This window comes from Clostridium sp. AF20-7 (genome assembly GCF_003479275.1).
In the GTDB taxonomy this organism is placed as follows: domain Bacteria; phylum Bacillota; class Clostridia; order Lachnospirales; family Lachnospiraceae; genus Otoolea; species Otoolea fessa.
Genome location: NZ_QUGF01000007.1, coordinates 55891 through 113561 on the forward strand (window position 1 = coordinate 55891; position 57671 = coordinate 113561).

55 protein-coding genes (2 of these 55 only partly in view) are annotated in these 57671 nt (G+C 48.8%); 48 read left to right on the plus strand and 7 right to left on the minus strand.

Annotated elements, in window-relative coordinates; translation table 11 throughout:
• From DWX68_RS08800 to DWX68_RS08885, 19 genes are all read left to right on the plus strand, one after another.
• A protein-coding gene (locus DWX68_RS08800; RefSeq protein ID WP_118629124.1) for an AI-2E family transporter crosses the window boundary here: on the plus strand, window positions 1-37 show its final stretch. Its footprint begins 1148 nt before the window's first position; 37 of the gene's 1185 nt are visible here — the last part of the coding sequence; its start codon lies beyond the left edge, outside the window; its stop codon occupies window positions 35-37.
• Between the two features lie 3 nt (window positions 38-40).
• Window positions 41-313: a hypothetical protein gene (locus DWX68_RS14915; protein ID WP_242995816.1), complete on the plus strand. Its 273-nt coding sequence runs from the start codon at window positions 41-43 to the stop codon at window positions 311-313.
• 312 nt (window positions 314-625) lie between these two features.
• Window positions 626-1165, plus strand: coding sequence for a histidine phosphatase family protein (locus DWX68_RS08810; RefSeq protein ID WP_117796838.1), 540 nt, complete (start codon window positions 626-628; stop codon window positions 1163-1165).
• Window positions 1166-1274: 109 nt separating this feature from the next.
• Window positions 1275-2057: an IclR family transcriptional regulator gene (locus DWX68_RS08815; protein ID WP_118629126.1), complete on the plus strand. Its 783-nt coding sequence runs from the start codon at window positions 1275-1277 to the stop codon at window positions 2055-2057.
• Window positions 2058-2300: 243 nt separating this feature from the next.
• Entirely contained in the window at window positions 2301-3989 is a 1689-nt protein-coding gene (locus tag DWX68_RS08820; RefSeq protein ID WP_118629128.1) for a nitrilase-related carbon-nitrogen hydrolase, read from the plus strand.
• A gap of 16 nt (window positions 3990-4005) precedes the next feature.
• Entirely contained in the window at window positions 4006-5319 is a 1314-nt protein-coding gene (locus tag DWX68_RS08825; protein ID WP_118469237.1) for a cytosine permease, read from the plus strand.
• A gap of 42 nt (window positions 5320-5361) precedes the next feature.
• The gene (locus tag DWX68_RS08830; protein WP_118471474.1) at window positions 5362-6447 is read left to right on the plus strand and encodes a DUF917 family protein; all 1086 of its coding nucleotides are present in this window, start codon (window positions 5362-5364) and stop codon (window positions 6445-6447) included.
• 166 nt (window positions 6448-6613) lie between these two features.
• Window positions 6614-7291: an AroM family protein gene (locus tag DWX68_RS08835; RefSeq protein ID WP_227589689.1), complete on the plus strand. Its 678-nt coding sequence runs from the start codon at window positions 6614-6616 to the stop codon at window positions 7289-7291.
• A 16-nt stretch (window positions 7292-7307) separates the two neighbouring features.
• Window positions 7308-8249, plus strand: coding sequence for an aminopeptidase (locus DWX68_RS08840; RefSeq protein WP_118629130.1), 942 nt, complete (start codon window positions 7308-7310; stop codon window positions 8247-8249).
• Between the two features lie 77 nt (window positions 8250-8326).
• On the plus strand, window positions 8327-8995 hold the full coding sequence (locus tag DWX68_RS08845; RefSeq protein WP_118293648.1) for an aspartate/glutamate racemase family protein: 669 nt from the start codon (window positions 8327-8329) through the stop codon (window positions 8993-8995).
• 267 nt (window positions 8996-9262) lie between these two features.
• Window positions 9263-9400 carry a hypothetical protein gene (locus tag DWX68_RS14685; RefSeq protein ID WP_181357196.1) on the plus strand — a complete coding sequence of 46 codons (138 nt, stop codon included), beginning with the start codon at window positions 9263-9265 and terminating at the stop codon, window positions 9398-9400.
• A 4-nt stretch (window positions 9401-9404) separates the two neighbouring features.
• Complete coding sequence (locus DWX68_RS08850) at window positions 9405-10748, plus strand: MATE family efflux transporter (RefSeq protein WP_118629132.1); 1344 nt, start codon at window positions 9405-9407, stop codon at window positions 10746-10748.
• Window positions 10749-10882: 134 nt separating this feature from the next.
• Window positions 10883-11275 (plus strand): prepilin-type N-terminal cleavage/methylation domain-containing protein, encoded by a 393-nt coding sequence (locus DWX68_RS08855; protein WP_118629134.1) that lies wholly within the window; start codon window positions 10883-10885, stop codon window positions 11273-11275.
• A 314-nt stretch (window positions 11276-11589) separates the two neighbouring features.
• Window positions 11590-12438 carry a DNA adenine methylase gene (locus DWX68_RS08860; protein WP_118629136.1) on the plus strand — a complete coding sequence of 283 codons (849 nt, stop codon included), beginning with the start codon at window positions 11590-11592 and terminating at the stop codon, window positions 12436-12438.
• Complete coding sequence (locus DWX68_RS08865) at window positions 12425-13714, plus strand: hypothetical protein (protein ID WP_118629138.1); 1290 nt, start codon at window positions 12425-12427, stop codon at window positions 13712-13714. The genes DWX68_RS08860 and DWX68_RS08865 overlap by 14 nt, the downstream gene beginning before the upstream one ends.
• Window positions 13715-13867: 153 nt before the next feature.
• On the plus strand, window positions 13868-15220 hold the full coding sequence (locus DWX68_RS08870) for an MATE family efflux transporter (protein WP_107000719.1): 1353 nt from the start codon (window positions 13868-13870) through the stop codon (window positions 15218-15220).
• A gap of 23 nt (window positions 15221-15243) precedes the next feature.
• The gene (locus DWX68_RS08875; protein WP_118629216.1) at window positions 15244-15756 is read left to right on the plus strand and encodes a phosphatase PAP2 family protein; all 513 of its coding nucleotides are present in this window, start codon (window positions 15244-15246) and stop codon (window positions 15754-15756) included.
• A gap of 484 nt (window positions 15757-16240) precedes the next feature.
• A complete protein-coding gene (gene leuA, locus DWX68_RS08880) occupies window positions 16241-17908 on the plus strand; it encodes a 2-isopropylmalate synthase (protein ID WP_118471458.1) in 1668 nt (555 codons plus the stop codon).
• A gap of 404 nt (window positions 17909-18312) precedes the next feature.
• Window positions 18313-19512: an amidohydrolase family protein gene (locus DWX68_RS08885; protein WP_118629141.1), complete on the plus strand. Its 1200-nt coding sequence runs from the start codon at window positions 18313-18315 to the stop codon at window positions 19510-19512.
• A 137-nt stretch (window positions 19513-19649) separates the two neighbouring features.
• Here the strand turns inward: DWX68_RS08885 and DWX68_RS08890 are convergent, their stop codons facing one another.
• Window positions 19650-20243 (minus strand): cupin domain-containing protein, encoded by a 594-nt coding sequence (locus DWX68_RS08890; RefSeq protein WP_022360036.1) that lies wholly within the window; start codon window positions 20241-20243, stop codon window positions 19650-19652.
• A 244-nt stretch (window positions 20244-20487) separates the two neighbouring features.
• Here DWX68_RS08890 and DWX68_RS08895 point away from each other — a divergent pair, with 244 nt between their 5' ends.
• From DWX68_RS08895 to DWX68_RS08980, 18 genes are all read left to right on the plus strand, one after another.
• The gene (locus tag DWX68_RS08895) at window positions 20488-21294 is read left to right on the plus strand and encodes a threonine/serine exporter family protein (protein WP_118293643.1); all 807 of its coding nucleotides are present in this window, start codon (window positions 20488-20490) and stop codon (window positions 21292-21294) included.
• The gene (locus DWX68_RS08900) at window positions 21294-21776 is read left to right on the plus strand and encodes a threonine/serine exporter family protein (RefSeq protein ID WP_243017092.1); all 483 of its coding nucleotides are present in this window, start codon (window positions 21294-21296) and stop codon (window positions 21774-21776) included. The genes DWX68_RS08895 and DWX68_RS08900 overlap by 1 nt, the downstream gene beginning before the upstream one ends.
• Window positions 21777-21895: 119 nt before the next feature.
• Window positions 21896-22756: a LicD family protein gene (locus DWX68_RS08905; RefSeq protein ID WP_243027670.1), complete on the plus strand. Its 861-nt coding sequence runs from the start codon at window positions 21896-21898 to the stop codon at window positions 22754-22756.
• Window positions 22756-24039: a lipopolysaccharide biosynthesis protein gene (locus DWX68_RS08910; protein WP_333490965.1), complete on the plus strand. Its 1284-nt coding sequence runs from the start codon at window positions 22756-22758 to the stop codon at window positions 24037-24039. The genes DWX68_RS08905 and DWX68_RS08910 overlap by 1 nt, the downstream gene beginning before the upstream one ends.
• A gap of 196 nt (window positions 24040-24235) precedes the next feature.
• Window positions 24236-25327, plus strand: coding sequence for an aminotransferase class V-fold PLP-dependent enzyme (locus DWX68_RS08915; RefSeq protein WP_118471450.1), 1092 nt, complete (start codon window positions 24236-24238; stop codon window positions 25325-25327).
• The gene (locus DWX68_RS08920; protein WP_118629145.1) at window positions 25324-26043 is read left to right on the plus strand and encodes a phosphocholine cytidylyltransferase family protein; all 720 of its coding nucleotides are present in this window, start codon (window positions 25324-25326) and stop codon (window positions 26041-26043) included. The genes DWX68_RS08915 and DWX68_RS08920 overlap by 4 nt, the downstream gene beginning before the upstream one ends.
• A 128-nt stretch (window positions 26044-26171) precedes the next feature.
• Window positions 26172-28163, plus strand: coding sequence for a DUF2142 domain-containing protein (locus DWX68_RS08925; RefSeq protein WP_118629147.1), 1992 nt, complete (start codon window positions 26172-26174; stop codon window positions 28161-28163).
• A gap of 230 nt (window positions 28164-28393) precedes the next feature.
• Window positions 28394-29269: a glycosyltransferase family A protein gene (locus DWX68_RS08930; protein WP_338108854.1), complete on the plus strand. Its 876-nt coding sequence runs from the start codon at window positions 28394-28396 to the stop codon at window positions 29267-29269.
• Window positions 29266-30216 carry a glycosyltransferase gene (locus DWX68_RS08935; RefSeq protein WP_118493858.1) on the plus strand — a complete coding sequence of 317 codons (951 nt, stop codon included), beginning with the start codon at window positions 29266-29268 and terminating at the stop codon, window positions 30214-30216. The genes DWX68_RS08930 and DWX68_RS08935 overlap by 4 nt, the downstream gene beginning before the upstream one ends.
• Window positions 30206-30943 (plus strand): glycosyltransferase family 2 protein, encoded by a 738-nt coding sequence (locus DWX68_RS08940; protein WP_107000710.1) that lies wholly within the window; start codon window positions 30206-30208, stop codon window positions 30941-30943. The genes DWX68_RS08935 and DWX68_RS08940 overlap by 11 nt, the downstream gene beginning before the upstream one ends.
• A 4-nt stretch (window positions 30944-30947) precedes the next feature.
• On the plus strand, window positions 30948-31331 hold the full coding sequence (locus DWX68_RS08945) for a DUF2304 domain-containing protein (protein ID WP_107000709.1): 384 nt from the start codon (window positions 30948-30950) through the stop codon (window positions 31329-31331).
• A gap of 90 nt (window positions 31332-31421) precedes the next feature.
• Window positions 31422-31976, plus strand: coding sequence for a dTDP-4-dehydrorhamnose 3,5-epimerase (gene rfbC, locus DWX68_RS08950; RefSeq protein WP_022360048.1), 555 nt, complete (start codon window positions 31422-31424; stop codon window positions 31974-31976).
• Between the two features lie 18 nt (window positions 31977-31994).
• Window positions 31995-32810, plus strand: a complete 816-nt coding sequence (locus tag DWX68_RS08955) for an ABC transporter permease (RefSeq protein WP_022360049.1) — start codon at window positions 31995-31997, stop codon at window positions 32808-32810.
• Window positions 32811-32947: 137 nt separating this feature from the next.
• Complete coding sequence (locus DWX68_RS08960) at window positions 32948-34354, plus strand: MBOAT family O-acyltransferase (RefSeq protein ID WP_118629149.1); 1407 nt, start codon at window positions 32948-32950, stop codon at window positions 34352-34354.
• 116 nt (window positions 34355-34470) lie between these two features.
• Entirely contained in the window at window positions 34471-35607 is a 1137-nt protein-coding gene (locus DWX68_RS08965; RefSeq protein WP_181357195.1) for a hypothetical protein, read from the plus strand.
• Between the two features lie 364 nt (window positions 35608-35971).
• Window positions 35972-37102, plus strand: a complete 1131-nt coding sequence (locus DWX68_RS08970; RefSeq protein WP_107000706.1) for a type II toxin-antitoxin system HipA family toxin — start codon at window positions 35972-35974, stop codon at window positions 37100-37102.
• A gap of 17 nt (window positions 37103-37119) precedes the next feature.
• Window positions 37120-37398 carry a helix-turn-helix transcriptional regulator gene (locus DWX68_RS08975; protein WP_107000705.1) on the plus strand — a complete coding sequence of 93 codons (279 nt, stop codon included), beginning with the start codon at window positions 37120-37122 and terminating at the stop codon, window positions 37396-37398.
• Window positions 37399-37834: 436 nt separating this feature from the next.
• Window positions 37835-38041 carry a hypothetical protein gene (locus DWX68_RS08980; protein WP_107000704.1) on the plus strand — a complete coding sequence of 69 codons (207 nt, stop codon included), beginning with the start codon at window positions 37835-37837 and terminating at the stop codon, window positions 38039-38041.
• Window positions 38042-38089: 48 nt separating this feature from the next.
• On the opposite strand, the gene DWX68_RS15120 is transcribed toward DWX68_RS08980, so the two are convergent.
• The 4 genes from DWX68_RS15120 to DWX68_RS08995 form a co-directional block, all read right to left on the minus strand.
• Window positions 38090-38383, minus strand: a complete 294-nt coding sequence (locus DWX68_RS15120) for a hypothetical protein (protein ID WP_347475180.1) — start codon at window positions 38381-38383, stop codon at window positions 38090-38092.
• Between the two features lie 104 nt (window positions 38384-38487).
• The gene (locus DWX68_RS15125) at window positions 38488-38661 is read right to left on the minus strand and encodes a hypothetical protein (RefSeq protein WP_347475178.1); all 174 of its coding nucleotides are present in this window, start codon (window positions 38659-38661) and stop codon (window positions 38488-38490) included.
• A 104-nt stretch (window positions 38662-38765) separates the two neighbouring features.
• Window positions 38766-40082: an MATE family efflux transporter gene (locus tag DWX68_RS08990; RefSeq protein WP_118629151.1), complete on the minus strand. Its 1317-nt coding sequence runs from the start codon at window positions 40080-40082 to the stop codon at window positions 38766-38768.
• A gap of 86 nt (window positions 40083-40168) precedes the next feature.
• Window positions 40169-40633 carry a methylglyoxal synthase gene (locus DWX68_RS08995; RefSeq protein ID WP_022360055.1) on the minus strand — a complete coding sequence of 155 codons (465 nt, stop codon included), beginning with the start codon at window positions 40631-40633 and terminating at the stop codon, window positions 40169-40171.
• Between the two features lie 199 nt (window positions 40634-40832).
• Here DWX68_RS08995 and DWX68_RS09000 point away from each other — a divergent pair, with 199 nt between their 5' ends.
• Both DWX68_RS09000 and DWX68_RS09005 read left to right on the plus strand, forming a co-directional pair.
• Window positions 40833-42413: an ABC transporter ATP-binding protein gene (locus tag DWX68_RS09000; protein ID WP_118629153.1), complete on the plus strand. Its 1581-nt coding sequence runs from the start codon at window positions 40833-40835 to the stop codon at window positions 42411-42413.
• 15 nt (window positions 42414-42428) lie between these two features.
• Window positions 42429-46421, plus strand: a complete 3993-nt coding sequence (locus DWX68_RS09005; protein WP_118629155.1) for a glycosyltransferase — start codon at window positions 42429-42431, stop codon at window positions 46419-46421.
• Window positions 46422-46591: 170 nt separating this feature from the next.
• Here DWX68_RS09005 and DWX68_RS09010 read toward each other — a convergent pair whose 3' ends face one another.
• On the minus strand, window positions 46592-47935 hold the full coding sequence (locus DWX68_RS09010; protein WP_118629157.1) for an MATE family efflux transporter: 1344 nt from the start codon (window positions 47933-47935) through the stop codon (window positions 46592-46594).
• A gap of 144 nt (window positions 47936-48079) precedes the next feature.
• Window positions 48080-48997 carry an AraC family transcriptional regulator gene (locus tag DWX68_RS09015; RefSeq protein WP_118629159.1) on the minus strand — a complete coding sequence of 306 codons (918 nt, stop codon included), beginning with the start codon at window positions 48995-48997 and terminating at the stop codon, window positions 48080-48082.
• 437 nt (window positions 48998-49434) lie between these two features.
• Between DWX68_RS09015 and DWX68_RS09020 the strand changes: the two genes are divergently transcribed.
• The 9 genes from DWX68_RS09020 to DWX68_RS09060 form a co-directional block, all read left to right on the plus strand.
• The gene (locus DWX68_RS09020; protein WP_118522175.1) at window positions 49435-50820 is read left to right on the plus strand and encodes a glycoside-pentoside-hexuronide (GPH):cation symporter; all 1386 of its coding nucleotides are present in this window, start codon (window positions 49435-49437) and stop codon (window positions 50818-50820) included.
• Window positions 50821-50851: 31 nt separating this feature from the next.
• The gene (gene fsa, locus DWX68_RS09025) at window positions 50852-51508 is read left to right on the plus strand and encodes a fructose-6-phosphate aldolase (RefSeq protein WP_118522250.1); all 657 of its coding nucleotides are present in this window, start codon (window positions 50852-50854) and stop codon (window positions 51506-51508) included.
• A gap of 26 nt (window positions 51509-51534) precedes the next feature.
• Complete coding sequence (locus DWX68_RS09030; RefSeq protein WP_118522174.1) at window positions 51535-52395, plus strand: sugar phosphate isomerase/epimerase family protein; 861 nt, start codon at window positions 51535-51537, stop codon at window positions 52393-52395.
• Window positions 52396-52417: 22 nt separating this feature from the next.
• The gene (locus DWX68_RS09035) at window positions 52418-53575 is read left to right on the plus strand and encodes a Gfo/Idh/MocA family oxidoreductase (protein WP_243027672.1); all 1158 of its coding nucleotides are present in this window, start codon (window positions 52418-52420) and stop codon (window positions 53573-53575) included.
• Window positions 53576-53594: 19 nt separating this feature from the next.
• Window positions 53595-54647 carry an alcohol dehydrogenase catalytic domain-containing protein gene (locus DWX68_RS09040; protein WP_118629161.1) on the plus strand — a complete coding sequence of 351 codons (1053 nt, stop codon included), beginning with the start codon at window positions 53595-53597 and terminating at the stop codon, window positions 54645-54647.
• Between the two features lie 97 nt (window positions 54648-54744).
• Window positions 54745-55854, plus strand: a complete 1110-nt coding sequence (locus tag DWX68_RS09045) for a D-TA family PLP-dependent enzyme (RefSeq protein ID WP_118629163.1) — start codon at window positions 54745-54747, stop codon at window positions 55852-55854.
• A gap of 21 nt (window positions 55855-55875) precedes the next feature.
• Window positions 55876-56646: an aspartate dehydrogenase domain-containing protein gene (locus tag DWX68_RS09050; RefSeq protein ID WP_118522170.1), complete on the plus strand. Its 771-nt coding sequence runs from the start codon at window positions 55876-55878 to the stop codon at window positions 56644-56646.
• A gap of 16 nt (window positions 56647-56662) precedes the next feature.
• Window positions 56663-57520: a transketolase gene (locus tag DWX68_RS09055; protein ID WP_118522169.1), complete on the plus strand. Its 858-nt coding sequence runs from the start codon at window positions 56663-56665 to the stop codon at window positions 57518-57520.
• 2 nt (window positions 57521-57522) lie between these two features.
• A protein-coding gene (locus DWX68_RS09060) for a transketolase C-terminal domain-containing protein (protein WP_118522168.1) crosses the window boundary here: on the plus strand, window positions 57523-57671 show its 5' end (the start). It continues 799 nt past the right edge of the window; the window shows 149 of its 948 coding nt (coding positions 1-149); the start codon lies at window positions 57523-57525; its stop codon lies beyond the right edge, outside the window.

Genomic DNA, 57671 nt, shown 5'->3' on the forward strand with positions numbered 1-57671 from the left:
TTATCTGGAGTTCATGAAGAAAGCAAGCACCCTTTAAGTTGTGGTCTATTCAACAAAGACCACGGCAATTATCGAGCATATTATTTACGATGAGATGGATGACCATTACGGCGCAGAGCTGGAATATCCCTGGAATGACTGGAAAGCTGTGCTGAGGCGCAACGACAATAATAAATGGTATGGTGTGGTTCTGAAAGTATCTGCTGATAAGTTGGGGGCGTCGGAAGCAGCCGGCATTGATCTAGGGCTGCCGTTCGAGGAAAAACGAAGGGTTTTCGAGGGAGGCAAGTCAAATGGAAGACGATCGACTTGAATTATTCATTAGTTCTTGATAAGTAACCATTCGGTAATCATAGCGTAGTTATCGAATGGTTACTTTAATGAAGAAAATAATTATGGCAGAAGGTACAAAGAAACGGATTTTGAGAACAGCACTGGAACTGTTTGCGCATACGTGCCCAGTAAAGGATAGAGTTGTATCTTAACCTGAGTATAGTTATAATACAATTATGACAGCTGCTTTCCCAGGATTATCAATGACGGAAATGATGTATGACGATGATAGGCAGCAGGGAATTTCCTGGGTATAAAAAAGCTTGCGAAGCTAATGAGAAGGGATGACATCATGGGACATTTTTATTTTGTGAGACATGGACAGACTGTGTGGAATGTGGAAAATAAGATTTGCGGAGCAACAGACAGTCCGTTGACGGAGCATGGACGGCAGCAGGCGGCTGAAACCGGGAAAAATATTGTAGAAAGCGGAATCAAGGCAGATGAGATTCTCTATTCACCCCTTAGCCGTGCGGCAGATACAGCAAAAATTATTTCTGAAATGAGCGGGATTCCCTGCAGGGAAGAACCAAGACTCATAGAGCAGAATTTTGGAAAATGGGAGTCTACGCCGAGAGACGGGAAAGAGTTTAAGAAGGCGAAAGAGTCATTTGCCTGCCGATATGAAGGGGGAGAATCCATGCTGCAGCTTGCGCAGCGTATCTATAATCTGCTGGATGAGATAAAACAGGAGTCTGACCATAAGACATACATTCTGGTGGCACACAATGGAATTTCAAGGATGATTCAGTCGTATTTTACGGATATGACCAATGAAGAATTTGCATCCTTTGGCGTAAAAAACTGCCAGGTGGTGCGGTATGACTTCTAATCTGGAGCGAGGGGGGCAGTAAAGCTTACCGGGAAGCAACGGGAGAGTAAAAATCACGTAACTGTGAAGGTACTGAACAGTTACAAAATCACAAACTTAAGGAGGAGAGATGAATTCAAATAAAAAGGATGATGCGAGCTACCTGCAGACGGTTGGCCGTGCCCTAACTATTTTAGAAATGTTCAGACAGCAGAATACACTGTCTCTGCCGTCGATTGCCAGGGAGCTGGGGGTGGGAAAAACCATCGCCTATCGATTGGTACATACTTTGACCGAAGAGGGATTCTTAATACAGGATCCTTTTACGAAACAGTACTCTTTGGGAGAGCAGGTGCTGATATTGGGATTTTGTGCGGTGCATAGGCTGGATGTTAAACGAATTGCTCACGATTTTCTTTGGAATTTCCATGAGCGCACCAAGATCAGCACTTATCTTACTATTCCGTGTGGGAATCAGAGTTTGTGTGTGGATCGTGTGGTTTCAGATAATACTGGGCGTTTGAGTTCAGTGTTTGTGGGGGGAGTATACCCGTTGTTTCGTGGGGCAAGCAATCGAGTATTACTGGCATTTGCTTCGCCTCAATTTCAAAGCAACTATCTCAATAGCTTAGAGTTGGCAGAAGAGGAGAAGACTCAGCTGAAGGAGGATTTGAAAGCTGCTCGAGCTCGTGGATATGATATTACTCATAACAGGCTGACAGAGGGACTGTTTGCCGTCGGATTTCCTATCTATAACTCAGCTAACCAGCTAGTGGCTGGTCTGAGTGTAGGGGGAGTATATGATTTGGAACGACCAGACGCTGTGGAGAAATATATTCAGCAGGGGCGTCAACTGGCTGTTGAGATCAATAATCAAATGGGCTCAAACTATTACAGTAGAATATCTGATTGATTTGTTGAGATGCAAAGAAGAATGATAATATGAGAAATTCGGACAGAAGAAATACTCTTTTGTCTGGGTTTCTTTTTTTATTGCTAAAAGTATTGATATAAAATTAATCTGTTAGAAAATGATGTAATATATTGACAAGACTCTGACAAGATGCTAATATAAAAACATAATTCCTATCTAAGTAACGCTGTTCTTATAATAGGAACCTCAAACAAATGAACGATAGAAAGGAGCGTGAGAATCATGAAATACAAAGGTGCTGCAATCCAATATGACTGCCATTTTATGGATAAAGAGAAAAACTTGGCTGCTCTGACGAACTTGGTGCGTCAGGCAGCAGCTCAAGGGGCGAAGCTCATTGTCCTGCCAGAAATGTGTGCGACTGGATACTATTTTGATAGCATGGAACAGGCGGCCGAGATGGCAGAGCCCATAGCAAATGGGAAAACGGTACGATTATTGGAGAATTTAGCAAAGGAGTTAGATTGCTATTTGGTTGCAGGACTTCCTGAGTCGGATGGAGAGAGGTTGTACAATTCAGCGGTTCTTATAGGACCGGAGGGGCTGATTGGCCGACATCGGAAAATGCACCATTATGTTCCTGATAGTACATGGGCTAAAACGGGAGATGAACCGGTAAAGGTGTTTAATACTCCTATTGGAAATATAGGCATACAGATTTGTATGGATCTAAGTTATCCGGAAGGACCTAGGTTAAGCAGGCTTATGGGAGCACAGGTTTTGTGTTCGCCTATGAACTGGAACGAGCCATCTATCCCTTCATCTATCTGGCTGACACGTGCTAAGGAAAACGGTATGTATGTGATTGCTTCTAATCGACACGGAAATGAAAAAGGATTCGATTTCTGCGGCGGAAGCGGGATTATTGATCCAGAGGGCAGAGTAGTGGCGTGTCATCCTTATGGAGATGGAATTGCTATGGCTGAGATTGATTTAGAGATGAAGCCGGATCGAAGCGATATTCCTTTACGCCGCCCGAAGCTCTACCGTGAACTTCAGTTACAGCGTTATCCATGGTATCAGAGCCAGTATTACCAAGCATATGCTACGGAGCCATTGCTTGAGGGAAAGCAATTTTCAACGGCGGTATGCAGCATGAAACCGGAGAATCGGGAAGAAGGGTTTATGGCTGTAAAGCAGGCTATCAGTCAAGCTGGGAAGCAAGGAGAGCGCTTGCTGGTTCTGCCAGAACTGGTGCTTGGAGGTGTACTTGATGACTTGCAGCAAGCACAGTGCGTGGCCATTCGAGAGGATGATCCGGTGTGGAAAGAACTATCTTCTCTAGTCATGGAGAATCATGTGGATGTGATTCTGGGCTTTGTATTAAAAGAAAACGGGAAGCTATGGAATGCAGCAGCATGCTTGTGCGAGGATGGTTCTCGACATTACTATCGGAAGAGTCATCTGACTGAGAGGGAAGCACAGTGGGCGGAAGCAGGAGACCGTGCCGGACTGGTCCTTGATCGCCCTTATGGCAGAATCGGTGTACTGTTAGGCAACGAAATTTTTATTACGGAAGTACCTCGATTGCTGGCCAATAGCGGATGCGATATTTTAGCTGTTCCAGCGGTGGAAAATCCGTCGTGCCCTCCTGGTATTCCAGAGGTTCAACAGGAGGTGGAACATTATCATCTTGCTAGGGTAAGGGCTAATGAAAATAGTACATACGCAGTCTTTGCGGCTCAAAAAGGAGTGAGCGGAATATTTGGTCCAGATATGTTCCTAGTACCGCGGAATGAAGTGGTGCTCAACGAGAGCGGATTTGCAGATATGACAATGGATACTCGATTTATATTGTCAGATGAAAGTGGATGTCCAGCGATAAACCTGGTTCGAGAAAAGCCAATGCTTGGAACCAGACATACTACATGGTATGACAAGTTGATAGAAGAAACGGATTGTGTGCTTTAAAAGAAGGGAGAGCCATATGAGCGATAAAAAACATGATGTGAATGCTGTGACAACTGAGCCTAACGTGGAAGATCAGGATTATATTTATACTCCGGTTCCTCAAAATAAGCGGTACGGATGGATTAAGATGTTTTTCGTCTGGTTATGTTGGAATGTAGTAGTAGGAGACCTGGCTACAGGTACGGCGTTAGGATCCAGCATGAAGTTTCGGGATGCTCTTATTGCCCTGTCAATCGGCGATATTATATTAGTGGCGGTCATGATTATGACTGTGTATATCGGTTCAAAAACCGGATTGGCAGCAATGTCATTGATTCGGTTTACCGTAGGTCGGGTAGGAACTTATATTTTCTCGGCGATTATCTGTGTGACCTCCGTGGGTTGGTTTGCCACCCAGTTGGGCTTCTTTGGGCAGATTTGGTCTCAGTATATTCCGATAAGCGTACCGATCCTGGCAGTGCTGGGCGGAATTATGATGGCATCTACAGCGATTAAGGGATTTAAGGGAATGGAGAAGTTAAGCACATTTGCAGCGATTCCGTTGCTTCTGTTTATTGTTTTGGCATTGGTTAACTGTGTAAGATTGATTGGTGTAGATTCTTTGTTCTCTTATAGCCCTGCGGGAAGTCAGATTGGCACCATGGCTACTGGCGTGACCACAGTTATTGGCAGCTGGGCAGCCGGAATGGCTACCGTTCCCGACTGCGGTCGATTTGCAAAGACAGATATCGTAAAGATCTCTATCGTTTGGATCGCTGGTCTTTTCTTTGGTCATTTCCTGCTTCCAATTGCTGGTATTGCAGCTGCTCTGCATCTGGAAACATGGGATTTCGGAGTAGTATCTGATTACATTGGCGTACTGGCAACTGGTTCAGGAATCATTGGTGCTCTGCTTATTACTTTAGCTGCATGGACAACTAACCAGCAGAACCTGTACTCTGCATCCAATGCGACATGCAACATTATTGAAGTGAAGAAAAAGAGCACTGTTACCATTGTTCTGGGCGCGATCGGAATTGCTTTAGGTTTCTGTGGTGTGGTGGACTACTTTGTGCCGTATATGACATGGCTTGGTATTGTAATCCCGCCAATGGCTGCAGTTATGGTGGCTGATTATTTGGTACTGCCTTTGTTTGGAGTAAAACATAATTATAATTATAATGACATTTCGTACGAAAACCTTCCACTTATCAAGTGGCCTTCCGTTCTGGCTTGGGGATGTGGTGTAGCAGTTGCTATTTTCTCTCCGGGCATTCAGGCTATTAATGGTATGGTAGCTACGGTTGTGCTGCATGTGGTATTTAATCTGATGGCAAATAAGAAGAATTAAGGTGGAAGCATTTTGATGTAGAATATAGAAAGGAAGAAAGTTATGGAACATATTAGAATGAAATTGACAGAAGAACATGTCCGTTGGGCGGCTCTTGGTGGCTCCATTCTTGGCGGCGGTGGAGGCGGTTCGGCAAAGACCGGAGCTGAGTTCGGAGATCTGGCTGTGCGGTTCAGCCAGCTGGAATTAACCCCGTTGGATCAGATTGATCCGGAAACCGTGGTTGTCACAGCTTCTATGGTAGGGGCTCCTGCCGCACAGGAGAAGTTTGTCTCCCCGGCAGATATGATGCGCTGCGTGGAGCTCTTTACTCAAAGCACGGGTATTCGTCCAGGAGGTATCGTTACTAATGAGAATGGAGGCGGTTCTACGTTCAATGGATGGCTAGAGGCATCCATGCTGGGAATCCCTCTGATAGACGCTCCCTGCAACGGCCGTGCTCATCCTACGGGAGTGATGGGAAGCCTGAATCTTCATCGTGATCCCAATTATATTACTACCATGACCTGTGTGGGCGGACGAAAGGAATTGGGTCGACACGTGGAATGTACAGTTACAGGTTCTATTGATCATTGTTCTAAACTGGTGCGGGCGGCTGCTGTGGAGGCTGGAGGCCTTGTGGCTGTAATCCGGAACCCGGTGAAGGCTTCGTTCCTGCAAAAAAACAGCGCTGTGGGGGGCTTGTCACTGGCTATTGAGACGGGACGCCGTTATTCACAGGGATTAGAAAAGTCGGTAGAAAATGGTGTGCAGGAGGTTTGTGAATTTTTAGGCGGTGAGATATTGGCTCACGGTCCGGTAGAGGAGTATCAGCTGCGCAGTGAAGGCGGCTTTGATGTAGGTATCGTTAAGATTGGTGGATATGAGATGTCTTTCTGGAATGAGTACATGACGGTGGATGGACCAGATGGACAGCGCAAAGGCACATTCCCTGATCTGATTATGACATTTGACAGCCAGACTGGACGGCCAACGCCTACATCTGACTTGAAACAGGGCCAAGAAGTTTATCTCATTCATGTGGGTTATCAGCATCTGAAGTTGGCGGCTCCCATGTTTGACAAGGACTTATTGGCGGGCGTAGAGAAGATCATCAACCGTCCTATTGTGGATTGTGTGTCATTCTGATAAGGAGATAAGGAAATCTATGCGAAAGACCCCGCCGCCAAAATACTGGCAGCGGGGCCTTTGTAGATAGGACGTAACGGTTCAGTAGGTCTGTGCATTTATTGCGCGTGACTGTGAAAGTACTGAACAGTTACGATAGGGCAAGTATAAGATGGAGGAAATTAAGATGGTGAAGATGAAAGTTGGAGCAATAACCATTGGGCAGTCACCCAGGACGGATGTGGTACAAGAACTGTTTCCGCTGATGGGTGAGCAGGTGGAACTAATTCAGGCAGGTGCATTAGATGGGCTCACTCGGGAGGATATCCAGGCATTTGCACCAGGACCAGAGGATTATACTTTAATCTCACGACTTCGAGACGGAAGTTCGGTTATGATTGCCGAACGACATATTCTGCCCCAGCTGCAGCAGTGTATCGAACGGTTGGAAGAGCAGGGCGTAAATTTGATTCTGTTTTTGTGCACGGGGGATTTTCCGGCTGTGTTTCATTCTAAAGTGCCATTGATTTTTCCGTGCAAGGTGCTTAATGGGCTTGTGCCAGCCTTGTCTAATCGAGGAAAGATCGCTGTAGTGGTTCCAACACCGCAGCACGTGGATCAGACAGAGAAAAAGTGGAATCAGTATGTAAAGGAGAGTATTATTATTCCGGCTTCTCCCTACGGTAGCCAGGATGATTTGGATGCGGCGGCTAGAGCCGCAGCGAAAATGGATGTGGATCTGGTGGTAATGGACTGCATTGGCTATAATATCGGAATGAAAGAACAATTTCAAAAATTATCTGGAAAACGGGTGATTTTGTCCCGGACACTTGCAGTCCGGGTTATGATGGAACTGCTGTCATAAGAGGGGGGGAAATGCGATGGAACTGGCGGAAATTGGAAAAAATATTTTAACAAACTGCATGAATGTCAAACCAGGGGAGAATGTACTGATAGTGACCGATGATGAGAAGTATGCCATTGGTCAGGCCTTGTATCAGGCGGCTAAACTTTTGAAAGCAGAAGCTATGTTAATGACTATGACTGCTAGAGAGGTGTCTGGTCAGGAACCACCCGCTGTAGTGGCAGCTGCCATGAAAGCGGCGGATGTGGTAATTTGCCCCATGAAAACATCGATTACGCATACACGAGCCAAAATTGAGGCAGCGGAAGCTGGAGCAAGGATTGCTACAATGCCGGGAATCACGGAGGAAATGTTTGCCATGGGTGCTATGACTGCAGATTACAGTCGTGTTATGGCACTTACAGAGCAGGTGACTGATTTATTGACGAATGCCAATACAGCCCGCATAGAGAAAGATGGACATGTTTTAACGCTGGATCTTCGGGGACGGCGTGGAGTATCTAGCCCTGGTGTCTATCGGGAAAAGGGGCAGGCGGGAAATCTTCCTTCCGGAGAGTCCTACATAGCTCCGATAGAGACAGGAGCAAATGGTACGATGGTGATTGATGGATCTATGGTTGGAATCGGTTTATTAGAACAGCCTTTGGAAGTGAAAGTGAAGAACGGGATTCTTCAAAGCATCCAAGGAAAAGAAGCGGAGAAACTGGAGATTCTCTTGAGAAATAGAAACAATGCCACACTGTGTGAACTGGGCATTGGAACCAACTATGCGGCCAGACTGATCGGTGTTATTCTGGAGGATGAGAAAGCTTATCAAACGGTTCATATTGCTTTTGGTACTAATGTTGGATTTGGAGGAAATAATCAGGCAGACTGCCATATGGATGGAATTATTAAGAATCCTACATTATATTTGGATGACAAGCTAGTTATGTTAGATGGAGTTTTCCAGATTTAAGGAGAACTTCCAATTGCTGCTGGAGTACTTTCTTCATGAAATTATTTTCACGAAACAAGAGAGAAAGGACGTATAATATGAAAACATATAAAGTTGGTCTGATTCGGGTGCTGACCACAGAGAACGAGGAATTGCTGCAGCTGCATGGAAAGCTGATAGAATCGTATTTTCCTATGTTCCAGGTGGTGTCACGATGTATTCCGGATCAACCGGAGGGGATTCATGACGATGAAACATTCGCTGTAGGTGTACCTAAGGTGGTGAATCTTGCAGTGGAACTGTGGAAGGAGGGCTGTCAGGCTATTATTATCAGCTGTGCCGGTGATCCGGGAGTTCCGGAGGCAAGACAGGCTGTACCGATTCCGGTTATAGGAGCGGGATCCAGTACTGCAGCGTTGAGTCTGTTTTTTGGCAGTCATCCGGCTGTGTTGGGGATTACCGAAGATGTACCGTCAGGATATCAGCGGATATTCGGTGATCGGATTGTAGACAATGCAAAGGGAGATGGGGTAGAAAGTGTCCTGGATTTGATGACAGACAGAGGATATGAAGCCACCATGAAGGCAGCGGCTGCGCAGAAAGAGATGGGTGCCGATGTGATTGCCCTTAGCTGTACAGGAATGTCCAGTATCCGTATTGCTCCCTCCATCGAAAAGACAGTAGGAATTCCGGTTCTGGATCCTGTTTTGTGTGAGGGACTGCTGACATTGTTTGAGCTATTGAGAAAAGAAAATATGGAGGATTAGGAGTTAGAATTAGGAAGCTTCGTCTATACTAAAATATAGGCGGAGCTTTTTTATATGATAGGAAATGTCGTCCTATTGTATGCATAATGATTGTATCTTAACCTAAAGATAGTTTATAATACAAATAGACAGAAGAACTGGCTATTTGTATAAATATTATGCTGGGTACACATACATTCCCAGCAGCTGCTGAACACAGTAAAAGGCAATGGAGGCACCGGATAACCATAGCTGCAACTGTGGCGCAGAAAGTGAATGAGTGAAATTATGAAACGAATTAACAATGTTATGCCAATTATTTCTGGACCCTGTTTTGGTTTTGCCGGAATTTTTGTACACGAATTACGGATCGTACTTGCTAAGCTTGTGCTTTCGGGTAAAAAGCAGGAAGTTGTGGAGGAATAGGATCATGTCAAAAGATGAGTATTTGATTACCGATGCGCCGCTGAAAGCGTTGACGGTTTTTGCAATGCCGATGATTCTCGGCAGTTTTTTTCAGCAGGTATACAATATGGCGGACTCCATTATCGTCGGCCAGTTTGTGGGTTCCTCCGCACTGGCGGCGGTTGGCGCCTGTGCAGCGCTGACGAATGTTTTCATTTGTGTGGCACTGGGGGCCGGTGCTGGTGCAGGTGTGCTTGTGAGCCGCTATTTCGGTGCCAAAGAGTATGGAAAAATGAAAACGATTGTGTCTACATCACTGATCAGCTTTTTGCTACTGAGCATCATCCTTGGTGTCTTTGGCTTTTGTTTTTCCCATGCGATGATGAGCGGATTACAGACTCCTGCCGATATTCTGGAGGAAGCAGTGCTGTACCTGCGGGTCTATTTTGTGGGCTTTCCGTTTTTGTTCATGTACAATATTCTCTCTACCATGTTCACTTCCATCGGTGAATCAAAAATTCCATTGGGACTGCTGATCTTTTCATCAATCCTGAATATTGTAATGGATCTTTGGATGGTAGCCGGTCTGGGACTTGGCGTGTTCGGTGCGGCGCTTGCAACTTTGATCGCACAGGGCATTTCGGCTGTGTTTTCACTTTTGATTTTCTTTTACCGGATGCGGCGGTATAAGAGTATCTTTGCCTGGTTTGACGGACAGGAGCTGCGCTCGATGCTTCGGATTGCTGTTCCGTCGGTTCTTCAGCAGTCTACCGTATCCATCGGTATGATGATCGTACAGGCGGTGGTAAATCCTTTTGGAACACAGGCACTCGCCGGATACGCGGCAACGATGCGTGTGGAGAATGTTTTTTCCCTGATTTTTGTGTCCATCGGCAATGCGGTTTCCCCATTTGTTTCCCAGAATCTTGGCGCAAACAAAACCCAGCGCATCAAAAAAGGCTACCACGCAGCATTGGTGCTGGATGTGTGTTTTGCGGCGCTTGCTTTCCTTGTCATTGAAACGCTGCACACGCAGATTTCATCACTGTTCCTTGGAAAAGACGGAACCGCCCTGGCTTATCAGGTGTCTGGGGATTATATGAGATGGCTTGGTTACTTCTTTATCTTTATGGGAATTAAAATGGCGACCGATGGAGTCCTTCGCGGACTCGGAATCATGCGGCCATTCCTCATTGCCAACATGGTAAACCTTGCGATCCGCCTGTCCGTGGCATTGATCGGTGCACCACGTTTTGGCATTGATTTTGTTTGGCTTGCCGTGCCGGCAGGATGGCTTGCCAACTTTTTGGTGTCCTATGCGGCACTGAGAAAATCCTGGCCGGCTGAGAAAGTGGAGTCATCCCGATAAATTTGGATGTACTGAAACGAAATACATACTTTTGCCTTGTTTGATTTATGAATATCGATTTTGTTAAAAATATGTATTTGCATTAGAGAAAAAACGGGTATAATAACATAAACTGACAGAAGGAGAAATTTGTGATGAAGAGACGGGAAGGTTTTACACTGGCTGAGCTATTGATAGTGGTGGTTATTATTGGAATACTGGTATCAATTTCAATTCCGATTTTTACGGCACAGATGCACAAGGCGAAGGTGGCGGCAGACTGGGCGAATCTCAGGGCATATTATGCGGAAATACAGGCAGATTATATGTCTACCCAGAAGAAGAATCCGAAGGTTAAAATTTGGGGTGTAGATAAAGAACATGACTATAATTCGGTGACTTTTTTAGATGGGCATAAGGCTGAGATGAAGGCTGGAACCTGTGCAGTTAGTTTTACTGATAATAAAGGATATTCAATTGTGTATCACTGTAATAAAACGCATAAAAAATGTGACTTGGGTTTGGGGGAGAACTACACTAGTCAATGATAGAGTATTGAGAATACATAAGGAATTTACGCAGAAAGCGTAAATTCTGTGCATCGCGAAGCGTGTTACTGAGAACGCAGTGAACAGTAACAAATTAATAGTAAAGTGGATAACATCTACTTCTAATGCTGGACATCCACCCCAAAGTCAAGTATAATAAACTAGAACAGTTGTACGATTATAATAAACGGGTAATCAGAGCACAAGCGGACATCTGATTTCCCGTTTTTGTGTTGCAATGTATCCGGAAGAAGCTGCCGGCGGCAGGTTCTGTAGGTGAATAGAAAGACAAACAGAAGGAGGTACCCTATCCGATGTCAAGAAAAAATCCGTTCGTCATGCCCATCCTCAAATGGGTAGGCGGCAAACGGCAGCTGCTGGACAGCATCAATCCGCTGATCCCGGAATGTTCGACCTATTATGAGCCGTTTATCGGGGGCGGTGCGGTGCTCTTTGGGAGACAGCCGAACAAGGCGGTGATCAATGACTCCAACGAAGAGCTGATCAATGTATACCGGACGATCAAGGAAGAGCCGGAAGAGCTGATTGCGGCGCTGAACGCACATAAGGAACAGAACTGCGAGGAGTATTATTATACGGTGCGGGCGTGGGATCGTGACAAGGAGACGTATCAGACGCGGACCAACGTCGAGCGGGCAGCGCGGATTATTTATCTGAACAAGACCTGCTACAACGGTCTCTTCCGCGTCAACAGCTCCGGCGAGTTCAATTCTCCGTGGGGCAGATATAAGAACCCGAATATCACGAACGAGGCGACTATCCATGCGCTGAATACGTATTTAAATAAAGCGAATATCACGATCAAATGCGGCGATTACCGCGAGGCGTTAAAGGGCATCCGGAAGGGCGCGTTCGTCTATTTTGACCCACCTTATATGCCGATCAGCTCGTCGGCGTCGTTCACGGGCTACACGGCTGGGGGCTTCGGGGAGGAAGAGCAGATCGCATTAAAAGAGCAGTGTGACATGTTGAATGCAAAGGGCATCAAGTTTCTGCTTTCCAATTCGTCCTGCGAATTTATCGAGGATTTATATAAAGATTACATCATCGACCACGTGGATGCCAAGCGCGCGATCAACGTGAAACCGGAGAAGCGCGGGGAGATTCAGGAAGTTCTGGTACACAATTATGAGCTTGATTGACGATAAATGGAGAATTTTATTTGATAAATACCGGATTGAGCGGGAAATTGAGAAACATGGGCGGGTTTACATCACCGCCGACCAGATCCGTGAAGTCAAGGAACCGCGTTTGATGACGAAATTTGATACGCGGGAATCCCTGCCGCGGGTGTTTGGAAAGAAAATTTCGATTCTTCCGGTGTCGCGCGGCGGCTATGTGCTGGGCGAGTTTGACTTATATCAGGATTTTCCGGAGATTCCGTCCGGTATCAAGCGAGTGACGAGCGCGAAGATACCCGATTACTTTGAGTCGATCGACCTTCATGACATCCGTTCGGAAGCCAGCGCGATCAACGTTATGAGCATCACGGGGATTCTGGATGATTTTCTGGGCGAAGATCGCATGGTGCAGACGGTTTCGGGGCGGATGGGGTCTGGAAATTTTGAGTTTTATGTCAGCGACTATCAAAAATCAGAGCTGATTGAGAAAAAGCCGCTTATCCAGGTACAGAATTCGCAGGTCGAGATCGACGGCGGATTTGAAAATGAGAATGTATTTACGTTGATCGAGGGGAAAAACGTCGTCCACAGCAATTTTCTGATCCGGCAGCTCTATTATCCGACGAGACTCTGGGCGGGGAAGATACACAAGCCGATCCGTCCGGTGTTTATGGTGTATTCGAATAATATTTTCCGCCTGCTGGAATATGAATTTACGGATCTGCGCTATTACAATTCGCTGCGGCTGGTACAGGAGCGAAATTACAGCTTAGAGGAAATTGAGATCACGCTGGATGATTTATACGATGTCTGGGCACGGACAAAGGTCAAGCCGGAACCGGCGGTTACCTTTATCCAGGCGGACAGTTTTTACAAGGTTATTTCACTGGTGGAACGTCTGAACGAGAATTCAATGACGAGTGGGGAGATCGCGCAGCTTTTTGGATTTAAGGAGCGACAGTCGGACTATTATTTCAATGCGTGCCGCTATCTGGGGCTGGCGGAGAAGCAGACGGATGAGGACGGCGTGAAAGTGCATATCACGGCGAGCGGAAGACGGCTTTTGAAACTGCCGTATAGGGCGCGCCAGCTTGAATACGTCCGCCTGATTCTGGAACACCCGATTTTCCACGATCTATTCGAGGCTGCCCTTCAGATCGGAGATGTGCCAGACAAGGAGTATGTTGCAAAGAAAATGCGGGAATACCAGGTCTGCGGGGAAAATCTGATCGTGCGAAGGTCAAGTTCAGTGCGGGCATGGCTGTACTGGATTCTGACGCTGGTGAACGAAGGATAGGGAAATGGTGAGGAATTATTATATGTATCCGTTATCATGCTAAGGGGGTAATTTTGTCTCAGATGCGGCGGCGTCCGTGCATGTGATGCCTGACCGTTAGAAAAACAGACCATTTGGACAGAGAATAAAATATAGAAAGTTACAGGACAGCATATGGGCAGACAAGAGCAGACAAATCATCTTTTCAGCAATCGCGATCTGCGGATTCTTCTGGTTCCGCTGATCGTAGAGCAGATTTTAAACTCCCTGATGGGTACAGCGGACAGCATTATGGTCAGCAACGTGGGATCGGCGGCGATCTCGGCGGTTTCGTTGGTTGACTCCATCAATATTTTAGTGATACAGGCATTCTATGCGCTGGCGGCAGGCGGCACGATCGTCTGCTCCCAGTACATCGGACAGAAAGATAAGAAAAATGCGGAGGAATCCGCGAGACAGTTATCTTTTGTGGTGGCGTGCATCTCGTCGGCGGTCATGGCAGTCTGCCTTCTGACACGCGGACCGCTGCTGCGGCTGATTTTCGGCAGCGTCGAGGCGGATGTCATGGAGGCAGCGCAGACCTATTTCTTCTACACGGCGCTTTCGTTCCCATTTATCGCCCTCTATGATGCCGGTTCCTCGATCTACCGGGCGCAAGGAAATACAAGGCTTCCGATGACGATCGCGGTCGTCTCTAACGGGTTAAATATCGCCGGAAATGCGGTGCTTATCTGGGGCTTCCATCTTGGAGTTGCCGGTGCGGCGATTGCCACGCTCGGTTCCCGCGTTATCTCGGCAGTGGTGGTGTTCGCCTTTTTGCACAATCCCAGCCAGGAAATTGCGGTGCGTGACTATCTGCATATCCGTCCGGACGGACGCCGGATTATGCGGATTCTCTCATTGGGAATCCCAAACGGTATCGAAAATGCGATGTTCCAGTTTGGAAAGCTTGCGATTCAGTCAACCGTCTCGACCCTCGGGACGATCGCGATCGCAGCCCAGGCGATGACGAATATTCTGGAAAACTTAAACGGCATCGCGGCGATCGGTATCGGAATCGGCATGATGACGGTGGTCGGACAGTGTCTCGGCGCGGGGCGCAAGGATGAGGCGATCTATTATATCAAAAAATTGACGGCAGTGGCGGAGGTCGTCATCATCGCAAGCTGTGCGCTCGTATTTCTGGCGACGAAACCGGTCACGATTCTGGGCGGCATGGAGCCGGAGAGTGCGAAGATGTGTCTCTACATGGTCGGATGGATCACGGTGGTAAAGCCGATCGTCTGGACGCTCGCATTTATTCCGGCATATGGAATGCGGGCTGCCGGGGATGTGAGGTTTTCGATGATTCTCTCCTGCATCAGTATGTGGGCGTTCCGGGTGACGCTGTGCATTTATCTCTGCCGCGTCCACGGCTTCGGACCGATCGCGGTGTGGATCGGCATGTTTACAGACTGGACGATCCGGGGCATCGTATTCACATTCCGCTTTATGGGCCGGAGATGGCTCGCGCATAAAGTTGTATAAAAAACAGAGGGAGCAAAATGAAAATGGAGTTACAAATACTGGATTGGATTCAGCAGATGCGGACGCCGGTGGGCGATGTCTGGATGGTGTTTATTTCGCGGCTTGGAAATGCAGGAATGATTTGGATTCTGTTTACATGCCTGCTGCTTATGATTCCGCGGACGAGAAGATGGGGAGCTGCGCTGGCGGCAGCGCTCTGTCTGGATGCGATCATCTGTAATATCTTACTAAAGCCTATGGTTTGCCGGATCCGTCCGTGCGATGTGAACCAGACAGTTCAGCTGCTCATTGCCCGCCCGGCGGACTATTCCTTCCCGTCGGGACATACGGCGGCTTCGTTTGCTGCAGTCGCGGCTCTGTACTTTGCCGGGGCGAAAAAATGGTGGAAAATCACGCTGCCTCTGGCGATCCTGATGGCGTTTTCAAGAATGTATTTATATGTGCATTACCCGACCGATGTTTTGGGCGGCATGATTGTGGGATGCGCGGCGGGGTATTTTGGAAACCGGCTGGCAGCGGGAATTTGCCGTATTTAAATGCGAAGCCGCGGCAAATTCCGTTACTGGGCACGTGTGCGTGAACAGTAACAAGAGATGCCAGAACACTTGTAATTACCCCGTTTTTCTCTTGATATCCTTTATTTCCGATGGTATAATCTATAATCGAAATAATTTCTTTTATGATAGAAAAGGGATGATTATGATGGGGTTAGACCAGAATCAGTAATTTTATTCATTGTTAAAAGGTACGGTGTGATCTATCGACTCCAAAGCTTAGGATGATAGGAACTGCGTTTTTTGATGATGAGGTACCTGGAAAGAGACCAGGGGTAATGTGCTCTCGGAATCTTTCTGTGCTTGATTTTGTGAGATGATTTTTTTGTCAGTTGTGCCCAAATTTCTGAGGCGTTGGCGTTGCGTCCGCCTCTGAAATTCGGGTGCGGCTGGCGGAAAATCAGCCACAAAAGCAGGTGCAGAAAAGACTCCAAGAGTACATTATAGAGTGATGGAGGAGAAAGACATGTTAAATTACAAGAAATATAAGAGAGTTCCGGTGGTAGATTACCCGGAGCGTGAGTGGCCGAATAAAGAGATTGAGAAAGCGCCGATCTGGTGCAGTGTTGACCTACGCGACGGCAACCAGGCACTGGTTGAGCCGATGGTCGTAGAGGAGAAGATCGAGATGTTCAATCTCCTGGTAAAACTTGGATTTAAAGAGATCGAGATTGGCTTCCCGGCAGCTTCCCAGATCGAGTACGATTTCCTGCGCCAGTTAGTAGAACGCAAGCTTATCCCGGACGACGTAGTTGTACAGGTTCTGACCCAGTGCCGCGAGCACCTGATCAAGAGAACCTTCGATGCCATCCAGGGTATTCCGAAGGCGATCGTACATATTTACAATTCGACTTCTACTTTACAGCGTGAGGTTGTATTCCATGCAGACCGCGAGGAAGTAAAGCAGATCGCGATCGATGGTACCCGCATGGTAAAGAAATATATGAAAGATTACGACGGAAAAGTAATCCTTGAGTACTCTCCGGAGAGCTTTACCGGAACTGAGCTTGATTTTGCACTGGATATCTGCACCGCTGTACAGGAAGAGTGGGGCGCAACCCCGGACAATAAGATCATCATCAACCTTCCGGCAACGGTTGAGATGACGACTCCGAACGTATACGCAGACCAGATCGAGTGGATGAACAGGCATTTTAAGAACCGTGACAGCATTATTTTAAGTATCCATCCGCACAATGACCGTGGTACCGGCATTGCAGCGACCGAGCTGGCTCTCTTGGCAGGTGCAGACCGTGTCGAGGGCACACTGCTTGGAAACGGCGAGCGTACTGGTAATATCGACATATTAAATATCGCTTACAATATGTTCTCGCAGGGTATCAACCCGGAGTTGAATCTGGAAAATGTAAAGGAGATCACCGAGGTTTGCGAGCGCTGCACAAAGATGACCGTTGATCCGAGACATCCGTATGCAGGCAAGCTGGTATTTACCGCATTTTCCGGTTCCCATCAGGATGCGATCAGCAAGGGTATGCAGGCGCTTCAGAAGAGAACCGATGGCATCTGGGAAGTTCCGTACCTGCCGATCGATCCGAGCGATATCGGACGCGAGTACGAGCCGGTTGTCCGCATCAACAGCCAGTCCGGCAAGGGCGGCGTAGCCTTCGTTATGGATTCCTTCTACGGATTCCGTCTTCCGAAGGGAATGCACAAAGAGTTTGCTGACATTATCCAGAAGATTGCAGAGAAGCAGGGCGAGGTAGCTCCGGAGCAGATCATGGACGAGTTCCGTGCAAACTACCTGGACAGAAAAGAGCCGATGCACTTCAAAAAATGCCAGATCACAGACAAGGAGTACGAGGGCGGCGCATTCGCAACCGTTGCAACTCTTACCTTTACCGCTCATGACACCGAGCGCACCGTTGAGGGCGTAGGTAACGGACCGATCGATGCGGTACAGAGAGCGATCGAGGAGGCACTTGGCATCGAGATCCGTGTTCTGGACTACAACGAGCATGCACTTCGTTCCGGTTCCGGCGCACAGGCAGCGTCCTACATCCATCTGATGGATGTAAAGAGCGGCCGGGCAACCTACGGTGTCGGCATCAGCTCTAACATTACGAGAGCATCTATCCGCGGTATCTTCAGTGCGGTAAACAGATTGTTCTACTAAAAAATAAAATGAATCAATTCAGAGTGACTGCTTGTGTGTGGACAGTCGCTGGTTTGGGCGGTATGCAGAAATGTGTGCCGCTCTTTTTCTGCCTGCCCGTGAACAGTAACAATTGAGTTACTGTTCACAGGTAGGCACTTTTGGAACCGAAAGTGCCGTAAGAAAACGTGGTGGCAGCACGAATTTGCCGTATTTAAATGCGAAGCCACGGCAAATTCCGTTACTGGGCACGTATGCGTGAACAGTAACACAATTGAAACACGTTTTAGCGTACACTCCGCATTCCAATATTGACAAGAACAAAATCCCGGTGTTACGATATAGAAAACTGAAAAACTGCATGAAATGACGATATTCGACTGAAAATTTCATGCTTATGAAAAAGAGAAAGGAAGTCCGTGAAAATGATTCTAAGGGCGAAGTATTTAATTACCGGAGATGGCAGAACCTGTTTGCAGGATCAGGCGGTGTATCTGGATAAAGAGGGAAAAATCGGCTGGATAGGAGACGCTGCGGAAGCGGCGGGGCGCTACCCGGAAGAGATGGTAAAGGATTACGGCGAGGCGACGATCCTGCCGGGACTGTTTGATATGCATGTGCATTTCGGCTACTACTACAGCCAGCCGGATCTGGATAATTATGACGATTATATGGTGGCATACTATGCGCTGGAGCAGGCGAAACAGTCGCTGCGGCTCGGTATCACGACGGTGCGCGATCTGTCCTGCCCGCCCAATCTGATGAAGCAGCTGCGCCTGGCAGGTCAGAAGGGATATGTGACGGTCCCGCGGATCATCCATGCGGACGCAGGTATCTGCATGACCGGAGGACACGGACATCAGGATGGGGTCGAGGAGGCGGACAGCCCGTGGGGCGTGCGCGCCGCTATCCGAAGACAGCTGCGCGCGGGAGCTGACTGGGTCAAGATCCTGACGAGCAACCGCGGCGATATTCCGGAATTTACCCAGGAAGAACTGGATGCAGCGGTCGATGAGGCGCACCGCCAGGGGGTGAAGATCGCGGTTCATTCGGGTACGCAGCCGTCGATTCAGATGTGTATTGACGCGGGATTTGACACGATCGAGCACGGAACCTTTTTAACAGAGGCGCAGGCGCGCCAGATGGTAGAAAAAGGAATCGCGTGGACGCCGACGATCACGGCGTACACATATTTGTATGAGCAGACAAAGCAGATGATCGAGGCGGGTGTGGACATGGACAACCCGATCGCCGCCAGAGCCGTTCACGATCAGGCATTTTTCCAACCGGCGTTTGAGGCATACCGGGATAATTTTAAAAAGCTCTATGACACAGGGGTCACGGTGCTGGCAGGCAGCGATATGGTACTTTACAAGGCACCGCCGCTTCCGATTCATCAGGAACTCGGCTATATGGTAGACTATGGAATCACGCCGGTGGAGGCAGTGAGAACCGCAACATACAATGCGGCGAGCGTGCTTGGAATCGAGAAGGAGACGGGTAGCCTGAAAGAGGGCCTGGCGGGGGATCTGCTGGTTGTAAAGGGAGATGTCTCAAAGAATATTCGTGCGCTGGATGATGTGCTGGAAGTGTATCTGGCAGGAAAAATGGTGTATACGGTGTAAAAGATATGAAAAAGCTGTCTTTTTCAGAAGTGCAGGAGTTTTTGTTTCCTGAGATGGGAAAACCAAAAAGAAAATAAAAACATCTTGAAATTCTAAAAGAGACAGCTTTTATTATGTATCTATACCGCGCAGACTGTTTAAAATACGACTTCATTCCCATGAACAAACGGATTCGGCGTGTGTACGGTCAGAATCTTAACGACACGGTTTGTGTTGTTGACCCAGTCATGCGGGGTCTGGGAGTGGATCTGGATGCTGTCGCCCGGATTCAGGCAGTATTCGCTGCCGTCCAGATATACGGTCAGGATACCCTCCAGAACGTAGATAAATTCTTCACCGTCGTGCTGATTCATCTCAAGCTGGTTTTCAGAGCTTGTGGTGGCAGACGGCATCAGGTGGAAGATACGCGGAAGACAGGCAAATCCCTGTGCATTTCCATTGACCAGGTACTGTACGATCTGGGGGTTGATCTGGGAACAGTGCATGGCAAAACTCCGGCTGACCGGGGATTTCTCCTGATCGGCGGAGGAGTCAAAGAACGAAGACAGACTGACTCCGAGAATCGTAGCAAGCTTTGCCAGAGAGTCGATTGCAATCGAAGAGAGACCGCGCTCCAACTGGGAAAGAAAGCCGATGGACAGACCGGACTCTTCGCTGAGCTGTTTCAGTGTGTATTTTTTTGCGGTACGGAAGGCTTTTACCTTGGCACCGATGGTAACATTATGATCCATAGATATATCCCCCTTGCGGCATCATTCTTTAATATAATATATTCACTATACAGGATTTTTGTTGGAACGTCAACCAAAGGGGTAGTTTTGACGGGTAAATTTAATTCGAAATGGAACGATTTTTTGGGAAAAGACCAAAATGGGCGGCGGATTTGGAGAAGTGAATCAGTGAGCGGATAGATGGGGGAGAAAATGGGATAGAGAAAACAGGTGGACAGAAAATAAAAACAGGGGGAGAAACAGAATGAAGGAAATAGTACGTGCTTCGATCGAGGATTGTTCCCAGATCGAGCGCTTCCGTTTGGTGACCCGTCTGGGGAATGCGATCCTTTCCAATGGCGGGGAGGTATTCCGGGCGGAGCAGGCGATGGAGTATGCGGCGCGGGCGCTGCGTCTTGAAGCATTTAATGCGTATGTGATTGCGAATGGAATTTTTTCAAATGTGGTGATTGACGGGCGGTTTTATTCCAGCCGTATCTGTCATGTGCCGCTGGCACCTACGATTCTATGCCGGGTGGATGCCTTAAATGATCTGTCGAGAAAGATTGCGGCGGGTAAATGCGGTCCTTATGAGATGCGGATGCGCCTTGAGCAGATTGAACACATGAAAGTGCTCGAAAATCGGGGAAAGGTTCTGGCGGCAGGAATTGGAAGCGCTGGATTTTGTTACCTGTTCCAGGGCAGCCTGCGCGATACGGCGGCGGCATTTGTGACGGGCGTGCTGCTGTATCTGTTCCTTTTATACGCAGCTCCGCGCTTTTCTTCGTCCCGGATGATGCAGACGATCATGACGAGCAGCGTGCTTGCATTGTGTTGTTGTTTGCTGTGCTGGATCGGGCTGGGAGAAAGCCTGGATCATGTCATGATCGGAGCTGTGTTCACGCTGGCGCCGGGTGTGCCGCTGACCAATTCGATCCGGAATTTTTTGGAAAATGATTATTTATCCGGTCTGATCCGTTTTGTAGACGCCTTTTTGACGGCGGGCTGTATCGCGATCGGAGTTGGTGTGGCACTGCGGTTCTGGATGTTTGCGATGGGAGGTATGCTCTGATGGAAATGGCAGGGGAAATTCTGGGGCAGCTTCTGGCGGCCTGTGTCGGAACTGCCGCCTTTTCGGCGCTGTTTGGAGTTCCGAAGAAGTATTGGCTGGATTGTGGTATCTGCGGGGCAGTCGGCTGGGGCGTGTATCTGGCGGTCATGGCAGCTTATCAGACGCCGATCATCGGGACCTTCACGGCGAGCGCGGTCTTGACGATGCTGTCGCGCTGTCTGGCGATACAGCGGAAAGCGCCGACGATCCTCTTTCTGGTATGCGGCATCTTCCCGCTTGTGCCCGGAGCGGCGATCTATTATACCGCCTACAACTTTTTTATGGGGCAGGAAGCGCTGGCGCTCCAGTATGGCATGGATACAATCAAGATGGCGGTCGCAATCGGGCTGGGGATCGGAGCGGCATATTCGCTTCCGGGACACCTGTTTGGATGGAAGCGGGAGATAGAGGTGTGGGAACCTGAGAAAGAGGGTAAAAAGTAGCCGCGGTTTACTTTTCTTTTAAAATATAGTAGAATACCCTCATACTATTAAGGAAAATATGATCAGCTGCGGCAGGCGTGGGGTGTTCTGCGGGCTTGATGGAGGGGACAGACATCGATATGGACAGTAAATTTTATGAGCCAGAAGTTCTGAAACAGCTGCAGGGAGAGATTCTGTCGATTCTGGATGATTTTATCCGGATCTGTGAAGACTATCATCTGGAATATTTCGGGATAGCCGGAACGGGAATCGGCGCGCTGCGGCACAAGGGATTTATTCCCTGGGACGACGATATCGATATTGCGATGCCGCGGCGGGATTTTGAGCGCCTGCTCCGGATCGTGGAAAAGAAGATGAGCGACCGGTATCTGGTTCTCAATGCAGAGCGATATCCCAATTATCCGCTGATGACAACCCGTCTGGTGAAGAAGGGGACGGTGTTTGTTGAGGAGGTTATGAAGGATGTGGACTGTCCGTTCGGCATCTTTCTGGATCTTTATGTGCTTGACAATGTGGCGGACAACCCGGTTCTATACCAGATTCAGTCGTGGACGGTCTGGTTCTGGAGTAAGCTGATGATTCTGCGGGCGATTCCGCGTCCGACGCTGCAGCAGCGGGGCATCAAGGCGAAGCTTATCTGGGCGGTCTGCGGGATGGTCTACAAGGCGATAAAGCTGCTCCATATCTCGCCTCAGTGGCTGCGGATGCGCTGTGAGCGGGTCTGCCGTAAATACAATAAATACCGGACACGCCGGATGGCATTTCTGCCGGACACAAGCCCATACTGGAATGTCGTGGATCGGGCGCGCTGTTATCCGCTCCGGAAGCTGGAATTTGAGGGCAGACGCATGAATTTCCCAGGAAATATCGAGGAAATGCTGACAAAAATGTATGGCGATTTCATGCAGCTTCCGCCGGTTGAAAAACGCAAAACACACACGCCGAGCCGGCTGGAATTTTCAAAGGAAGAGATACTGTAGTGGTAAAATATTTAGCGAACGCCCTGATCGGTGGAGACGGGCAGATTGAAAAACGAAATATGAGCTGGAATATGATAGGGAGCTTTCTCTATGCACTGGCGTCCATGGTGCTGACGATCGCGGTCATCCAGATTGTCGGCGAGGATGAGGGCGGTATCTTCTCCTTTGCGTATTCTACATTTGGTCAGCATATGTTTATGGTGGCCTATTTTGGCATCCGCCCGTTCCAGATCACGGATACGAGGCGGCGGTTTACGTTTGGCGAATATCTGCGGCTGCGCCTGATGACCTGCGGCGCGGCGCTGGTAGCCGGGCTTTTTTATGTGACGGTGATCAACCGGGACTATGCCTTTGTCAAGGCGGCGACGGTGTTTTTAATGGTCGCGTACAAGGTGATCGACGGTTTCGCGGACGCTTACGAGGCAGAATTTCAGCGTGATGGACGCCTGTATCTGACGGGCAAATCAAACGCATTCAGGACGGTTTTATCGGTCGGTGTCTTTTTAGGCAGTTTGAATGCGACCCACAACCTGGTTGGCTCCTGCCTGGCGGCGGTACTGGCGCAGCTGGCGGGCGTGTGCCTGTTTGATTTTTCGGTAATCGGTCATCTGCCGCAGGTGGACTGGGAGGTCCGCTCCGGGCGTGTCGGGCTGTTGTTTAAAGAAAATGTAGTCCTGTTTTTATCGGTTATTCTGGATTTTTATATTTTTTCTGCCGCGAAATATGCGATCGAGGGCAATATGGCGGACAAGTATCAGGCGGTATTCGGTGCGATCTTTATGCCGACCAGCGTCATCAATCTGGTGGCAGGCTTCGTCATCCGCCCGTATATCACGAAACTCTCGGATCAGTGGGAGCGGAATGCGCTCCCGGAATTTGCCGGGACGGTAGGCCGGCTGGCGGCAATCATCGCGGCGCTTACGGCGCTGGCAGTCGGGGGTGCCTGGATTCTCGGAATCCCGGTTCTCTCAATGTTATATCCGAAGATTGCGTATATGCTGCGGGAATGCCGCCTGGCGCTGGCGTTTATCATTCTGGGCGGCGCGTTCAATGCGTATGTGAATCTGTTTTATTATGCACTCATCATTATGCAGGAGCAGAAACGAATTTTTCTGGGTTATGTCGGTGTGACGGCAGCGGCGCTCCTTATTTCTTCGCCCTGTGTACGGGCGGCGGGACTGCTGGGAGGATCGCTTTCGTATCTGCTTTTGATGGCGGCACTGACTGCCTGCTTTGGACTGACGTCGCTTGTGATGTACCGGAGACGGGTACGCGGGATATAGAACTTGTTTAGAATGTACTCTCGGAGTCTTTCTGCACTTGCTTTTGTGGCTGATTTTCCGCCAGCCGCACCCGAATTTCATCAACGTACGCACCGCGTACGCCTCAGAAATTTGGGCACAACTGACAAAAAATCATCTCACAAAATCGAGCACAGAAAGATTTCGAGAGTACATTAGATAGATTTGGAGGAAATGTATGATTAATTTTGCGGTAGGACCGGTTCAGATGGACGAGGAAATCCGGGCGATCGGGGCGGAAGAAGTACCATATTTCCGCACACCGGAATTTTCTGCAATTATGAAGGAAAATGAGCGCCTGATGAAGCAGTTCACGGGGGCGCCTGAGGATGCGCGGGCGGTTTTCCTGACAGGTTCGGGCACGGCGGCGATGGAAGCGGCAGTCATGAACCTTTTTACAGAGCGCGACCGCGTGCTGGTCGTAAACGGCGGCAGTTTTGGCGCGCGGTTTGCGAAAATTTGTGAGATCCATGAAGTTCCTCATGAGGAGATCCAGCTGGAGAGCGGACGGGCGCTTCGGGCAGAAGACCTGGCACCGTATGAGGGAAAAGGATTTACCGGATTTTTAGTCAATGTCCATGAGACTTCCACGGGCGTTCTCTATGATATGGAGCTGATTTCGGACTTTTGCAGACGAAACCAGCTGATTCTGGCGGTTGACGCGGTCAGCTCGTTTCTTGCCGATCCATTTTGGATGGGAAAATGGGGCGTTGATCTGGTGCTGACCGGTTCTCAGAAAGCGCTGGCACTTCCGCCGGGACTCTCGATTCTGGTGCTGGGGGCGCGTGCGATCGCGAGAGTGCAGGAGACGGCGGTCCGCTCGATGTATTTTGATCTGCGCGACTATCTGAAAAATGGCGAGCGGGGGCAGACACCGTTTACACCAGCGGTAGGAGTGCTTTTACAGCTTCATAAACGGCTGACAATGATCGAGGAAAAAGGGCTTGCGACAGAACAGGCGCGGATCCGCTGTCAGGCGGAAGATTTCCGAAGCAAAATTAAAGATCTGCCGTTTGAGATTGTTTCCAATTCTCTCTCGGCTGCATTGACACCGCTTCACCCGACGGGTGTGGATAAAGATGGAAAACCGGTCTCGGCGCATCGGATTTTTGAGATTTTGAAGGATGAATACGGCATCTGGATCTGCCCGAACGGCGGCGCGCTTGCCGACACGGTGTTCCGCGTCGGTCATATCGGCGCATTGACGTCAGAAGACAATGACAGCCTGATTGCGGCGTGGAAAGATATGCAAAGGAGGGGGCTTCTGTGAAAGTATTGATTCTGGCAGCGGGACGGGGAACCCGGATCTCGCGTTATCTGTCGGGAAAACCAAAATGTACGGTGGATGTCGGCGGCGGACAGTGCCTGATCGAGTACACGATCGACCTGCTTCATTCCCGGGGTATCCAGGACATCGGTATCGTGCTGGGCTATGAGGCGCAGGTGATCCGCGAGGTTTTGGCAGATAAGGGAGTATCCTTTTTTTACAACCCGTTTTACGATGTGACAAACAGCATTGCGTCTGCATGGTTTGCGAAGGAGTTCTTGATGGGGGACGATCTGCTGATCATGAACGGTGACGTATACCTGGAGGAAAAATTGCTTGACCGGATCCTCGCGCAGGGCAGGAGCCCGGTGATGTTTGCGGACGAGAGCCGACGGGAGACAGCGGATTATAAGTTCTTCTATGAAGATGGAATTTTGAAAAAATATGGAAAAGAGCTGACCGGGGATGATGTGACGGGCGAGTACATCGGAATCGGACGGTTTTCAGCGGCATTTATGCCGGAATTTATCTGCCGGATGGAGGAGATGATCGACCGCCAGGAGCACGGCGTCTGGTGGGAAAATGTTGTTTACAGCATGACCGGGCAGCAGCCGGTCTATGTCGAGGACGTCAGCGGGCATTTCTGGGCGGAGGTTGATTATATTGAGGATTATGAGCGCATCCTGGAACATAGAGGTGTGGAGAAGATAGTGCGCTAGAGCGCTTGATTTGAAAGACAAAACACGGTTCACGGGTAGGCGCTTTTGGAACCGAAAGTGCCGTAAGAAAACGTGGTGGCAGCAGAAATTTACCGAATTTAAACGGGAAAAATAAGGGAGAAGTACAGATGCAGTTTAACAGGCATTTTATCAATCGAATAGAGAAAAAAGATGTGCTGCGGCTGCTTCTGGCGCTTGTGGCAGTCTTTGTGATCGGTGTTCTGGGCGAGTTTGTCTGCAATTTCCCGGCGCTCCGGGCAAATGGATGGACGCGGCAGGCGACGCGGACGATCGCTCTGGACGAGGTGCAGGTGAGCGGATTTGAGCGGTTAGAGACAGAAAAAACAGAGGTGCTGCAGCTTTCGGATGCAAGCGGTTATCTTCACATTCCACTGGACGGCAGCTATGTCAGCCAGTTTCTCTACCACTATGATTACGATGGTCTGTTAAATGCCACCGTCCGCCTCGGTTACCGCAACATCTACGGCGAGCAGCGGGAGCACGACGCAAAGATGGTCATGGACCGCAACTGCCGGGTGCTGAAATTTTCTTCGGTTCCGGTGAATGGGAAGCTGGACTACGTGGATCTTCTGATTACGCGGGAGGATCTAGACGAAGAAGGGATTTCCTACATGAATTTTGGCGGGATGCCGCTTGCACTGACCGGGTTTGCGACGGTGGCGCGGGCAGGTATCAACTGGTACCGGCTGGGACTTTTCTGGTGTGCGGCGGCGGTTTTGATCGCACTTCTCTGTTTCCGGGATTTCGTGGCAAAGCGCATCGAGGTTGGATTTCTGCTGATCTCCCTGACGTTTGGAACAATATTTTCACTGTCGCTCCCGGCAAATAAGGTGAGCTGGGATGAGGAAGTGCATTTCGCGCAGGCATTCTGGATGGCAAATTACCGGACGCCGGTGCAGGCGGAACCGGCGCTTTTACAGGAGTTTACGACGGGCGTAGATACCTGGCCGTACAATCAGCCGGAGAGTCGGGACGAGCAGGCGGCGCTCACTTCGTATCTGAATCAGAATGCGGGTTACCGGCACGGTGAACATCTCTGGAGTACGGATCTCAACAAAACGACGATGACCGGATATGTGGGTTCGGCGCTGGCGCTGAAAGCGGGAGGGCTGCTTCATATCCCATTTGGAATTCTGTATAAGCTGGGGAGGCTGGGAAATCTCTATGTCTATGCGGCAGTTTTGTATTTTGCCATCAAAAAGACACCGGTCGGCAAGGCGATCCTGGCATTTCTGGCGCTGATGCCCGAGCCGATGATGCTGGCGGGGGCATATTCCTATGACCCGACCGTCACGGCATTTTTGTGGCTGTCTTTCGCGGGCATTCTGGAAGCGGCGCTTGGCGGGCGGAAAATGGACTGGAAAGCGTATGCGCTTATCGTGCTTACCTTTGTCTGGGGCTGCCGCGTCAAGGCGGTATATGCGCCGCTAATTCTTCTGGGACTGATGATTCCGGCAGAAAAGTTCCGTTCTAAACGGGAAATGTACCTGATGAAGGGTGGATTTATCGTGATCTGCGGTCTGATGATGTTATCCTTCATCCTGCCGGTTCTGATCGCGCCGCGCGATATCGGGGATACGAGAGGTGACAGCACCAGCGAGAAAGGGCAGATGGCGTACATTCTGGGACAGCCGCTTGCCTACGCGTGGGTGCTGATCTGCAACCTGTTCCGGACGCTTCCGTCCTATGTGCTGGGCGAAAATTCCCTGGGACTTCTGGGACACACGGGAACGATGTCATTTCCGTGGGCGCTGTACGCCGGTTCGGCGGCCGTTATCCTCACAGCCGGGCAGCCATCTTGTGGAAAACGTCTGTCAAAAAAACAGAAGCTGTGGATATTTATACTCTGCGCGGGAACGGCAGTGCTGGTCTGGACTTCGATGTACATTGCATTCACCAGACCGGGTAATACCTATATCGACGGCGTACAGGGGCGCTATTACCTGCCATTTCTGCCGCTTGTCTGGTTGGTTTTAAACCCGGATCGGGTAATGATGCGGATGGAGAATAAAAACTATCATGCGCTGGTGTTAGGGGCGGCGGCGCTGATTCTGGCGGCAACGGTTTATCTGGATATCTGGATGAAGTTCTGCCGGTAAGCATAAGCAAGCTAGAAGAAGGCAAAGGTTACTGTATACGGGTAGGCACTTTTGGAACCGAAAGTGCCGTAAGAAAACGTGGTGGTAGCAGGAATTTGCCGTATTTAAATGCGAAGCCACGGCAAATTCCGTTACTGGGCACGTATGCGTGAACAGTAACAGGCAAAGATGTTTGAAACGTTAAAATCGATCATAAGTCTGGTAAAAATAAATTCAAGCAGGTACCGCTCTTGAAAAACGAGAAGGCAGAAGTGCGGCATGAAAGAGCGAGAGAGAAAGGGAACGAGATGCAGCAGGAAATCATTCATACATTTGCGGTCTGTGCATACAAGGATTCGCCGTATCTGGAAGAATGTCTGCGTTCGGTGACGAGACAGACGGTCAAATCGGAGGTGATCTGCTGTACCTCGACGCCGAGCAGCTATATCCGGGAGCTGGCAGCGCGGTATCAGGTGCCGCTCTATGTGCGGGACGGGGCGAGCAATATCCGTGAGGACTGGATGTTTGCCTATGGAAAGGCGCAGGGGCGTTTCGTCACGATCGCCCATCAGGACGACCGATACCGCAGCGATTATGCCGAAAAGCTTTTAAAGGCATGGAAGAAATATCCGGATCTGTTGCTGTTTGCGAGCGATTATCTCACGATCCGCATGACGGAGAAAGAGGGAAAAATGAAAGCCATTCCGGAGCCATTTAACATGGTCTGGCTGGTAAAAAAGATACTGCGCCTGCCGCTGCGGCTTCGTTTCCTGGCAAACCGCACATGGATCAAGCGGAGCAGTGTCTGGTTTGGCAATTCAATCTGCTGTCCGTCCTGCACGTACAATAAAGAACAGATTGGGGACGATATGTTCCATTCGGAGTATGATTTTGCGCTGGACTGGGACAACCTTTACGAGCTGGCGGGCAAAAAGGGACGTTTTATCTGTTCGGAAAAACCGTTGATTGCCTACCGCGTTCATGCGGCGGCGACGACGAAAGCCTGCATCGAGGACAACCGGCGCCCGGCGGATGAGATGGCGATGTTCCGGAAAATGTGGCCGGACTGGATGGTAAAGATTCTGATGCATTTTTACAGAAAAGCCTATAAGGAGTACGAAAAATGAGAAAAGCCGATGTGATTATACCTACGTTCAAACCGGGGGATAAGCTGGAAAAACTTCTGCGGCGGCTGTTGGAACAGAGTGTGCCGGTGGGCCGTGTGATCATCATGAATACGGAAGAAAAGTACTGGGATGCTGAGCGGTTTGAGTCCTTATTTGAGGGGGAAGATACAAAGCTGACCGTGTGCCATATCCGCCAGTCGGAATTTGACCATGGAAGGACGCGCCATGAGGGAATTTTGAAATCAGATGCGGATGTCTGCATCTGCATGACGCACGACTGCGTGCCGTATGACCGGAATCTGGTGAAAGAGCTTCTGGAGGCGCTGGATGCTTCGGAACGTGTGGCGGCAGCATATGCGAGACAGCTTCCGGCGGCGGACTGCGGTGTGATTGAACGGTATACGAGGGACTTTAATTATCCGGCGGTGAGCCGTCTGAAAGGGAAAGAGGACGAGGACGAGCTGGGAATCAAGACGTATTTCTGTTCCAATGTCTGCGCGGCATACCGGCGGGATATTTACCTGAAGCTTGGCGGATTTACGAAGAAAACCATTTTCAACGAGGATATGATTTTTGCCGGACACGCGGTGGAAGCCGGGTATCAGATTGCCTACGCGGCGGACGCGCAGGTCATCCATTCCCACAATTATACGGCGATGCAGCAGCTGCACCGGAATTTCGACCTTGGCGTATCGCAGGCGGATCACCCCGAGGTGTTTGGGCGCCTTCATTCGGAGGGCGAGGGAATCCGTCTGGTGAAGAAAACAGCGAAATGGCTGGTGGAAAATGGTCATGTGCTTCTTCTGCCGCAGCTTGTGATGGCGAGCGGAAGTAAATATGCCGGGTACTGGCTGGGAAAGCATTATAAAAAGCTGCCGGAGGGGCTGATTCGAAGCCTGACGATGAATCCGGCATACTGGGAAGGAGAAGTGGGCGATGGAAGATAAGGCGTTATTGTCCACAGAAGAAGCTTCTGGGGCGGAAAAAGCCGAACTTTTGATAGTCATACCGGCGTACAACGAAGCCGAAAATATAGAGCGGGTTGTGAACCATCTGACTGCCAATTTTCCGCAGTATGATTATGTGGTCGTCAATGACGGATCGCGCGATGAGACGGCGGCGATCTGCCAGAGAAATGGATATAATCTGTTGAACCTTCCGGTCAATCTGGGACTGGCGGGGGCATTTCAGGCGGGACTTAAATATGCCGACAAGTACGGATATCAATATGCGGTCCAGCTCGATGGAGACGGACAGCACCGTCCGGAGTATCTGGAATCCATGATCAAGAAAATGGAAGAAGGTTACGATATCGTCATCGGTTCCCGGTTTGTCGGGGAGAAAAAGCCATTTACGATGCGGATGCTTGGAAGTAATCTGATCGAGATGGCGATCCGCTTCACAACGGGTGTCAATATCAAGGATCCGACCTCGGGAATGCGGATGTTCAGCAAGCGCATGATCCGCGAATTTGCATCGGGGCTTAACTACGGTCCGGAGCCGGACACCGTTTCCTACCTGATCCGCCAGGGCGCGCGGGTGGCGGAGGTGCCGGTCATCATGGATGAACGGATTCTGGGAGTCAGTTACCTGACACCGGTCAATGCGATGCGGTATATGCTTAAAATGCTGATTTCGATTCTGTTAATCCAGAATTTCAGAAAGAGGAGGTAGCGCCATGACGCCAACACTCAGAGTTGTCCTGATCGTCGTGTCGATCCTGACAACCTTTATGATTATGCGGAAGATCCGGCAGTCAAAACTCCAGATCGAGGATTCGATTTTCTGGCTGGGATTCTCGTCCATTCTCATTGTGTTCAGTATCTTTCCGGGGCTGCCGGATCTTTTGGCGGAGCTGGCGGGAACGTACACGACTGCCAATTTTATCTATCTGGCGGTTATTTTCCTCCTGATTGTGAAAATGTTCCATATGTCGATCAAACAGTCGCAGCTGGAGACGAAGGTCAAGGATCTGGCGCAGAAGATTGCGCTGGATGAAAATGAGCGGGGGAAAGAGGCACAAACATCTGTAAAAAAGGTTGTCAGCCAGAAAAACGAATGATATAGTTAAAGATGGCACAGCCGAAAAGGATGATGCCAGTTACGTATTGAAAAATGAATTGAAATACCTGCATAAGAAGGAGATAGAAAAATGGGAAAGATTAAAGTAACACCATGTGACATCAAGGGACTTTATGTAATCGAACCGACTGTTTTCAAGGACGAGCGCGGTTATTTTATGGAGACATACAATCAGAACGATTTCCATGAGGCGGGACTCGACATGGTATTTGTACAGGACAACCAGTCTATGTCTGTCAAGGGCGTTCTGCGCGGACTTCATTACCAGAAACAGTATCCGCAGGGCAAGCTGGTGCGTGCAGTGCGCGGTACCGTATTTGATGTGGCGGTAGACCTTCGTACTGGTTCTGAGACCTACGGAAAATGGTTTGGCGTGGTTCTTTCCGCGGAGAACAAGAAGCAGTTCTACATTCCGGAAGGATTTGCACACGGCTTCCTGGTACTGTCCGATGAGGCAGAATTTGCATACAAATGTACCGATTTTTATCATCCTGGCGATGAGGGCGGTATGGCATGGAACGATCCGGAGATTGGCGTTGAGTGGCCGATCGAGGAAGGCATGGAGTTGATTATTTCGGAGAAAGACCAGAAATGGGGCGGCTTCCGGGATGCATTCAAATTTTAAGAATGGAGTTAGGATAGAATGCGGGAACTGATTTCCCTGTTTCGGGAACTGATAGGAAAAAGAAAATTGGTCACCGAGCTTGCCAAGGCGGATTTCCGCAAGCGCTTTGTCGGCTCGTACTTTGGAATTGTCTGGATGTTTATCCAGCCGATGGTTACGATCGCGATCTATGCGTTCATCTTCGGTGAACATGGCATGAAAAATGCGCCGCCGGTTCCGGGGGCGACCTATGTCATCTGGCTGACGCCGGGTATCATCCCGTGGTTTTATTTCAGCGAGATTTTAAATACGGGCACAAACTGCCTGCAGGAGTACCATTATCTGGTTAAAAAGGTAGTATTCCAGGTGGAGATGCTTCCGGTTATCAAGCTTATCTCCTGTTTCCTGGTACATGCCTGCTTCCTGATCATTATGGCGGGGCTGTACCTGATTGACGGGCGTATGCCGTCTGCAACCTGGATTCAGGTGTTATACTATTCCTTTGCGGCGTCGATGCTTGGACTGGCGCTTACCTATTTTACCAGCGCCGTGCAGGTGTTCTTTAAAGATATGGCGCAGATCGTCGGCATCTGCCTCCAGTTCGGCATGTGGCTGACCCCGATCATGTACGACGAGGCAATCTTCACCAGCCGCGCATCCTGGCTGGAGTGGGTATTCAAGCTTAATCCATTCTACTACATCGCCGCAGGCTACCGCGACAGCATGCTTACGGGAAGCTGGTTCTTCGAGCGGCCGACGATGACGATTTATTTCTGGGTGGTAACATTTATTTTGATGATAATAGGACTGAAGGTATTCAAAAAACTTCGTCCCCATTTCTCAGACGTACTGTAGATGGGAAGGGAGCTGCTGTAGATGGTGTTGACAGCTATTGGATTATCGAGATGCGAACAACGATAATCTGAGAAGCTGCCAGTGCCGCCTCCGGCAGCTCCCTTCTGCGACAACTTATCAATAGGAGTTTACATAAAATGGTTTTCAGTTCAATCATCTTCCTATGGGTTCTTCTCCCCTGCATCCTGCTCCTCTACTACGTGAGCCCCAAACCGTTCAAAAACGGCATCCTGACCGTATTCAGCCTCTTTTTCTATGCCTGGGGCGAACCGCGGTATGTGGTGCTCATGATTTTTTCGGTTCTGCTCAACTACGGTTTCGGGCGTCTGGTGGAGAAATTCGGGAAAAAGAGATGGCTTTTGGCGCTCTGCGTGACGCTCAATCTTCTGATCCTCGGCTATTTTAAATATTACAATTTCCTCGCCGAGGTGCTGAATCCGCTGCTTCGCGGGTTTGATATAGCGCTTCCGGCGATTCAGGTGACGCTGCCGATCGGAATTTCCTTCTATACCTTCCAGGCGCTTTCCTACGTGGTGGATGTGTACCGGGGCGAAAATCAGGCGCAGAAAAATCCGCTCAACATGATGCTTTATATTTCCTTCTTCCCGCAGCTCATAGCGGGACCCATCGTGAAATACCATGACATCGAGGAGCAGATCGAAAACCGGACCGTCACGCTGGAGGGCTTTTCTTACGGCGTGAAACGCTTTATTTTCGGTCTGGGAAAGAAGGTCATCCTGGCAAATACCTTTGCCGAGGTGGTGGACGCGGTCTACGCGTATCAGGCGGCGGATGTGAGCCAGGCGATGCTCTGGCTGACGGCGCTTCTCTATATGCTGCAGATTTATTTCGATTTTTCCGGCTATTCGGACATGGCGATTGGGCTTGGAAAAATGTTTGGCTTTACATTTATTGAAAACTTCCGGCTGCCGTACACAGCGACTTCGATCCAGGATTTCTGGCGGAAATGGCATATTTCCCTCTCCAGCTGGTTTAAAGAGTACGTGTACATTCCGCTCGGCGGAAACAGGAGGGGCACGGCGCGGACGTATGTCAACCTTTGGACGGTCTTTCTGCTGACCGGCATCTGGCACGGAGCGGGCTGGACGTTCATTTTCTGGGGCATTTACCATGGCTTTTTCAACGTGCTGGAGCGCTGTTTTCTGGGAAAATGGCTGAAGCAGGAGAAATTCCGGCCGTTGGCGCATATCTATGCGGTGTTTGTCGTGCTGATCGGCTGGATTTTCTTCCGCGCGGACACGATCGGGCAGGCATTTTCCTTTATCCGGTATATGTTTGTGCCGCACAGCGCAGTCGTTTTGATGGAACGCTACATGAACCGGAAACTCTGGATGTTTCTGGCGGCGGCGCTGCTGGCATGTGGTCCGGTGCAGTGGTTCTGGATGAAATGGAAAGGGCGCGTGCTGGCGCAGGATGGCTCGGTGACGGTCGCAAGCTGGATCGGCTACATGGCGATCCTGTGGTTTTCCATTTTGCTGCTTGTCAACAATACATACAATCCATTTATTTATTTCCGTTTTTAAAAGCAGTGTAGAAAGCATGCTTGCCTGTGCAATGAGAACATAAAAATGAAAGCATGGGCGGCAGGGCGTGAAAGTACAGAAAGATGGATTCATGCAGGGAGAAGAAAACGAGAGATATGAATCGAGAGACAGGGACAAAAATACTTCTGATTGGTTCCTTTGCGGCGAGCCTGGTGCTGCCGACGCTTGTCTATCCGGCGGTCAGGAGCCATCTGGACCAGCAGAATTATGAAAACAGGGAATTGGCATCCTTTCCGGAACTGTCGGCTGCCAATTTTGACAATATTCCGACGGAATTTGAAGCGTATTACAACGACCATGTTCCGTTTAAAAATCTGTTTGTCAAGGCGAAGACAAAGCTGGATCTGGAGCTTTTAAATGAAAGCTCGATTTCGGATGTGACGGTCGGAAAAGAAAACTGGCTGTTTTACACCGTTTCGGAGGACGGCGAGGATGCGCTGGCGGATTATCAGCGGACAAATCTCTATACGGCGGATGAGAAAACAGCGCTGGCGGACGCGATTACCTCGGTAAACGAGAAAATGAAAGAGCGCGGCATCCGGTTTGTGATGTTTGAGGCACCCAACAAGGAAAGTGTCTATGCGGAATATATGCCGGATTCGGTCCGGGTATACGGAAGTGAGTCGCGTCTGGATGCGGCGCTCCCGGAGCTTGCGGCGCAGGGACTTCCGGTGTATGACATGAAGCCGGAGCTTCTGAAAGAGGCGGACACGTATCAGCTTTATTACAAATATGATACGCACTGGAACCAGATCGGCTCTTTTATCGGAAGCCAGCAGATTGCACAGACTTTGCTTGGAACCTCTACACCGCTCAGTGCAGTCTCGATTGAGGCGGCAGGACCGGCGTCCGGAGACCTGGCGCGGATGCTTAACATGGCAGCAGAGTACAGCGACGATACCGAATATGTGATTCAGAATTATCTGCCGGAGGTGACGGCTACGACGGTGGATATGAACGAGGACAACAGCTTTGCAGTATTTGAGTCGGATTCGCCGAATGATAAAACACTTCTGGTGGTAGGCGATTCCTTTAGCCAGAACCTTAAATATTTTATGCCGAAGCTATACCGGAAAACGGTGTTTGCGACCTTTGACACATACACGGAGGCGCTTCTGGATGAATACCAGCCGGATGATTTTGTCTATCTGACGGTCGAGCGCAACCAGGAGCTGTTTGAGGATGTGGAGACGGTTGTCTGGCGGGATGAGGTGCCGGAGAAGGACGGGTAAGGTGCCGGATGTCCGGGCGGAAGGGGGATGCAAAGTTTTTTTAAAACTAAATAAAAAGAATCACTCGTAAAGTGCTAGTTCGGGTGATTCTTTTTTTATGCCTCTTGATTCCATATTTTGTTGCGCGAGGGTTATTATAAAAAAATGGAAGAGGATGTAAAGAGGGAAATTTTGAAAAGCGAAGGTAGAAGGCTTGAAAATCAGGGGTGGATAGATTAAAATAAATGGATAATATATTATACAAAACAAATAAAAAATAGCATTAATGGATAATATATTATCCATGATTTAAATGGAAAAAATTAAAATAGAATTTCCCTAAAGTTTGTGTTTATGGGATAATAAAGGAGAAAGGATAGGGCGGATGGAGACAGGAAAGAAACTTCAGGTTATGTATGAAGACAGACTGGTAGGAACTCTTGCATTAACAGCGAATCACAAGGTGGCATTTGAGTATGATGATGCATGGCTGGAAGAGGGATTTTCGATCAGTCCGTTTTCACTGCCTTTGAAAAAGCAGGTGTTTATTCCAAATAAGGATTATTTTGAAGGTTTGTTTGGGGTGTTTGCGGATAGCCTGCCAGATGCGTGGGGGCGCCTGCTTTTGCGGCGTCTTTTGCTGGCGCATAAGCAGCAGCCAGACGATTGGACAGTGTTAGACCGGCTGGCGGTTGTGGGAAGATCTGGGATGGGGGCGTTGACCTATCGTCCGCAGCGGGAACTTTCGGTTGAGGAGAAAAATGATAATCTGGACGAACTTGCGGAGGCCTGCCAGAAAATATTAAATACCGAATACTCGGACAAATTGGATGAACTGTACCGGCTGGGCGGTACAAGCGGAGGTGCGCGCCCAAAAATCATGACGCAGATTCAGGGAGAGGACTGGCTGATTAAATTTCCGGCACATATAGATGGAAAAGATGCAGGGAAGATGGAGTATGACTATGCGTGCTGTGCAAAACAGTGCGGAATTGTCATGAGTGAATCGAGATTGTTTCCCTCAAGGCGATGCAAAGGATATTTTGGAACCAGACGATTTGATCGGGAAATAGAAAATGGGATGGTAAAGCGGGTTCATATGCTGACGGCAGCGGCGTTATTAGAACTGGATTTTGAACAGCCAAGTCTGGATTACCATCAATTGATGAAATTAACGAAAATATTGACGAATGGGAAGGCAGAAGATATAGAAAACATGTTCCGCCGTATGTGTTTTAATGTGTTTGCCCACAACCGGGATGATCATTCAAAGAATTTTACTTATATATATCGGGAGGAGGAAGAGCAATGGCGCCTGGGACCAGCGTATGATCTGACGTACAGCAACACATATTATGGGGAACATACGACCAGCGTAGATGGCAATGGACGAAATCCGGGTGAGAAGGAGCTGCTTGCAGTTGGGCTTGCAGCCGGAATGAAAAAAACGAGATGCATGGAAATGATAAAACAGATTCGTACATGTGTGCAGGACATGTTAGGTCATTATCTTTAGAGAGGCAGGAGAGCAATATGGAAGCACTTATCTGGGAAACTGCAGATGAACTGGATCAGAAACTGGCATCACGGCTGCGTAACATCCGGAAACGCCGCGCTATTTCACAGCAGAGACTGGCGGACATGAGTGGGGTGAGTTATGGCTCAATTAAGCGATTTGAGGCGACGGGGCAGATTTCCCTTTTGTCACTCACAAAAATCGCGATGGCACTGGATTTGGCGGAAGAGCTGCGGGGGCTTTTTACGCGGGTTCCGTACAAAAATATTGAGGAGGTAATCCGCGAATCCCGTTAAGCCACCGTTCACGCATTGTGTAGGCAGCGCCCATCCGCGTAGCCCTGCCAGAACCGTTCGCAGGCGACCGCGCGAGACGCCCGAATGAGCCAAGGTACATTCTTTTTTAGGCGGGATGCACAAATACGCAAATCGCCGCCGGACGTTTTTGTTTATATTTCAAATATGGATGTTTTTGTAACTTTTGTACATAGTCAGGGTGTCAAAATTGGTACTTATTACATATATTAACTTATGTTTATATAATTGCAAATAACTTATAAGTTTATACCACTTCCGGGGATGGTACTTTTTGTTTGACAGTGTTATATTATTGCCATCGAAAGAAACAAGAGATTTTCACAGACGGATATCGTAATAGTATCATAAGAATATTGCAATGGATTTCCGCCTATCATATGAAAAAATATAATTTTATTTGATGGAGGTAATTATCATGATGAAAGCAACAAGAACATTCAATAACGGTTTATATCAGGAGAATTTATATCAGGCATATTACAACACACCAGCAGAAAAGCATGTAGTTTCCGAGTCCTTAGAGCAGGAAGCAATGCCGGTACTGGTACATCGTTTAGCTGCACAGTTAGGTTATACCGAGTCTGAGGCAGAAGTAGAAAAAGAGTTTCTGTGCGAAATGTAATGGATAATCTGCTCGCAAGCTTATAACCATCCGGCAGAATTGGATGAGTTACCACCAACCTAAAGCATTTACGACAGAACAAGGCTTCTGAAGCCAGAAAAAGAAAACCGTCTGAGAAAGAATGAAAGATTCTTTTACAGACGGTTTTCTTTTTTTTACCGAATCGCGTTTTTCATTGATTTCACGTATTCTGCCACATACGGCACACAGTCTTTTCCATACTGCCCGCAGAACCCGGTATGTGTCGAAGAGGCTGCCCTCTGCGGCGGCGGTCATCGGATTGGAGAGAACCACCTGGAAAATATCGCCCTCATGGATGTAATGTCTGGCTTTCTCAACCATTGCCCCGTATTCCTCTTTCGAAAAAGCAGGAGCCAGCTCTTCTTTGAGCTTTAATGGCCGGAAAACCGCTTTGGCGCCGCTTTGCAGCAGGGAGACAATCTCGTTTAAGCTCTCTTCTGCCTGCCGGTGCGGATTTTTAAGACGCCGTTTTGGCAGGTCAGCTTCATCGCCGGGGAGTAGCCTAAAAGGGAGTAGCGTCTCCATTTCTGGTTTTCCTCGGCGCTTTCAAGCAGATAGCAGTGATGGCTGGCAGCGCGCAGCGTCCGCAGCACCTCCACCGGGGTAAAAGCGTCTGCGTAGAGTTCACGGGAAATTTGTTTGAATGAAAGATGGATTTCAGAACAACAAAAAACCCGCCCATGACAGATCTTTTAAGAATCTGTCAAGGACGGGTAACTATCATATGTAATTCTTTGGAAGAATGTCCCAGCTTTGCCAGCAGCAAAATAGCAAAGAAAGTGATCATTTCCGATGCCAGGAAAGACAACCAGACACCGTTCAGCCCAAACAGGCGCGCCAGTATGACAGCGCAGGGGATGATAGCGACGGCCCCGCGCAGCAGAGAACCGGCGATGGCTGGTTTTGGCTGCGCGACGGCGGAAAAATAGGCAACCAGCAGGATGTTGATGCCAGCAAAGAGAAAGCCCAGGAAATACAGCCGGAGCCCGCTGTGGGCGTAATGCAGAAGTTCGGCGTTCTGCTCCTGGTTGAAGATCTGGATCAGTGGATCGGTCATGCTCCAGGTCAGCACCAGAATGAGCGCTTCCACGATCAGGCAGGCGATGACGCCCCAGGTCAGGAACTGGCGGCTCTGCGTGTGATCGCCTTTTCCGTAGCTTTCGCTGATGAGCGGCTGCGTGCCCTGCGCGAGTCCGTTGAATAGGCACATGGCAACGACGGAGAGATTGGCAGTGACGCCGTAAGCGGCGACACCGACATTTCCGGCGAGTCCCAGAAGCAGGAAATTAAAGACGATCGCGATCACGGCGGAGGATATTTCGCCGACAAAGGCGGATACGCCGAGCTGGCAGCAGGCGATCAGGTGGCGCAGGGATGGAGCGCGAAAACGGAATCCGACCTGATTGTGTTTTCCCAGGTAGTGCGTGCCGCAGATGCTCATCGTCACAAGCGGGCAGAATGCCGTCGCTAACGCCGCGCCGGTCAGTCCCAGACCTGCCGGAAACATGAAGATGTAGTCAAACACGATGTTGAACATACTTCCGGCGATGGAGCCGAGCATCGCGATCGCCGGAGCGCTGTCATTGCGCGCAAACGCCGTGAATGCGTAGTTGGACATAAAAAACGGCGAGGCAGCCAGAATAATGCGGAGATACTGCTTTCCGAGCGCGGTCAGCCCCGCGTCTGCGCCGAGAAGCTGCAAGATTTTATCCGGGATGAAAATGCCTGCCAGCACCAGCGGAATGCTGATGAGAATATCCCAGGTTACGGCGGAGAGAAAATAGAAGCTGGCGCTTTTGCCCTGCGCACGGTCGATGGCATAACGGGTCGCCGATCCGATCCCGATCATTGCTCCAATCGCATAGATCAGTCCGTAAACCGGTAAAATCAGATTTAAGACCGCCAGACCATCTGCACCGGAGTAGACCGAGATAAAATAGGTGTCTGCGAGGATGTAGACGGAAATTCCCAGCATGCCCGCCATGCTTTGGAAAATGTATTTAAAAAATTTCTGCAACATAAAAAATCTCCCTTGTATCTGTTCTCATAAACGGTAACGACCATTGTACCGAAGAATGAGAATAAATACAAGGGAGAATGTGTTTTTTACAGCGTCTTGGCCCGCTCTTTAATATTCTGGTGGAAGTTGATGATGTCATGCTCATACTCCTCATCCATCAGCGGCGAGGTAATCATAAAATCGGCAGTCGCTTTATTGTTGGCGATCGGGATATCGTAAACCTGGGCGATTCGAAGAAGCGCCTTGACATCCGGATCGTGCGGCTGGGCGGTCAGGGGATCAGAGAAGAAGATGATAAAATCAACCTGTCCCTCGACGACTTTTGCACCGATCTGCTGGTCGCCGCCCAGAGGACCGCTGTTATAGCCCTTGACCGGAAGCCCGGTATATTCCGTAATCATGCGGGCGGTTGTGCCGGTTCCGCATAAGAAATGTTTTTTGAGGATCTCTTTGTTCGCCTCACACCAGTCGATGAGTTCACGTTTTTTATTGTCGTGTGCGATGAGTGCAATATTTTTTTGTTTTCGAATTGTCATTGTTAAAAAATCCATAGAATCATCCTCCTTTGCCATGATTTTTGCATAGCATCTGGATATTGTCAAGAAAATACAAAACATTTCACAAAAAAATACGAATGTTTTTCGTGAGTACATAGAAAGAGGTGTGTTTTTCTGCGTACAGGAATTGCAAGAAACATAGAAAACATGCTATACTACGAGAATAGTGGAACAGGAGGAACGAAAAAGATATATGTCTGCTGAAAATACAACAAACACAGGGGCACAAGAGGCGGAGAACGCAGAGAAGTACGCGGTCGAAGTGAAAAATGTGACCAAGATATACAGGCTGTATGATAAACCGATCGATCGGCTGAAAGAATCTCTGAGCGTCAGCCATAAAGAATACCACAAGGATTTCTACGCGTTGAGCGATCTTTCCTTTACGGTTGAAAAAGGTCAGACGGTCGGCATCATCGGTACGAATGGTTCGGGTAAATCGACGATCCTTAAGATCATTACCGGCGTTCTCACGCCGACGACCGGCGAGGTGACGGTGCGCGGCAAAATTTCGGCGCTGCTGGAGCTGGGAGCCGGATTTAACCAGGACTACACCGGTATCGAAAATATCTATATGAACGGTACGATGATGGGATATACCAAAAAAGAGATGGATGCAAAGCTGCCGGAGATTCTCGATTTTGCCGAGATTGGCGATTTCGTCTATCAGCCGGTCAAGACGTACTCGAGCGGTATGTTCGTGCGTCTGGCATTTGCGCTTGCGATCAACGTCGAGCCGGAGATCCTGATCGTTGATGAGGCGCTCTCGGTCGGGGACGTCTTTTTCCAGTCCAAGTGCTACCGCCGCATGGAGGAGATCCGCAAAAACGGCACGACTATCATCATGGTAACCCACGATATGGGAAGTATCATCAAATACTGCGATAAGGTAGTGCTGCTCAATAAGGGCGAATTTATCGCACAGGGTTCGGCGGGCAAGATGGTCGATCTCTACAAAAAGATTCTGGCAGGACAGATGGACGCGCTGCGCGCCGAGCTGGAGGTAATGAACGATTTTTCCGGGGACAAGGTAATAAAAGCGGAGAAATCAGGAGCCGGAAGTGCGGAGAACGGTGCATCTGAAAATGAGGTTGGAAATAACGATGCCGGAAATGTAAACGGCTCCGGGGCAGTGGATGGCACCGCAGAAAATGGAGTCTCTTCAGCATCGGACGGCACCGGAAATCCGGCTGCTTTGAACGGAGAAACGGCGAAAAAGCCGGGCTTAATGCGCGACAAGCTGACGATCAACGCAAACCGCGAGGAGTACGGCGACGGCAGGGCGCAGATCTTCGATCTGGGACTGGTGGACGCGCGCGGCAATATCACTAACCTGCTCTTAAAAGGCGAAGAGTTTACCATCCGCGAGCGCATCCGTTTCAATGCACCGATTCAGGCGCCGATCTTTACTTATACGATCAAGGATAAGAAGGGAACCGATCTGACCGGCACGAACACCCTGTTTGAGGGAACGGATGTCCATCCGGTCAAGGAGGGCGATATTTACGATGTCGCGTTTACGCAGAAGATGACCCTGCAGGGCGGCGAATACCTGCTGTCCATGAGCTGTACCGGATTTGAGGGCGGCGAGCACGTGGTGTACCACCGTCTCTACGATGTGGCCAATATTACCGTTATTTCCAATAAGAATACGGTCGGTGTCTACGACATGGAGCCGGATGTAGCAATCAGGTTATCGCCAGCCGGAGAGGCGGCAAAGCAGGCGGAGTCGCTTAGTGCGGACGAGGTGGCACAGGAAGATCTGCAGGCATGATAAAAGGAGATTAAGATGAAAAAAATCAATCAGGAGTTGATCGCTCTGTTTGATAAATACGGCAGTGACCGGCGCCGGGCGCTGCGGGAAAATAAGAAGCTTTCCTATCTGTACGCACTGGCAGATCTGCGGGAAAACCTGCTGGACTGGTGTCAATTTGACCCGGAACAGCAGGCGCTGCAGATCGGGGCGGACGCGGGCGCGCTGACAGGGCTGCTTGCCAGACGTTTATCATCGGTAACGGTGCTGGATGTTTCCGAAGAAAATCTGGAGGTAGTACGCCGTCGTTTCAAGACAGAGCCGGAGCTGGCGGCGAAGATCCGCTATGTCTGTGCGGATGTGGAGACGTATGCGAGGGAAGCGGAAAAGCGCGGCGGGACATATGGATATGTAGTGCTGATCGGGAATTTGACGGCGGCAGATAGGGCTGGACGCGCGGCGCAGATGACAGCCGCAAAACAGCTTCTTTCTGCTCATGGAACCTTGATTGCGGCGGCGTCCAACTGGTTTGGCGTGAAATACATGGCAGGCGCAGAGCGGGAGACGGGCGCACTTTCCTGGAACGAAATGAAGCAGCTGCTTCCGGGCGGGGAATTTTACTATCCGATGCCGGATTACCGGACGGCGGGAGAGATTTTTTCAGATGCCTATCTGCCGAAAAAAGGCGATCTGACTGGTGTGTTACCGGTCTATGACTGTCCGCAGTATATGCTGATGGATATGGGGGCGGCGCTCGATGCAGCCTGCGAGGACGGACGGTTCCCGGAATTTGCGAATGCATTTCTAGTTTTTTGGCAGAGACAGGCTGCGCCGGAAGCTGAGAATGCTTCACAGGACGTTATCTATGTGAAATACAACCGCACCCGCGAAGACTGCTTCCAGATCCGGACAGAGATCCGTGAAAAGAATGGAACCCGCGAGGTCTGGAAGACGGCGCTCTATCCGGAGGGAAAGGCGCACATCCAGTCCTTCGAAGAAAAATATCAGGTGCTTGATCGTCAGAATCCGTCCCTGAAACTGGCAAAACCGGAGCTTCAGGACGAGGGAATGACAGCGGTCTTTCCGTATTTAGAGGGAAAAACGCGGGCGGAACTTCTGGGAGAAATTCTGACTGCCCAGGGCGCGGATGCGGAGGTTTCCGCGATCCGGGCTGCGATGGATGAGATCTACAACATCCGCCCGGAGGAACGCAAACCATTTGCGGTGACACCGGAATTTATCAAGGTATTTAATGCGCTGGGTGAGCTGGATTCCTATCGGGATAAAGAGACAGAAAATGGCGGCGGATGGGCTTCTTTAGGGGCAGTTCTTGCGGACGAGAGCTACAGCGCCTCCAACATTGACGCCCTTTTTGAAAATATGCTGGTGACGGCGGACGGAACCTATGCGATCGACTATGAGTGGGTCTTCTTATTCCCGGTTCCGGCTGGCTTTGTGAAATACAGGACACTGGTTTATTTCTACCGCCGTTATAAGAGTCTGTTGGGCGGTCAGGCCGAGCGGGAATTTATCGGACAGTTCCCGGAGTATGTGAAGGCGGATGAGAAGCTGCTTTCGCTTTACGAGGCGATGGAACGCGGCTTCCAGGAGTACGTGCACGGGGAAAACCAGCGCACCTACCAGGAAGATTACATGGTAAAGACGAAGACATTAGCCGATCTTTCCCATGTGGACGGAGAACTTGCAAGGGCAAACGAACGTCTGGATGCGCTCCGGGCAGAAAATTCGGAAAAAGATACGGCACTCCGCAAAGTGCAGGAGGTACAGCGCCTGACGAATAACCACGTGGCGAATCTGGACGTTATCATTTCTGATCTGCGCCATGAAAATGCAGAGCTTGGCAAGACGCTGACCTACTTAAATGGTCATGAGGCGGTCATTTTCAAGGTGCGCCGCAAGCTCGGACAGGCATTTAACCGGTGCTATCCAAAGGGAACAGTACGCCGCAAGAAGCTCGGCTACTGGAAACGGACGATTCTCCATCCGGGCAAAATGATGAAGATGTACACCACCGGGGAAGGAAAGAACCTTATCAAAGGTGATTTTGAGATCGGTGAGGAGTACCTGACCTACGGAAAAATCCACCTTCCGAAGGAAGAAAATCCGACGGTTTCCATCGTGATTCCGGTATACAACCAGATTCACTATACCTATCTGTGCCTGCAGTCGATTCTGGAGCATACGAAGGACGTGAGCTACGAGGTTATCATCGCGGACGATGTTTCGACCGATGCCACCGAGCATCTGGCGGAGTTTGCCGATAACCTGGTGATCTGCCGCAATCAGACCAATCAGGGATTCTTGCGCAACTGCAACCAGGCGGCCAAGGCGGCGCGCGGCAAATATGTGATGTTTTTAAACAACGATACCCAGGTAACAGAAGGCTGGCTCAGCTCCCTGGTAAATCTCATTGAATCTGACTCCACCATCGGTATGGTAGGGTCTAAGCTGGTATATCCGGATGGACGTTTACAGGAGGCAGGCGGCATCATCTGGAGCGATGGTTCCGGCTGGAATTACGGCCGCCTCGACGATCCGGATAAGGCAGAATATAACTACGTCAAGGATGTAGACTATATTTCCGGCGCAGCGATCCTTTTATCCACCGCACTCTGGAAGCAGATCGGCGGTTTCGACGAGCGGTTTGCCCCGGCGTACTGCGAAGATTCGGATCTGGCATTTGAGGTGCGGAAAGCGGGCTACCGCGTCGTTTACCAGCCCAAATCCAAGGTTATCCATTTCGAAGGCATTTCCAACGGAACGGATGTCAACGGAACCGGTCTGAAACGGTATCAGGTGGAAAACAGCGAGAAGCTCAAAGAAAAATGGAAAGAAGAGTTTAAGAACCAGTGCGTCAACAACGGCAATCCGAATCCATTCCGCGCACGCGAGCGCAGCATGGGCAAAAAGATCATTGTCGTGATCGATCACTATGTGCCGACCTTTGACAAAGACGCTGGTTCCAAGACAACGTTCCAGTACCTGAAAATGTTCCTGAAAAAGGGGTATGTTGTTAAATTTATCGGAGATAATTACCTCCATGAGGAACCGTATACGTCTACGCTGCAGCAGATGGGAATCGAGGTCCTCTACGGACAGGAATACCTGACCGGTATCTGGGACTGGCTGGTGAAAAATGGAAAAGATATCCACGTGGCATATCTGAACCGTCCGCATATCGCGACAAAATATGTGGATTTTATCAAAGAACACACGGATATCAAGATGATTTATTACGGTCACGACCTTCATTTTATGCGTGAGTTCCGCGAGTATGAGCTGACCGGCGATGTGAAGAAGCGTCAGGAATCCGAATATTGGAAATCGATCGAGTTTTCACTCTTCCACAAAGTGGCGGTGTCTTATTATCCGTCCTACGTCGAAGAAGAGGCGATCCACGCCGTTGATGAGACGATTCCGGTCAAGGCGATCACGGCATATGTCTATGAGGAGTTTTTACAGAATCTGAACAAAGACTTTGCCAAGCGGGAAGGACTCCTGTTTGTCGGCGGCTTTGCGCATCCGCCGAACGCAGACGCGGTGCTCTGGTTCGCGAAAGAAGTATTCCCGAAGATCCGGGAACAGATCAAGGTCAACTTCTACATCGTAGGTTCCAAAGTAACCGACGAGATCAAAGCACTGGAACAGCCTGGAAACGGCATCATCGTCAAGGGTTTTGTAAGTGAAGAAGAACTGGCAGACCTGTACCGGAACTGCCGGATTGTAGTGGTACCGCTCCGCTACGGCGCAGGTGTTAAGGGCAAGGTGGTAGAAGCCATCTATAACGGTGCCCCCATCGTCACCACCTCCGTCGGCAGCGAGGGAATCCCGGATGTAGAAAAAGTTCTCCTCGTCAAGGATCAGCCGGACGAATTTGCCGAGACAGTCGTAGAGCTCTACAAAGATGAAAAACGCCTGGAAGACCTGGCAGAGAAAACGCAGGTTTATATCCGCGAGCATTTCAGTATTGATGCGGCTTGGGATGTGATTAAGGAAGATTTTGAATAAAAAATAGTAAAAGATAGAAAATTATATATAATAAAGAAAACGATCAGGGGGATGTGCTTCTGATCGTTTTCTTGCGTAAGGATAATTTAAAGTTATCCAAGGAAGGAAAGAGCCAGCTACGCCGGCATGCTGCAGCCTCTTTCCTGGACTACCGGGTAGAGCACTTTATATTACCGATCGTTCTTCCGCAGCGCTTCCACCCGTCCATACCTCCGATACATCAAAAGCTCAAATACCACCATACAAGCCCATCCAATCGTCGTACCAATCGCTACAGCCTGAATTCCCAGCCGTCCAAACAGCGCATAACTGATCACAACGCGGATCGGAATCTGCACCAGAGTCGCGAACAGGGTGATCAGCAGGTGCCCGATTCCCCGGTAATATCCCTGAAAAGTATTGGTGATACCACTGATGAAGTAAAAACTAGCCATCGGCACCAGATAGGACATGCCTTGACGCAGCGCCTCCGTTTCATTCGGCTTCAAGAAAATGCCGAGCAGCGGGTGACGGCAGAACAGCACGACCACCGCTGTCAAAATAATATAAATTTCTGCAATCACCAGCATTTTCCGAAGCCCTTTCGGAATCCGGTCATACTCTTTCGCGCCGAGGTTCTGTGCGGAGAACGTCGTGATAGATGCCGCGAGGCTGTCGCCCGGGGCGAGCACGTAGCTGTCGATGATGGAGACGGCATTAAAAGCGGCAACTGCATCGACACCGAGCGCATTGACGCCGGACTGGACGAGCAGGCGGCCGACGTAGAGAATCGTCTGCTGGATGGCGGAAATGGAGCTGAAATCGATCGTTTTTTTGAGCATCGAGGTTTTCAGTTTCAGATCCCGGATGCCGAGCCGTAAGAGCGGCACTTTCGACCAGATATAGACAAAGAGGGCGAGCGCAGAGACTGCCTGCGAGATGATTGTAGCGATTGCCGCACCGGGAACACCGAGGCGGCAGATGCCAACCAGGAATACATCCAGAAATACATTGACAACGGTCGTCAGGATCAGGACATAGAGCGGCGCTCTGGAATCTCCGATCGCGCGCAGGGCGGCGGAGAAAATATTGTAAAAAAAGGTAAAAATAAGACCCAGCGAGATAATCTGCAAATACAAGGACGCCTGTGCTGAGATTTCTTCCGGCGTCTGCGTCAGGCGGATAAACAGGCGGCTTCCCGCCAGTGAGATTCCGGAGAGTACGATGGTTAAAAGCAGTCCGGAGAGTACAGAGGTCGCAAATTCATCCTTCAAATCCTGGTAATCTTTTGCACCAAAGTAGCTTGCCATTAAAATCGATGCGCCGAGTGACAGTCCCACAATCAGAAAAGTCAGGATATTCATGATCGGACCTGCCGCACCGACTGCCGCCAATGCTTCTTTTCCGTAAAATTGTCCGACAACCACCGAATCGACCGTGTGGTAGAGCTGTTGAAATAAATTTCCAAAAACAAGCGGAACCGCGTAGGCAATCAGGTGTCCGGTTATATTTCCTTTTGTCATATCACGTGCCATAAGCATTCCTCCAAATCCCAATTTATAACTAAGATTGTAGCACGGAACAGAGTGTCTGCCAAATAAAAAAATTCGTCGAATCATGCCAAAAAATCAACAAATCGTTGCAAGTTCCGCAAATATCTGCGATGAAAGGGAAAAGCTTCATGCGTTCAATGAGGTTGAGACGGCATTTTTCTTCTTCTGACGATATTCAGAGGGAGATAAGCCGTACATTTTACGGAATGCTTTGCCAAAATAGCTGATACTGCTAAATCCACATTGAAAAGAAATGTCGGAGATACTGGCAGTACTGCCAGAGAGTTTCTGGGCTGCATTCTGAAGGCGGTAGCGGTTCAGGTACTCAATGGGCGAAACCTGACAGAAACCGGAAAAGCATCGGAAACATTCGCTGCGGCTGATACTGGCGGCACCGGCGATATCGTCAATGGTAAGGGGCTGTTCAAAGTGCGATTGGATATAGCTCACCATTTTTCTCATGCGGTGTTCGCGTATGAATTCATCATTGTCAGTAGGAACCGGGAAGGACCGATGCAATAGAACCAGAAGATTACGCCATATGTGTAAAATGTCTTCCATGCACAGAAGCTCATAGGCGTATTTATATGGATCGGAGCGGTGGATGTGCATAAGGCGTTCAAGAATTTCACTTCCTTCTTCATTTTCAGGGAGGATTTTCCAGCTGCCCATTTTTTTCAGGGAAGATGGGTTGAAATAGTTCTGGTACAGAAATGAGGTACCAATCGTATGAAAGAGCGAAGCAGGAAATTCGATATTGAAAATGATGGATCCTGGAATTAATTGTCGGGCAGAATGAAGGGCCCGTGAAGTAATAAAGATTCCCTCTCCCTGATGCAGGCGGAAAACCTGCTGATCTACCTGATATTCAATCCCGCCTTTTAAAATAATTGCTAATTCAAATTCTGGGTGCCAGTGACAGAGAAATTCCCCATCTACAAAATAATCCATTTCGTCGATAAAACGGGCAAGCGGAAAGTCCGGATTATCATAGTGAATACGTTCCTGAAGCTGCTGATTTACAATTACTTCCTGATTGATCATAATTCAAAATCTCCTTTCATCAGGTGTTGAATGGGATAATTCTTGCTTTCTCATGGAAGATGAAATTATATTACCAAAACATGAGAGAATTGAGATTGCAGCATGCAACCTGCTTAGGGTAAAATAATGCCAGAAATAAAAAATGGTTTGTGAATCAGTATAAGCTGAATATAGACAAAATGTCAATATGGTCCTTGAAAATACAATATAAATTGGTTGTTTTTGTGTAGAATGACAATGGAATTGCTTGTGACTGGAAAAAATGAAGGACGAAATACCGAAAAGGTAAAAATGATAGGCCAGATTCATAAGAGTTCTATCGGGGACTATTCTATCAAAATCAAGAGACTATTTTACTATTATTGAAAATGGGGATGGAAAAATGAAAGAGATACAGATTTTGGGGAAAATCTGGAAACGGGGAAGGAGATTTAAAATTGGAGGAGAAAAAATTATCATTTAAAACCCGATTGTCGTATTCATTCGGAGATCTGGCGTGCAACATATTATTTGCAGCAACTGCGAATATGGCGTCCTATTTTTATACCAACATTGTGGGAATGTCAGCGGCGGTTGTTGGAACGATTCTTTTGCTTTCCAGAATGTTTGATGGATTCAGCGATGCAATTATGGGAGTAATTGTAGACAGGACGAAATCAAAATATGGAAAAGCAAGAGTCTGGGTGCTGCGGATGATTATTCCGTTTGGCGCTGCAGCGGTGCTGATGTTTATGGTTCCGGCGCATGCAAGCGCGATGGCACAGGCTATATATGTATTTATTACATATAATTTTGCTGTAACGATCGTTTATACAGCTTTGAACTTACCATATGGTGCAATGGCCGTGCTGATGACAACCAGCCAGAATGAACGTACCGTTCTGAATATGTACCGTATGTGTATCGCACCGATAGGTGCAGTTGTTGTAACGGCCTTTACACTTCCGATGGCAAATCGTCTGGGGGGCGATCAGAGAGCATGGATTATGATTTCCATTGGATATGCAATTATTTCAATGATTCTTTTATTCATCTGCTTTCTGAACTGTAAGGAACAGGTATCCGAGGATCCGACAGCGGTAGCAGATACGGCGGTGCCGGTTGGAAAGAGCATCGGAGCGTTATTTAAAAACCGTTATTGGCTGATTATTGCAGGAGTATTCATTCTCTGGGGAATGTATTTCTCGCTGAATGGAATGATGGTTTCCTATTATGCACAGTACGCGCTGGGAAATAATGAGAGGGTAACACTTTTGACACTGGCAGAAAAGATTCCACTTATTTTATCGGTTGTTTTAGTGGCTCCATTCGTAAAGAAGTTGGGAAAGAGAAACTGTTCAATAGCAGGAAGTGTATTATTTTTAGCCGGTGCGGCGATTATGGCAGCACAGCCGTACAATCTGACGACCCTGACGGTTGGACTGATTGTACGGGGATTAGGCGGAGGAACTGTAGGCGCACTGATTTATGGACTTTTGGCAGATACGGTTGAATACGGACACTGGTATACAGGTATCCGGAATGAAGGACTTTGCTATTGTGCATCAGCAGTTGGTTATAAGCTGGGTGGTGGCCTGACAAATGCGGTTTGTGGATTTGTAATGTCACATGCAGGATTTGATGGGCTGGCGGCAAGCGTGCCGGAGTCGGCAGTGGCGGCAATTCAGAATCTGTATCTGATGGTTCCGTTTATTGCCTGGGGAGGGATTGCAGTATTGCTTTTCTTCTATCATCTGGATAAAGAATATGCTTATGTAGAAAGCGAGCTGGCAGAAGGACGCTGGCGCCTTGGTTCGACCAGACAGGAAGCAGCGGAACTGTAGGAAAATGGAAGAAGAAACGGAGAGATGGGACATGGATTTATTTATCGATACAGCAAAAGTAGAGGAGATACGGGAAGCAAATGACATGGGAATTATCTGTGGGGTTACGACTAATCCGTCCCTGATAGCAAAAGAAGGACGAGATTTTAATGAAGTAATTCGTGAGATTGTTTCGATTGTAGATGGTCCGATCAGTGGTGAAGTAAAAGCAACCACAACGCAGGCAGCAGAAATGGTTAAAGAAGGCCGGGCGATAGCAGCGATTCATCCGAATATGGTCGTAAAAATTCCGATGACAGGAGAGGGATTAAAAGCGGTGAAGACGTTAGCGGCAGAAGGCATCAAGACGAACGTGACGCTTGTGTTTACTGCGAATCAGGCGCTTCTGGCGGCAAAAGCGGGGGCAACTTATGTATCTCCGTTCTTAGGACGCTTGGATGATATTTCGGAGCACGGAACGGAACTGATCCGGACGATTGCAGAAATGTTTAAAAATTATCCGGAAATACGCACCAGAATCATTGCGGCAAGCATCCGTAACCCGATTCATGTGACAGAATGCGCGCTGGCAGGCGCGGACATTGCAACTGTACCGTATGGTGTGCTGAAGCAGATGCTGGCACATCCGCTGACAGATGCAGGAATTATCAAATTTCAGAAAGATTATCAGGCTGTGTTTGGAGAGTAAAAGCAGCGGATGGAAAGGAGAGAAATATGATTACATATGCAGCAAATATAGAACCGCTTTTTCCGGGAAAGGATATTTATGAGAAAATTCCGCTGATTCGTAAAGCAGGGATTTCCGGAATTGAGTTCTGGAGCTGGGCAGACCGTGATGTGAAGCGGATTCGTGAACTATGCGAAGATCAGGGAGTAAAGGTGACTGCTTTCAGTGGTCAGCAGGATTATTCTCTTTGCGACGGAAGGAAACGCAGCGAGTATATTGAGTGGGTAAAACGTTCCATCGAAACGGCTCATTATCTGGAGTGTGATTCCCTGATTGCATTCTCCAATCATTTTGAAAATGGGAAAAGCTCAGATTTGAGAAATATATACAGCTGGCAGGAGGAAGTTGCCAATATCAAGGAAACACTGGGACTGCTGGCACCGATTCTCAAAAAAGAAGGCATTACACTTCTGCTGGAGCCGCTCCATAACCATGGAGCGGATGGCGGAATGGCCATTACGGATACAAGCCAGGGAGCAGAGATTGTAAGAACCGTAAATTCCCCGAAGATCCGTCTGCTGTGCGACTTCTTCCATATGCAGCTGATGCATGGAGATTTACTTGAAAATGTAATTCGGAATCTGGATATTGTACCGTATGTACATATTGCAGATGCACCGGACCGCCATGAACCGGGAACCGGGGAGATTAATTATAGTTATCTGATGAATGAACTGAGGGAAAGAGGTTTTCAGGGAACTGCGTGTCTTGAATTTTTCCCAGAGAAAAATACATTTGCAGCGGTTGAGCAGGCAATGAAAATTTGTGGATTTGAATATGCGGGAGAAGAGAAGCACGGAGCACCGGCATGGGGATCCGGCAGGAAAAAACCGATGAAAAAGAGCTGATCTTAATGCTCTGAAAATATAAATGAAAGAAAGAGAGGATGAGAACATGAAACAGGTTCAGTATGGAATGGTAGGTGGCGATCTGAAAGCACTGATTGGTGAAGTGCATCGTAAGGGACTGGCGTTTGATCCGAGAGCAGAGCTGGTGTGCGGATGTTTTTCAGCGATTGATGAGCTGAACGTAGAATGCGCGGATTATTATAACGTGGACAAATCGCGAATCTATTTCGATTACAAAAAAATGGCAGAGGCAGAGGCCGGTAAAATTGATTTTGTGGCAATTTGTACGCCGAATTTTGTGCATTATGAAATTGCAAAGTGCTTTCTGGAGCATGGAATCGGCGTTATGTGCGAAAAACCGCTGTGCTTTGAAGTGGCAGAAGCAGAGGAACTGGCTGCATTGGCAAAAGAGAAAGACCTTCTTTTTGCAGTGAACTACTGCTATTCGGGTTATCCGATGGTAAAGGTAATGAAAGAAATGGTAGCGAGAGGCGAACTGGGAGATATCGTTTCTATCAATGCAGAGTACACGGCGGGCTGTTTCTTAAATGTGCTTCATGAAGATTCCCAGATTAACAGTAAGATCTGGCGTTCGGATCCGAAACTTTCCGGCATTTCCAACACCTGTGCGGATGACGGTACCCACATTGAACATCTGGTTCATTATGTTACAGGACTGAAAATTAAAAAAGTAGCAGCTACGGTTGACCGTTTTGGAAAAAAATTGGATTTCAATGACAATATTCTGGTGGAATATGAGAATGGTGTCCATGGTTCCTATTGGTTCTGCCAGGTGGCATGTGGTAAATCTAATGAAATGGTATTCCGTGTATATGGAACAAAGGGGGGCTTAGAGTGGCAGCAGATTCGCCCGGATGAGGTTATCTTCCATAAATATGGAGAGGCAACACAGGTTTTGACACGTGGAGGTAGTTATTTCTCAGATGAAGAAAAACGTCATTTCCGTCTTCCGTTCGGACATCCGGAAGGATACTACGTTGCGGAAGCTAATATTTATAAAAATATTATCAATTATCTGATCAAACGTAAAAATGGTGAACCGCTTACAGCGGACGATCTGGACTTCCCGGATGTTGAAACTGGTGTATCGGGCGTTAAATTCGTTCATGCAGTTATGAAGAGCGGCGACAATGATTCGAAATGGGTAGAAGTAGAATAAGAAAAGGAGGCAGGAGCATATGCAGTCAATTATCTATAAAGGACCTGGAAAATTTGCGATTGAAGATAGACCGAAACCAATCATCAAAAAAGCAGATGATGTGATGATCAAAGTGCTGGGAGTGTGTATCTGTGGTACAGATATTAACATTTTTGCAACTCCGCAGAAACATCCGTCCCGTCCGGGAATTATCTTTGGACATGAATTTTGCGGACAGGTTGTAGAGGTAGGAGAAGCGGTTACAAGCTTAAAACCGGGCGATAAAGTAATCGTAGACCCGCATGGACCGTGTGGTTACTGTGATGCCTGCCGTGCCGGACTTCCGGAAATGTGTAAGAATCTGTATCTGGATGAGCCGGGACTGGAAGGCCAGGCGAATGCGATGGGCGTATTTAAGGATGGCGGATTAACCAGCTATACACTGGTTCCGGAAAAGTTTGCGTATAAAATCGCAGCTGATACACCGGCAGAACTGATGGCGCTGGCAGAGCCGCTGGCATGCTGTGGATATTCCCTTGAAAAGCTGAATATCCATGTGGGAGATACCGTCTGCATCCTGGGTGGCGGTCCGATTGGACAGCTTTATCTGGCACTGGCGAAGGCAAGCGGAGCAAGAAAGATTATTCTTTCTGAGCCGATCGAGTACCGCAGAAATAAGGCGCTGGAATTAGGTGCAACCAGAGTTGTGGATCCGAATGTTGAGGATATCAAACAGGTGTGCATGGAAGAAACAAACGGTGAAGGTGTCGATCATTGTATTGAAGCGGTTGCCGCAATGTTGATGGATTGTATCGACTGTGTACGCCCGAGAGGAAAAGTGCTTCAGTGCGGACATGATGAGACTGCATTAGCTCCGATCAAGGTTGGAGAGGTTCTGAAAAAAGAAGTAGAAATTCATGGCGTATTCCTTGGAAAATATTACATGGAAAAGACAGCCCGTATCATCGAAAGCGGTGTGCTTCCGCTGGAAAAGATTGTAACACATACATTCCCGCTGTCCCGTTACGGCGAGGCACTTGATCTGGCACGCAGCGGTCAGTGCATTAAAGTTTGTGTCATTCCAGAAGAATAAGAAATAAAGAAAAATGGGCAGAGAGGCTGGAACAGCTGCCTCTCTGCCAAAATGAAAATACTTAAAAAAATAGGCGTTCAGAGCAGGAGTGATGAATATGAAATTGGAAAATTATCATGTAAAGGGTGAAGAAAAGATTGTAAGCCCGGCGTTGATTTATTATAGAGATGCGATTGTGAAGAATACACAGAGAACCATTGAACTGGCGGGGGGAGCAAACCGGCTCTGGTATCATGTAAAAACACATAAAACCAGAGAACTGGTTAAGATGCAGATGGAGATGGGATTTACACATTTTATGTGCGCTACTATTTCCGAGGCAGAGATGGCAGCGTCGGTAGGGGCAGAAAATGTATTGGTTGCCTATGCGCTGGTAGGACCGAATATCGAACGGTTTATTGACCTGACGCTCGGAATGCCGGGTACCCAGTTCTGGGCGCTTGGAGATGACTACGATACGCTTCTTCAACTTTCGGCAGCGGCGAGGGAAAAAGGTATTACAATTCCGGTTCTTCTGGATGTCAATGTGGGACAGGATCGGACAGGAGTTTTGCTGTCTGAAACAGCCGATTATTATGAGAGATGCAGTCGTCTGCCGAATCTTCAGATGCGTGGACTTCACTGTTATGACGGACATAACCATCAGGTGGATGTGGAAGAACGACAGAAAGCGGTAGATGAGATGGATCGGAAGATTGAAGAGGTCCGTCAAGATATTCTCGGACGCGGAATTGTCTGCGATACAGTGATTGTAGGCGGAACACCGTCATTTCCGTGCCATGCAAAGGTAAGCGATTATTTCCTTTCTCCGGGAACTTCCTTTGTCATGGATGCCAGATACGGAAAAGATGCCCCGGATTTGAAGCTCTGGGAAGCGGGAGCGATTATGACGCGGGTTGTCAGTCATCCGGCATCAAATACATTTACACTGGATCTGGGAAGCAAAGGAATTTCCTGTGACCAGCCGGTTCGGGGCGAACTGGTAGGAGTGGCGGCGAAAGCAATGTTCCAGAGTGAGGAACACTGGCTCTGGAAGATGGAGGAAGGCCATGAGGCGGAACGCCCTCAGATTGGCGACATTTTATATGTGATACCAAGCCATATTTGCCCGACTACGGTTTTATATCCATCGATTCTTGTGGCAGAAAACGGAAAGATTGTAGATGAATGGGAGACGGTAGCAAGGGTTAGAATGTTGACGTATTAGGCAGAGTGGGAGGAAATTGTTATGAAGACGATAGGACTGATAGGATTTGGCCTGATTGGCCGGTATATAAAAGAACGTTTAGGTGAGCTTGGCGATGTGAAGCTTGGGTTCATATATGATATGAACCCAGAGGCGACAGCCAGTCTTCCGCCAGAACTTGTGATCAGTACACCGGAGCAGCTGGTAGAAAAAATGAAGGAGCTTTCCGTGGATCTGGTAGTAGAAGCAGCTACTTATCAGGCGGTACAGCAGCTTGCACCGTTAATTCTGCCATATGCGGATATGATGACATTTTCATCCTGTGCATTTGCAGAAGAAAAGTTTGAAAAACTGGCGAAGCACCTCTGCAGTGAATGGGGAAGAAAGATCTATATTCCGCATGGCGCTGTGCTTGGATATGATGGCATTTTTGACGGCAGGGAAGTACTGGAAGAGGTATGCATCACAACAACAAAAAAACCGGCGAATCTGGGGAGCAGCGTAACAGAGAAAACAGTTCTTTTTGAAGGAAGCACCAGAGAAGCTTGTAAGAAGTTCCCGCGCAATGTAAATGTGCATGCTGGAATTGCGATTGCGGGGCTTGGATTTGACAAGACGCGCTCCAGAATTGTGGCGGATCCGGATGTAAAGGGAAATACCCATAAAATCGAAGTGACCGCAGATGGAGTTCAGTTTGATATTGAAGTATGCAGCATTCCGAAAGGACTGGTGACAGGGGCATATACACCATTATCTGCTTTTTTTACATTGAAACGTGTGATAGGCGGAGAGAACGGATTGACAATTTCGTAAAAAGGAGGAGAAGGATATGGCAGATAAACAGGAAGTAAGACGCCTGGAAGAAATGGCGTACCAGCTTCGGACTAAACTCTGCAAGCTTTGTGGCAGTTATCAGGGAAACATTCATATGGGCGGGGATATGTCGATGGCAGATATTCTGACCTGTCTGTTCCACCATACAATGAAGATTGATCCGAATAATATCCGGATGCCGGAGCGGGATCGGTTTATTTTGAGCAAAGGACATGGCGCGGTATGTATGTACATAACCATGGCGCTGCGTGGATTTTTTGACTATGACGAGATAGTAAGGACGTACGGAAAACTGGATAGTGCATATGGACAGCATCCGTGTAAAGTGCGTCTTCCAGGCGTAGAGGCGTCAACCGGTTCCCTGGGGCACGGACTGGCTATCTGTGTCGGAATGGCAGCCCATGCGCGTTATAAAGGAGAAAAACACCGGGTATTCTGCATGATGGGAGACGGAGAAACCTGCGAAGGTTCTGTTTGGGAGGCAGCAATTAATGGTCACGCACAGGAACTTGGAAACTTGATAGCGATTGTGGATCGGAACCGTCAGCTGATGACCAGCTTTAGTGAAGACTCAGTAAAGTTGGAGCCATATGCAGACAAATGGAGAGCTTTTGGCTGGAATGTAGTAGAGATCGATGGAAATGATATGAACGCAGTTGTGGATGCACTGGATCAATTACCGGCACCGGATAGCAAGGTACCGACGGTAATTGTGGCAAACACAGTAAAAGGTCATGGAGTTTCCTTTATGGAAAAACAGATTAAGTGGCATTGTGGAAGCCTGAATGAAGAAGATTTAAAACGGGCACTGGCGGATCTGGATGCAGGGCTTGCCCGGGAAATGGAGGGATAGTTATGCAGGAATCGTATACACTGGAAAAATTCAATTCTGGGCGGACGGTAGTTGGAGATGCGATTACAGAATTGGCAAAAACAGATGACCGTATCTGGCTTCTGACACCGGATATTGGCTGGGGGTGTGCAGATTTTAAGGCAGCTTATTC

What these genes read in the sequence shown, in the direction of transcription:
- DWX68_RS08810 (WP_117796838.1), top strand. Translation starts at nt 626, where the DNA reads ATGGGACATTTTTATTTTGTGAGACATGGACAGACTGTGTGGAATGTG.
- DWX68_RS08815 (WP_118629126.1), top strand. Translation starts at nt 1,275, where the DNA reads ATGAATTCAAATAAAAAGGATGATGCGAGCTACCTGCAGACGGTTGGC.
- DWX68_RS08820 (WP_118629128.1), top strand. Translation starts at nt 2,301, where the DNA reads ATGAAATACAAAGGTGCTGCAATCCAATATGACTGCCATTTTATGGAT.
- DWX68_RS08825 (WP_118469237.1), top strand. Translation starts at nt 4,006, where the DNA reads ATGAGCGATAAAAAACATGATGTGAATGCTGTGACAACTGAGCCTAAC.
- DWX68_RS08830 (WP_118471474.1), top strand. Translation starts at nt 5,362, where the DNA reads ATGGAACATATTAGAATGAAATTGACAGAAGAACATGTCCGTTGGGCG.
- DWX68_RS08835 (WP_227589689.1), top strand. Translation starts at nt 6,614, where the DNA reads ATGGTGAAGATGAAAGTTGGAGCAATAACCATTGGGCAGTCACCCAGG.
- DWX68_RS08840 (WP_118629130.1), top strand. Translation starts at nt 7,308, where the DNA reads ATGGAACTGGCGGAAATTGGAAAAAATATTTTAACAAACTGCATGAAT.
- DWX68_RS08845 (WP_118293648.1), top strand. Translation starts at nt 8,327, where the DNA reads ATGAAAACATATAAAGTTGGTCTGATTCGGGTGCTGACCACAGAGAAC.
- DWX68_RS14685 (WP_181357196.1), top strand. Translation starts at nt 9,263, where the DNA reads ATGAAACGAATTAACAATGTTATGCCAATTATTTCTGGACCCTGTTTT.
- DWX68_RS08850 (WP_118629132.1), top strand. Translation starts at nt 9,405, where the DNA reads ATGTCAAAAGATGAGTATTTGATTACCGATGCGCCGCTGAAAGCGTTG.
- DWX68_RS08855 (WP_118629134.1), top strand. Translation starts at nt 10,883, where the DNA reads ATGAAGAGACGGGAAGGTTTTACACTGGCTGAGCTATTGATAGTGGTG.
- DWX68_RS08860 (WP_118629136.1), top strand. Translation starts at nt 11,590, where the DNA reads ATGTCAAGAAAAAATCCGTTCGTCATGCCCATCCTCAAATGGGTAGGC.
- DWX68_RS08865 (WP_118629138.1), top strand. Translation starts at nt 12,425, where the DNA reads ATGAGCTTGATTGACGATAAATGGAGAATTTTATTTGATAAATACCGG.
- DWX68_RS08870 (WP_107000719.1), top strand. Translation starts at nt 13,868, where the DNA reads ATGGGCAGACAAGAGCAGACAAATCATCTTTTCAGCAATCGCGATCTG.
- DWX68_RS08875 (WP_118629216.1), top strand. Translation starts at nt 15,244, where the DNA reads ATGGAGTTACAAATACTGGATTGGATTCAGCAGATGCGGACGCCGGTG.
- leuA (WP_118471458.1), top strand. Translation starts at nt 16,241, where the DNA reads ATGTTAAATTACAAGAAATATAAGAGAGTTCCGGTGGTAGATTACCCG.
- DWX68_RS08885 (WP_118629141.1), top strand. Translation starts at nt 18,313, where the DNA reads ATGATTCTAAGGGCGAAGTATTTAATTACCGGAGATGGCAGAACCTGT.
- DWX68_RS08890 (WP_022360036.1), bottom strand. Translation starts at nt 20,243, where the DNA reads ATGGATCATAATGTTACCATCGGTGCCAAGGTAAAAGCCTTCCGTACC.
- DWX68_RS08895 (WP_118293643.1), top strand. Translation starts at nt 20,488, where the DNA reads ATGAAGGAAATAGTACGTGCTTCGATCGAGGATTGTTCCCAGATCGAG.
- DWX68_RS08900 (WP_243017092.1), top strand. Translation starts at nt 21,294, where the DNA reads ATGGAAATGGCAGGGGAAATTCTGGGGCAGCTTCTGGCGGCCTGTGTC.
- DWX68_RS08905 (WP_243027670.1), top strand. Translation starts at nt 21,896, where the DNA reads ATGGACAGTAAATTTTATGAGCCAGAAGTTCTGAAACAGCTGCAGGGA.
- DWX68_RS08915 (WP_118471450.1), top strand. Translation starts at nt 24,236, where the DNA reads ATGATTAATTTTGCGGTAGGACCGGTTCAGATGGACGAGGAAATCCGG.
- DWX68_RS08925 (WP_118629147.1), top strand. Translation starts at nt 26,172, where the DNA reads ATGCAGTTTAACAGGCATTTTATCAATCGAATAGAGAAAAAAGATGTG.
- DWX68_RS08935 (WP_118493858.1), top strand. Translation starts at nt 29,266, where the DNA reads ATGAGAAAAGCCGATGTGATTATACCTACGTTCAAACCGGGGGATAAG.
- DWX68_RS08940 (WP_107000710.1), top strand. Translation starts at nt 30,206, where the DNA reads ATGGAAGATAAGGCGTTATTGTCCACAGAAGAAGCTTCTGGGGCGGAA.
- DWX68_RS08945 (WP_107000709.1), top strand. Translation starts at nt 30,948, where the DNA reads ATGACGCCAACACTCAGAGTTGTCCTGATCGTCGTGTCGATCCTGACA.
- rfbC (WP_022360048.1), top strand. Translation starts at nt 31,422, where the DNA reads ATGGGAAAGATTAAAGTAACACCATGTGACATCAAGGGACTTTATGTA.
- DWX68_RS08955 (WP_022360049.1), top strand. Translation starts at nt 31,995, where the DNA reads ATGCGGGAACTGATTTCCCTGTTTCGGGAACTGATAGGAAAAAGAAAA.
- DWX68_RS08960 (WP_118629149.1), top strand. Translation starts at nt 32,948, where the DNA reads ATGGTTTTCAGTTCAATCATCTTCCTATGGGTTCTTCTCCCCTGCATC.
- DWX68_RS08965 (WP_181357195.1), top strand. Translation starts at nt 34,471, where the DNA reads ATGAATCGAGAGACAGGGACAAAAATACTTCTGATTGGTTCCTTTGCG.
- DWX68_RS08970 (WP_107000706.1), top strand. Translation starts at nt 35,972, where the DNA reads ATGGAGACAGGAAAGAAACTTCAGGTTATGTATGAAGACAGACTGGTA.
- DWX68_RS08975 (WP_107000705.1), top strand. Translation starts at nt 37,120, where the DNA reads ATGGAAGCACTTATCTGGGAAACTGCAGATGAACTGGATCAGAAACTG.
- DWX68_RS08980 (WP_107000704.1), top strand. Translation starts at nt 37,835, where the DNA reads ATGATGAAAGCAACAAGAACATTCAATAACGGTTTATATCAGGAGAAT.
- DWX68_RS15120 (WP_347475180.1), bottom strand. Translation starts at nt 38,383, where the DNA reads ATGGTTGAGAAAGCCAGACATTACATCCATGAGGGCGATATTTTCCAG.
- DWX68_RS08990 (WP_118629151.1), bottom strand. Translation starts at nt 40,082, where the DNA reads ATGTTGCAGAAATTTTTTAAATACATTTTCCAAAGCATGGCGGGCATG.
- DWX68_RS08995 (WP_022360055.1), bottom strand. Translation starts at nt 40,633, where the DNA reads ATGGATTTTTTAACAATGACAATTCGAAAACAAAAAAATATTGCACTC.
- DWX68_RS09000 (WP_118629153.1), top strand. Translation starts at nt 40,833, where the DNA reads ATGTCTGCTGAAAATACAACAAACACAGGGGCACAAGAGGCGGAGAAC.
- DWX68_RS09005 (WP_118629155.1), top strand. Translation starts at nt 42,429, where the DNA reads ATGAAAAAAATCAATCAGGAGTTGATCGCTCTGTTTGATAAATACGGC.
- DWX68_RS09010 (WP_118629157.1), bottom strand. Translation starts at nt 47,935, where the DNA reads ATGGCACGTGATATGACAAAAGGAAATATAACCGGACACCTGATTGCC.
- DWX68_RS09015 (WP_118629159.1), bottom strand. Translation starts at nt 48,997, where the DNA reads ATGATCAATCAGGAAGTAATTGTAAATCAGCAGCTTCAGGAACGTATT.
- fsa (WP_118522250.1), top strand. Translation starts at nt 50,852, where the DNA reads ATGGATTTATTTATCGATACAGCAAAAGTAGAGGAGATACGGGAAGCA.
- DWX68_RS09030 (WP_118522174.1), top strand. Translation starts at nt 51,535, where the DNA reads ATGATTACATATGCAGCAAATATAGAACCGCTTTTTCCGGGAAAGGAT.
- DWX68_RS09035 (WP_243027672.1), top strand. Translation starts at nt 52,418, where the DNA reads ATGAAAGAAAGAGAGGATGAGAACATGAAACAGGTTCAGTATGGAATG.
- DWX68_RS09040 (WP_118629161.1), top strand. Translation starts at nt 53,595, where the DNA reads ATGCAGTCAATTATCTATAAAGGACCTGGAAAATTTGCGATTGAAGAT.
- DWX68_RS09045 (WP_118629163.1), top strand. Translation starts at nt 54,745, where the DNA reads ATGAAATTGGAAAATTATCATGTAAAGGGTGAAGAAAAGATTGTAAGC.
- DWX68_RS09050 (WP_118522170.1), top strand. Translation starts at nt 55,876, where the DNA reads ATGAAGACGATAGGACTGATAGGATTTGGCCTGATTGGCCGGTATATA.
- DWX68_RS09055 (WP_118522169.1), top strand. Translation starts at nt 56,663, where the DNA reads ATGGCAGATAAACAGGAAGTAAGACGCCTGGAAGAAATGGCGTACCAG.